The organism is Streptomyces sp. MUM 2J (genome assembly GCF_022414535.1).
Classification (GTDB): Bacteria; Actinomycetota; Actinomycetes; order Streptomycetales; family Streptomycetaceae; genus Streptomyces.
The window spans coordinates 279,403-323,857 of the sequence record NZ_JADWYM010000003.1 but is presented as its reverse complement, the minus strand read 5'-3'; the positions used below and the strand labels follow the sequence as shown (position 1 = coordinate 323,857).

Genomic DNA, 44,455 nt, shown 5'->3' with positions numbered 1-44,455 from the left:
CGGCCTCCTTCAGGATCCGGTACATGGTGCGCTCGGAGCAGTGATAGCGGCCGTCGTCCAGTTCCCGTACGTAGATCTGCGCAGGTAACGAGCGTCACCGTGAGCGTTCTGCGTCGTTGATGCGTTGCTGTCAACGGGAGTTCTTCAACGAGACGGAACGAGATCAGTGGCGCACAGCTTGGCGGTCCGCCCCGCGAACGGGCGGCGGACATGGACCGTGATCGACGAGAAGTACCGGACCGTCGTGCCGGTTGAGGACTGGCTGGAGGCCCATCGGCAGTTTTGGTCGCCGAACACGGTCCGTGGCTATGCGACCTCGTTGGCCCAGTGGTGGACGTTCCTCGAACAGCGTGATGAGACCGGAAGGTGGGGCGATCTCGGGGTCCCGGCGGTCGCGGGGTTCCTGTCCTGGCTGCGCAACGGCCGCACTGTCGAGCACACCCTGGTCGAGCCCGAACAGGGCCCCGAGGCCGGGACGTTGGAGGCGAGACTGGCCGCGCTGATCTCCTTCTACCGCTGGCAGGAGGCGGTCTTCTCGGTGCCGGTCGCGGGCCGGCTCATGCGCGGGACACCGCCCGGGCCCCGGCCCGGGGCCTGCTCGCGCACCTGGACGCCCGCACCGCTCCCGCCCCGTCCTCGCTGGTCAGGGTCCGGCGCCAGCAGCATCGTGGGCGCCCGCCGCTGCTGCTGCCGAACGAGATCCAGGCGATCCTGGACGGCTGCGCGATGCCGGACGCCACGCTCGGCGAGTGGGCGGGCAACCTGCGCGACCGGCTGCTGTTCGCTCTGCTCGCGGAGACCGGCATGCGTCTGGGCGAGGCTCTCGGCCTGCGGATCTGCGACTTCGTCATGGGCCGCGGCTCCACTCCCTATGTCGAGATCGTGCCGCGCGAGGACAACACGAACGGGGCCAGGGTGAAGATGATGCGCCCCCGGCGGGTCTATGTCGGCTGCGACCTGGAGCGACTGTTCGCCGACTACCTCACCCACCTCGCCTGCCGGGCCGCCGAGTCCGGCATCGAGATCGATGCCGGATCACCGCTGCTGGTGAACCTTCAGCGGCCGCCGCTGCTGGCCGCCCTGCGCGAGGGCACGGTGCGGGACAAGGTGTCCGCCCTGCGCAAGAAGCGTGTCGGCCCCGCCTCCTGGACGCCGCACTGGTTCCGCCACAGCCACGCGACCGCGCTGCTGCTGGCTGGGACGCCGGAGTGGGTGGTCTCACGCAGACTCGGTCACGCACACGTGCAGACCACGCTCGACCTCTACGGCTGGGTCCGCGAGGACGAGGCCCTGCAGGCCGCGGCGAACTGGAAGTCGTACATCTCCGCCTGGCAGGTCGATGATGGCCGGTGAACAGCGTCATCTGCACGCGGCCGGCGAAGAGGATCCGTTCTGGCGGCTCTGGCGGGAGCTGCCCGAGCTCTGGAAGGGGCCGGTGACCGGCGACGGCATCGCCGACTGGGAGAAGATCACCGAGAACGGTGACCGCCGCATCGACCTGAGCGGTCTGCCCGACCTGATCGCCGCTGAACTGGCCTGGATGGCGCACTGGCAGGCGATGGACGGGACCCGTTCGTCGGTGCTGGGCACCAACCAGTTCGCGAACATCCTGCGCCGCGCGATCCGAGACAACCAACCCTTCCCGCCCTCGATCCGGGCCATGGGGCCGTGTCCCCCGTCGTGGTGTAGCCGATCACGGTCCGTCGCCTCCGCTTCGGAGCCGTCCGGTACGTGCCGCTGCGGTCCGTCGTGCGATCACCGCTGGTCCCAGCTCGGCGAGCCCCAACAGGGCCGCCGACGAGGGCGATTCGGGCTACGACCTGCGGATTCCGCCAGCTTGATCGGCTACACCACTCGGCGGGACGCCATCGGCCATGGACTGGGAGACGGCGGCCGCTTTGCAGCGGTGGTTCCATGCCACTCGCTGGGGCCGGCTCATTCCCCGCGGCAGCGTCGCCCGGCTGCGGGTGATCTTCCGGTTCAGCCGCCTCGCCCTCCTCGCCCGCTGTTCGGACGGGCCCTGGTGGACTCTGGACGAGTGGCACCGGGCCTTGCCCCTGGAGGGTGGACACCTGTTCGTGTCGTTATGCAGCAAGTGTCAGAGTAGCTGACTGTTGTTCGTAGGTGATCGGTGCCTGCTGCCGAGGTGTGAGTGCCTTCGGCGGGAGTTGTAGCGGGTGGTCCAGCGGGAATACGGCCAGGCGGCAGGCGCGGGCCCCGTCGAAGTTCTCCAGGCGCTGGGCCGCCTGCCGGTGGTAGCGCAGCAGACCGAGGCCGGCGGTGAGGTGTGTCCTGGCCCGGAGCCACTCCGCGCGCGAGGTCTGGGCGATCCGCTCGGCGGCGTTGGTGTGGAGCAGGGTGAGCATGTCGTCGGCGAGGGACCCCAGCCGGTCGGCCTCGGGCGTGGCGCCGATCGACATGGCCGGGTCCATTACCGCCTCCGTACGACTCCACTGCTCGTCCGCGCCCAACAGCCCGGCGAGGTCGAGGTCGAGCCCCAGGTAGTCCCGGGCGTGTTCGAGGCAGAGCCGCGGGCTGCGGGCGCTGGTCGTCTCCGTCGGGACGTCGAAGCCGTGGAAGGACAGCTGCTCCTGCGGCGGCAGGTCCGCGTTGTGGTCGCGCATCCAGGCGATGAGGTGCCGGTTGGTCTCCAGCTTCCCGAAATCGTGGGAGAAGCCCTCCCGCGCCACGTCGTCGAGGTGCCCGTCGCCGCCCTTGACGAGGTCGTCGATGCGCAGCGCGGACACGCGGTCCGTCTCCAGGGTGATCGAGCGGAAGCCGAGGTCGGCCAGCACAGACCGGGGAGACGACGGCATACGTGGCGGAATCCCGCCGTGTCCAGGGCAACGACGCGGCCGCCTGCTTCACCGGAGTTCTCATCTGCCAGGTCGACTCCGCCGCCCTGACCGGCGAGGGCCCGGTGCGGATCCTGAACGCGAACCCGACCACGACTCCGCCCACCGGCTGCACCCCGCTGGACCTGGCCGCGTACGCACCCGGACAGAGCTTCACCGACCCGGTGACCGGCGTGTGCTGCCGCCACGCAGAAGGGCCCGCACTCTGCTGTGCGGGCCCTCCTTTCTGCTCCTGACTTTGCAGGTGCGCACTTCTGGCTGATCGTCTCCTGGTTTCCTGGGTGGGAGACAAGTGGGAGATGATCACGGCGTGGTGTTGCAATCAGGTGCGGGGAAATGCTAGACAGCGGCACCTGTGCGGCCCGGGTTCAGCCGCCGGACTCGCCCGCGTGCGGGCTCAGCACACCGGCTCCCACCAGCACGAACAGCAGGATGCCGAGGACGATCCGGTACCAGACGAACGGCATGAAGCTCTTGGTCGAGATGTACTTCATGAACCATGCGATCACCGCGTATCCGGAGCCGAAGGCGATCACGGTCGCGAAAAGGGTCGGCCCCCAGGCCACGTGGTCGCCCTCCATCGCGTCCTTCAGCTCGAACAGGCCGGACGCCAGCACCGCGGGGACGGCCAGCAGGAAGGAGTAGCGGGCCGCGGCCTCGCGCTTGTAGCCCATGAACAGGCCGCCGCTGATGGTGGCGCCGGAGCGGGAGACGCCCGGGACGAGCGCCATGGCCTGGCAGCAACCGTAGATGAGGCCGTCCTTCACGCCCAGGTTCTCCAGCGTCTTGCGCTGCTTGGGCGCCCGGTGCCGGCCACCCTTCTCGTCGCGGGCCGCGAGCCGGTCGGCGATGCCCATGACCACGCCGACGACGACCAGCATCGTCGCGGTGATCCGCAGATCGCGGAACGGCCCCTCGATCTGGTCCTTGAGGGTCAGCCCGAGCACACCGATCGGTATCGAGCCGACGATCACCAGCCAGCCCATCCGGGCGTCGTGGTCCCTGCGGGCCGCCCCGTCGTACAGGGAGCGGAACCACGCCGTCAGGATCCGGACGATGTCCTTGCGGAAGTAGATCAGCACCGCGGTCTCCGTGCCGATCTGGGTGATCGCCGTGAAGGCGGCGCCCGGGTCGTGCCAGCCGGAGAAGGCGGCCGTCAGCCGCAGATGCGCGCTGGAGGAGACGGGAAGGAACTCGGTCAGCCCCTGGACGAGCCCGAGGACGAGGGATTCAAACCAAGACATGAAGGTGGGGAGTCCAACTGCCGATCGAGGAGGGGCGACGGACGTGCTCGGCCGCCGCGCACGGTGATCACCGGTGTCGAGGGCAGCGTAGCGTCCCCGACTGCCGTGCCGTCACCGGGGGTTGACGAGGGAAGCCGATGGGGCGGGGTGACGGGGCCGCGGTGCCGCTCGCGTTCGGGGATGCGGCCGACCGGGGAGTCGGGCCGCCGTCGGCCCCGTGGCCGTCCGGCCCGGGGCCTGCGGGCGGGCGGCTGTTCGACGCCGGGGTCGCCCCGCTGGACGGCGTCGCACGCGACGCGTTCGTACGGCCCGTCAGCACGCCCGGGACGATGCGCGAGGCGGGCGGCCTCGCCAACGCGATGACCCACCAGCCGTTCTGCCCCACGCCCGCCCTCACCGCAGCCGCAGACGGTGGCGCTTGCGCCAGGCCACCGCCGTGCCCGCCAGCGCCGGCACGGCGATGCAGGCCAGCGCCACCAGGAAGGCGGGCGACGTCGGTGCCGAGGCCCGCGCGCCGGCCACGGCGTACGCGGCGGTGTTCGGGACCGACCCGAGCGCCGTCGCGGCGAGGAACGGCACGCCGCCCATCCGGGAGACGGCCGCGCAGTAGTTCGCCGCCCAGAACGGCACCCCCGGGAAGAGCCGCACGGCCAGCATCGAGCGGAAGCCGTGCCGGCTCAGCTGCCCGTCCGCCGCGGTCAGCCACCTGCCCCTGAGCAACGGGCGCAGCGCGTCCTGCCCGAGCACCCGGCCCAGCCCGAACGCGAGCCCCGCCCCGAGCACCGTCCCCGTCAGCGCCGTGCCCAGGCCGAGCTGCGAACCGAACAGGGCACCCGCGGCCAGGTTCAGCAGCGGTCGCGGCACGAAGGCCACCGTGCACAGCCCGTACACCGCTGCGAACACCGCCGCCGCGGCGGCCCCGCCCAGCTGCGGCGGCCAGCCGTGCGCCAGCAGCCGCTGTGGCTCGAACAGCAGCACCGCCGCGCCCGCGGACGCCAGCAGCACCAGCAGCAGGGACAACCGCGACCACGGGGAGAACACCGCTCTCGTGCCGCGCGCGGCAAGGCCGGCGCTCACGGGCACGGAGAGCTCGGCGGGGGCGGCGAAGGTGCCCGCGGCGGCCCGGGGAGGGGCCTCGGCGGTGCCCCCGGAGCGGGTGGTGGCATCGAGCATCCGGCGACAGTAGCCGACACACCCCGGTGATCGCCGTAGGGTGCGTCTCATGAACGCCCCGGACACGGACCCGGCCGAGGTGCCCCGCAGCGCCCTCGCCGACACCGTCCTCACACGCCTGACCGCGGCGTACGGTGCCGCGGCCGACCCGGAGCGGGCCGCGGCCATGCGGGCGTACATGAAGGACACCGTCCCCTTCCTCGGCATCCCCGCGCCAGCGCGCCGGGCGCTGTCCCGCGCCGTCCTCGCGGGCACGGCGCGCCCCGACGAGACCGACTGCCGGGCCGTCGCGTTGCGCTGCTGGGCGCTGCCCGAGCGGGAGTACCACTACTTCGCCGCCGACTACCTGCGCCGCCACGCCGGACGCTGCTCGTCGTCGTTCCTGCCGGTGGTGCGGCACCTCCTCACCACCGTCTCCTGGTGGGACACCGTCGACACCCTCGCCGTCCACGTCGTCGGACCCCTGGTCGCGGCCGACCGCTCCCTCGCCCCCGTCATGGACACCTGGGCCGCCGCCGACGACCCGTGGCTCGTGCGGGCCGCGCTGCTGCACCAGTTGCGGTACCGGGAACGCACCGACGCCGAGCGGCTCTTCGCCCACTGCCTGAGCAGTGCGGGGCACCGAGACTTCTTCGTCCGCAAGGCGATCGGCTGGGCCCTGCGCGAGTACGCCCGGACCGACCCGCAGGCCGTGCACGACCTCCTCGCGCGGGAGGGCGGCCGGTTCGCGCCGCTGACGGTCCGTGAGGCGCTGAAGCACGCGGGAGGCTGAACCACCGCCCGCACCCGGAAAACCATTCGACGCCGGCCGCCGGGTCCGCGAAGATCGGCGTCATGTTCCGGTACGCCTTCCTGCTCGCAGCATCCGCCGTCGCGGATGCGCCGAAGGCTGCCGTCCTCCTCGTCCTGGCCGCCGTCGACGGCGCCCGAAGCTGACCCTCCCCGGATCGTCCGGCGGACCCCGCAGGGGGAGGGTCGGGAACTCCTCGGGGTCCGTGTCCCGGTCCGCACGACCGGGACCTTCCAGGCAGCACCCACGAACAGGCTTCGAGGTATCGCCATGTCCAAGACGACATACGTGCGCACCAAACCGCACCTGAACATCGGCACGATGGGCCACGTCGACCACGGCAAGACCACCCTGACCGCCGCCATCACCAAGGTCCTCGCCGAGCGGGGTTCCGGCGCCTTCGTTCCGTTCGACCGCATCGACCGCGCGCCGGAGGAGGCCGCGCGCGGCATCACCATCAACATCGCGCACGTCGAGTACGAGACCGACACCCGGCACTACGCCCACGTCGACATGCCGGGCCACGCCGACTACGTCAAGAACATGGTCACCGGCGCCGCGCAGCTCGACGGCGCGATCCTCGTCGTCTCCGCGCTCGACGGGATCATGCCGCAGACCGCGGAGCACGTGCTGCTGGCCCGGCAGGTCGGCGTCGACCACATCGTGGTCGCGCTCAACAAGGCCGACGCCGTCGACGACGGCGAGGACGCGGTGCTCGCCGACCTCGTCGAGCTGGAGGTCCGCGAACTGCTCACCGCGCACGGCTACGGCGGCGACAGCGCGCCCGTCGTCCGGGTCTCCGGGCTCAGGGCCCTGGAGGGCGACCCGCGCTGGACGGCGTCCGTGGCGGCACTGCTGGACGCGGTGGACACCTACGTGCCCGTGCCCGAGCGGTACCTGGACGCGCCTTTCCTGCTGCCGGTGGAGAACGTCCTGACCATCACGGGGCGCGGGACGGTGGTGACCGGTGCCGTGGAGCGGGGAACGGTCCGCGTCGGCGACCGGGTCGAGGCGCTCGGCGCCGGTGTCGAGACCGTCGTCACCGGCCTGGAGACCTTCGGCAAGCCCATGCAGGAGGCGCAGGCCGGGGACAACGTGGCGCTGTTGCTGCGCGGGGTGCCCCGGGACTCCGTCCGGCGCGGGCATGTCGTGGCCGAGCCCGGGAGCGTGGTCCCGCGGCGCCGGTTCACGGCGCAGGTGTACGTGCTGTCGGCCCGTGAGGGTGGTCGCACGACGCCCCTGGCGACCGGCTACCGACCGCAGTTCTACATCCGCACCGCCGACGTGGTCGGTGACGTCGACCTCGGCGGCGCCGCTGTCGCACGGCCCGGGGAGCAGGTGGAGATGACCGTCGAACTGGGGCGGGAGGTGCCACTGGAGCCGGGGCTCGGCTTCGCCGTCCGCGAGGGCGGGCGGACCGTCGGGGCGGGGACCGTGACCGCCGTGCTGTGAGGGACGGCCCCGGGGCACACCCACGGCGGTCCCGGAACGCCAGGCCGCGGTCCCGGACTTCGGGACCGCGGCTTACGACGCGGGGTGGCCGTGGTTCCGGACGCGGGGGACGAGGGTCGGCCCAGGGCGGCCGCACGGGCACAATGAGACGGTGAACGAAGCCATCCCCGTCACCCGGACCGTCGACCAGGGCACGGCCCGGCTCATGCCCGACGTCGACCGGGAGCGGGCCTGGCTGCTGACCGTCGACGGGGCGCCGCAGTCGTACGTCGATCTGGATGCGCCGCAGCATCTGGAGTTCGAGTACGCGCGGCGCCTCGGGCATGTGCTGGACACCGTCGCGGAGCCCGGGCGGGCCCTGGACGTCCTGCACCTCGGCGGCGGCGCGCTCACCCTGCCCCGGTACGTCGCCGCCACCCGGCCCGGATCCCGGCAGGACGTCGTCGACGCCGACCGCGGCCTGCTGGACCTGGTCGCCGAGCACCTCCCGCTGCCCGGCGGCAGCGGCATCGTGCTGCACGCCGCCGACGCGCGGGCCTGGCTGGAAGCGGCCCCGGACGCCTCGGCCGACGTCCTCGTCGCGGACGTGTTCGGCGGCTCCCGGATCCCGGCGCACCTGACCACGCTCGCCTACGCCCGCGACGCAGACCGGGTGCTGCGAGACGACGGCGTCTACCTGGCGAACCTCGCCGACGGAGCGCCCTTCGCCTTCCTGCGGTCCCAACTCGCCACGTTCGCAGCGGTGTTCGAAGAACTCGCGCTGATCGCCGAGCCGGGCGTGCTGCGCGGACGGCGTTTCGGCAACGCGGTGCTCGTCGCCTCCCACCGGCCCGTCGACACCGCGGCCCTCACCCGGCTGACCGCCGCCGACGCCTTCCCGGCCCGGGTCGAGCACGGACCGCCGCTGCGCCGGTTCACCGGCGACGCGCAGCCGGTACGGGACGCGGACGCCGTGCCGTCACCCGAGCCCCCCGACGGCGCGTTCGGCATCGGCTGAGTCGCCGTTGGGGCCGCCCCCGGCCACGGGCTGCCCCCGGCCACGGGCCGGCCGCGGCCGCGGGCCGGCCGCGGTGCCGCGGGCCGCGCACGTCCGGCCCGCACAGCACCGCCGCCGTCACCCCCACGACCAGTGCGGCGCACCCCCGGGGACGCCCCGCGCCCGCCTCTCTGGCCAGATGATGCTACTCGCGGGTAACCTCCCGTCCCATGAGCGCAGACCAGATGTCCATCGGCGAGATGCTCGCCGCCACGGTGCCCATGGCCCGGACCCTCAACCTCGAGTTCATGGAGACCACGCCGGAGAAGGCCGTGGTCGCCCTGCCGGACCAGAGCGACTACCACAACCACGTGGGCGGGCCGCACGCCGGTGCGATGTTCACGCTCGGCGAGTCGGCCAGCGGGGCGATCGTCCTGGCCGCGTTCGGGGAGCAGCTGTCGCGGGCCGTGCCGCTCGCCGTGCGGGCCGAGATCGCGTACCGCAAGCTCGCGATGGGCGCCGTCACCGCCACGGCGACGCTCGGGCGTCCCGCCGCCGAGGTCGTGGCCGAACTGGACGCGGGGGAGCGGCCGGAGTTCCCGGTGACCGTCGAGATCCGCCGCGGGGACGGTGCCGTGACCGGTGAGATGACCGTGGTGTGGACGCTGCGCCCCAACGGCTGAGCGGTGTGGGCCCGAGTGCGGGGTTGCTCCGCGGGCCCGGGCACCTCCGCGGGTTCCGCATGCGCGCGCGGCACGGGCCCGGGACCCCGCAAGGGTCCCACTCCCGCCGGGACGTCGCCGGTTTGACCGGGGGATGCCGGTTGGGTCCGGTTCAGGCCGCCGCGCTTTCGGTCACGGTGCGCGTGCCGTCGTCCAGGTTCGTCACGAAGTCTCTGAGCCAGGCGGTGAACTCCGGTCCCAGATCCGGGCGTTCGCAGGCCAGCCGGACGACCGTGCGCAGGTATTCGGCCTTGTCGCCGGTGTCGTAGCGCAGACCGTCGAAGACCACACCGTGGACCGTGCCGCCGGCGGCCATTTCCTGGAGGGCGTCGGTCAGCTGGATCTCCCCACCGCGGCCGGGCGGGGTGTGCTCCAGGACGCCGAAGACCTCCGGGTCGAGGACATAGCGGCCGATCACCGCGTAGCGGCTGGGCGCCGCCCGGCGGGACGGCTTCTCCACCAGGCCCGTGACGCGGACGACGTCCGGCTCGGAGGTCGGTGCGACGGCCGCGCAGCCGTACAGGTGGATCTGTTCCTCGGGCACTTCCATCAGTGCCACCACGCTGCCCGCGCGGGCGTCGCGCACCTGGAGCATCCTGCGGAGCAGGGTCTCGCGCGGGTCGATCAGGTCGTCGCCGAGCAGCACGGCGAAGGGCTGCCCGCCCACGTGGTGGCGGGCGCACAGCACGGCGTGGCCCAGACCCAGCGGGTCGCCCTGCCTGATGTGGTGGATGTCGGCCAGCCGGGCCGGGTCGCGCACCGCGTCGAGACGCACCGCGTCGCCCTTGGCCGCGAGGGTCTGTTCCAGCTCGACGGCGTGGTCGAAATGGTCCTCGATGGCCCGCTTGTGCCGACCGGTGACCATCAGGATGTCGTCGAGCCCCGCCGCCGCGGCCTCCTCGACGACGTACTGGATGGCGGGTTTGTCGACGACCGGCAGCATCTCCTTCGGCGTGGCCTTCGTCGCGGGCAGGAACCGTGTCCCGAGTCCGGCGGCCGGAACGACCGCCTTGCGCACGGCGGACGAGGTCGGGGGAGTCGGTGAAGTCCGGGGGGTGCTCATGCGATGCATGCTGGAACACCGCGATGAGAGCCGGCCCGGAGCGGGATGAGAGGGGGCTGTGGACCCTGCCGGGCGGTGGCACGCGCTCCCCGGGCGTTCCGTCACCCCCGCGCCCTTCGCCCCGGGTCCGGTTCGCCTGCGCGGATCGCGGATCGCGGACCGCTCGGCGCCGGGACGCCGATGCGGCCGACGGGACGTCGCACGTCAGAGCGACCCGGTAGGCTTCGAGGGCATGCGCGTCCAACGGGCGCGCGCCCGGGGGGTCCCGGGGCGCAGGGCGGCAGAACGGGGAGGAACCGGCGGTGCACGTCCAGGAGTGGCTCGACACGGTGCCCGCGGCTGCCGTCTACGCCGTGGTGGGGCTCGTCATCGGACTGGAGAGCCTGGGCATCCCCCTGCCCGGCGAGATCATCCTCGTCTCCGCCGCACTCCTGTCCTCCCAGAGCGGGGGCGTCGACCCGGTGGTGCTGGGCGCATGCGCCACCGCCGGTGCGGTGATCGGCGACTCCGTCGGCTACGCCATCGGCCGCAAGGGCGGACGACCGCTCCTGGCCTGGCTCGGCCGGAAGTTCCCCCGGCACTTCGGCGAGGCGCACGTCGCCACCGCCGAACGCTCCTTCCACAAGTGGGGCATGTGGGCCGTCTTCTTCGGCCGCTTCGTCGCCCTGCTGCGCATCTTCGCCGGGCCGCTCGCGGGTGTTCTGCGGATGCCCTACTGGAAGTTCCTCGTCGCCAACGTCCTGGGCGGCATCGTGTGGGCGGGCGGCACGACGGCGGTCATCTACTACCTCGGCGTGGTCGCCGAGTCCTGGCTGAAGCGGTTCTCGTGGCTGGGCCTGGTGGCGGCGGTGCTGATCGGCCTGACGTCGATGCTGGTGCTGAAGCGCAAGGCCAGGAAGGCAGAGGCCGCACAGCCGGAGCCGGCGCCCGTACCCGCCGGGGAGTAGCCCGACCGAGGGCGGCGCACGGGCCCGGCCGTGCACGCCACCCGGGACACCCCGTTCGGGCTCACCCGGCCGCGTCGTCCGAGGCGTCCCGGTGCGTCCTCGCCAGCTCCGCGTACAGGGTGCCGTTCAGCGTCACGCCCTGCCGTTCCTCCTCCGACAGCTCCCGCCTGACCCTGGCGGGCACACCGGCGACCAGCGAACCCGGCGGCACCACCATGCCCTGCGGCACGAGCGCCTGCGCGGCCACCAGGGAGCCGGCGCCGATCACCGCGCCGTTCAGCACCGTCGCGCCCATACCGATCAGGCAGTCGTCCTCCACCGTCGCGCCGTGCACCACCGCGTTGTGGCCGATGGAGACGCGCTCGCCGACCGTGACGGGGAAGCCGGGGTCGGCGTGCAGGGTGCAGTTGTCCTGCACGTTGCTGCCGGCGCCCACACGGATGCTCTCCACGTCGCCGCGCAGGACCGCGCCGTACCAGACGCTCGCGCCCGCGGCGAGGGTCACGTCGCCGATCACCGAGGCCGTGGGTGCCACGAACGTGTCCCCGTCGACCCGCGGCCTTCTGCCGTCGATGCCCCGGATCAGCGCCTGCTGCGTCATCGTCGCCTCCTGCTCGTCGGTACACCGGCACCGTACGCCACCCGGTGGGGCGAAGATCACAGGGCTACGGAGTGATGGGTCCGCCCCGCGGCGATTACCGTGAGCGCGTGCCCAAGCGCAAGAACACGTTCTCATCCTGGCGGCGCCGCCTCGCGCAGCGCGCCGTCCACGCGGCCTGGTCGTGGGTACAGCGCAGGGGGTCCGTGACGGCCGAACATCCCGCGGGATTCCGCTTCGGCGCGATGGGAACAGGTACCAGGCTCGCGTTCCCGCTCGGCACGGTCTTCGGCGAACCGTGGATCCACGTCGGCGCCCACTGCATCATCGGCGAGCAGGTCACCCTGACCGCCGGCCTCATGCCCGATCTCGACCTCGGGCCCGAACCCATCCTGCGCCTCGGTGACGGCGTCGTGCTGGGCCGCGGCAGCCACGTCATCGCGGACACCACGATCACCATCGGCAGCGACTGCTATTTCGGTCCGTACGTCTACATCACCTCGACGAACCACTCGTACGACGATCCCCACGAGCCGATCGGCAAGCAGTGGCCGCGCATGGAGCCGGTGGAGATCGGGCCGGGCTGCTGGATCGGCACCGGAGCGGTGATCCTGCCCGGGGCGCGGATCGGACGGAACGTGGTCGTCGCGGCGGGCGCGGTCGTGCGCGGGGCGGTCCCCGACCACGCGGTGGTGGCGGGGGCGCCCGCCCGGGTCGTACGGCGCTGGACGCCCGACGGCGGCTGGCAGCCGCCGCTGCGCACGCCGGCCCCGGTGCCGATACCCCAGGACGTCACGCCGGAGCAGTTGCGGGCGCTGTCGGCACTGGACGCGGAGGGGGCGGCACGGCTGGCCGCACTCGACGAGGAGCAGGCGGCACGGCTCGCCCGGCTGGAGCCGGAGGGGTGACGCCGCGTCGGCCTGCCGTCGGCAGCAGGGTGCCGGCCAGGGCCGGGCCCGCGCCCGCCGCCCGGACGCCGCGCAGCCGTTCGCGGAGGAAGCCGCGTGCGGCCAGCGCGGTCACCACGGGGTGGAGCGAGGACGGCGGCGACGGTGACCGGTCCGTGCTGGGCGGCGATGGCGTCCGCGGCCGACTGCTGCCACGGGCCGCCTCGCAGTACAGTTCGGTGAACGATCGGGTGCACCACACGGTAGTTCACTCAATCAAACTCCGTCATCCAAGATATTGAACCCTCCGGGCCTCGCCGGGCCCACTGGAACCGCCGGACCCTTTGGATCTGTCTCCTTGGCCGAGAACGTCGAAAACCCTGGACGGACCGTGTCGGACCTCGACCTGCTGACCCAGTCCCTGGCGCGCAACGTCAAACGCTGGCGCACCGAGCGCGGCTTCACCCTGGACGCTCTGGCCGCCAGGGCCGGCGTCAGCCGCGGCATGCTCATCCAGATCGAGCAGGCGCGCACCAACCCGAGCATCGGCACCGTGGTCAAGATCGGCGACGCGCTCGGCGTCAGCATCACCACCCTGCTGGACTACGAGCAGGGCCCGAAGGTCCGCGTCGTCCCCGCCGAACAGGCCGTACGGCTCTGGCGCACGGACGCGGGCAGCTACAACCGCCTCCTCGCCGGCGCCGAGGCTCCCGGCCCGCTGGAGATGTGGGACTGGCGGCTGATGCCGGGCGAGTCCAGCCCCTCCGACCCGCACCCCACCGGCACGGTCGAGCTCGTCCATGTCACGGCCGGTGAGCTGACCCTCACTCTGGACGGTGTCCCCTACCGCGTCCCTGCGGGTTCCAGCGCCTCCTTCGAGGCCGACGCGCCCCACACCTACGGCAACGAGGGGGACGCGCCGATGGAGATGGTCATGGCGGTCTCCGTCCCACCCGTCCGCTGATCCGGTCCGCGCCCCCAGCGGGTCGCACCGGCGGCCGTGCACGCGCCCACCGGGCACGCCGTCCGAGGTCCCCGCTCCGACCGCCTCGGGGAGCCGGCCGCCCCCCGGCACGCCCGCGGGTGCCCTGTGTCCGCCCGCCCCGGGCCCGTACCGCCCGTACCCGCACCCGCCGCGCCGTGCCGCCCGGGCCACGGTCCCCTCGCCCGGGCCGGTCCGGCGAAGGCGGGGGCGGGGGCGGGTCACGGCGACGCGTGGTGGGCCAGGGGCCGGTGCGGGTCCGGTACCCCGGGGGCGGGTTCCGGGTCGGCGTGCACCAGGGCGGCCGTCAGGCGGGGCACGGCGTGCAGCAGTGCGTGCTCGGCGTCCACGGACACGGCGTGCGCCTGCCGTACCGTCGCCTCGCCGTCCACCACGACCGCCACCTCGGCCCGCAGCCGGTGCCCGATCCAGCGCAGCCGCAGCTCGCCGACTCCGCGCACGCCCGGAACCGCGGTGAGCGCTTGTTCCGCACGGTCCACCAGCGCGGGGTCGACGGCGTCCAGCACCCGCCGGAACACCTCGCGGGCCGCGTCGCGCAGCACCAGCACGATCGCTGCCGTGATCGCCAGTCCCACGATCGGGTCGGCCTGCTCCCAGCCCAGGGCCGAGCCGACGGCGCCCAGCAGCACGGCCAGTGAGGTGAAGCCGTCGGTGCGGGCGTGGAGCCCGTCGGCGATCAGCGCCGCCGAGCCGATCGACCGGCCGACACGGATGCGGTGGCGGGCCACCCATTCGTTGCCCGCGAAGCCGATCAGCGCGGCGGCGGCGACGGCCGGCAGGTACGCGACCGGTCGTGGTGCGAGCAGACGGTCCACCGCGGCCCACGCGGCGAAGGCGGCGGACGCGGCGATCGTGAGCACGATCACGACGCCCGCCAGATCCTCCGCCCGGCCGTAGCCGTAGGTGAAGCGCCGCGTGGCGGCCCTGCGTCCCAGTACGAAGGCGATGCCGAGGGGGACGGCGGTCAGGGCGTCGGCCGCGTTGTGCACCGTGTCGCCGAGCAGGGCCACCGAGCCCGACGCCACCACCACGATCGCCTGTGCCAGCGCGGTCGCGCCGAGCACCGCCAGCGACACCCACACCGCGCGCATGCCCCGGGCGGAGGACTCCAGAGCGGCGTCGAGCTTGTCCGCGGTCCCGTGGGAGTGCGGGGTGAGGAGGTGGCCGAGCCGGTGGCGCAGGGAGGGGCGGGGGTGGTCGTGAGCATGCCCGTGCCCGTGCCCGGGAGCCTCGTGGGGGAGACCCCCCTGATCGTGTCGGTGTTCGTGCCGGTCGCTCACGTGGCTCCCCTTCCGGTGGGCGGAGGTGGACGCACGCACGCCCACGGGGTCATTATGTGCGTATGAGCGCACGCATGCACCTGTCATCTGCACACGATGCGCATCCGCGCACCCCCGGCGAGGAGCAGTTCGCGCTCGCCGCCGAAGTCCTCGCCCTGCTCGGCGACCGGACCCGGCTCGTTCTGGTGCACGCGCTGACGTCCTCGGAGGCGGACGTCACGACACTCACCGAGGTCTGCGGGGCGGCGCGTCCGGCGGTCAGCCAGCATCTGGCGCGGCTGCGCCTCGCGGGCCTGGTGACCACCCGCAAGGAGGGCAGGCGGGTGGTCTACTCGCTGCGGGACGGGCATCTGCGCCGCCTGGTGGACGAGGCGCTGAGCGTCGCCGACCACCGGCTCACCGACCGCCCGCCGCACGACTGACCGGGGTCCGGTCCGGGCCGTTTCCGTGCCACCGCCCGGCGGCCGCCGCCTAGGGCGTGTTTCGAAAGTAGCGTCGTCTGCCCGAAGGGCAGGCCTGGCGGCGTCTGGTGCGTGCGATCGCAAGGCGGAGGGTCGCCCCGATACTGGATGTATCGGGGCGAGCCCGACAACGCGGCGAGCGTGCGTGCCAGACGCCGCCAGGCAGGCGGGACTTTCGAAACACGCCCTAACTCCCGCCGAGCAACGGGATCTCGATCGCAGGACAGCGGTCCATCACCATCTCCACTCCCGCGGCCCGCGTACGGTCGTACGCCGCCTCGTCGACGACACCGAGCTGGAACCACACGGCCCGGGCGCCCTTCGCGACCGCCTCGTCCGCCACCGCGCCCGCCAGGGCGCTGTTGACGAAGACGTCGACCACGTCCACGTCGAACGGGATGTCCGCGAGGCAGGCGTAGCCCCGCTCGCCGTGCACCGTCTCGGCCTTCGGGTGCACGGGTACGACGCGCTTGCCGTGGCGCCTGAGCACCTCGGCCACCCCGTGGGCGGCGCGCCGCCGGTTCGAGGACAGGCCCACCACCGCCCACGTGTCGCCGAACTCGGTGAGGATCTTGCGGACCGCCGCGTCGTCGCCGTACAAGGCCAGTCTCCCTTGGTATCGGGGTACGTTCCGTCGAGACGGACAACCACACTCCGGCCGTCGGGATTCCGCCGCCGACCGGCGCGTTCACCGCCACCCTGCCCGGAATCCGCGCGACCGGACTGCGCGCGGCCGTCCGCGCGCCTACGCTCACTGCGTGCTGCGCATCATCGACGACCGAACCGGCGAGCCCGTCGAGGCCGCCCCGGTCCGCCGTGGGCTGACCCGCATCGAGGCCCACGCGCCGGGCTACGACCCCACCGCCCTGCGCGTCCTCCTCGTCACCGACCTGCTCGTACGCGCCCTCGAACTCGGCGGCACACCCGTGTGGGCGCTCCTCGACGCCCCACGGCAGCAGGCCGAGCTGCGGGCGGGCGCGGCGGCCCTCGGCATGCGGCCCCTGGAGGACAGCCGGGACGTGGCCGCCGGACTCGGCGAGGCCCAGGTCGTCCATGTGGCTCCACAGGGCGCCGGCATCGCCGACGGCGTCCTGCTGGCCGTCGGCCCGGTCGAGGTGGAGCCGGGCGAGCCGGTCACGGACGCCGACCCGGCCGCCGTACGCCTGGCCCTGCTGGGCGCGCCCCGCACCGCCGCCGTGCGGTTGGACCCGGCCGTGCTCGCCGCGGCGGGCGACACCCTCGCCCGCCGGCGGCACGCCGTAGCCGACTGGGCCCGCCGGCCCTCCCGGCCCGTCCCGGACGCCGTACGCGCCCGGCTCCGCGCCGCCTGGGAGAACGACCTCGACATCCCCGCCGTCCTGCGCGTCCTGCACGACGTGGCGCAGGCCCCACCCGGGGAGCTGCCCGACGGCGCCCGCTTCGAGACCTACGTCCACGCCGACCGGCTCCTCGGCCTCGACCTCGCCCGCGACGTGGGGGCACCGTCATGACCGGGCGCGCGGGCGGCGGGCCGATGCGCCGCCTCGTCGTGCTGCGGCATGCCAAGTCCGCCTGGCCGGAAGGCACCCCCGACCACGAGCGTCCGCTCGGTCCCCGGGGCCTGCGCGACGCCCCCGCCGCCGGCCGTGCGCTCGCCGCCGCCGACTGCCTGCCCGACCTCGCCCTGTGCTCCACCGCCGTCCGCGCCCGCCGGACCTGGGAACTGGCCTCGGCCCAGTGGGGCACCCCGCCGCCCGTGCGGTACGACGAACGGCTGTACGCCGCCGACGCCCCCGCGCTCCTCGACGCCGTCCGGCAGGCGCCTGCGCACGTCGGCACCCTGCTGCTGGTCGGGCACAACCCCGGCCTGGCGAACCTCGTCCTCGACCTGGCGGGCGACGGCCTCGACGACACCCTGGAGCGGGTGCGCGCCAAGTTCCCGACGGCCGCGATCGCCGTCCTCTCCTGGTACGGCCCCTCCTGGCAGGCGCTCACCCCCGGAGCCGCCCTGCTGACGGCGGTCACGGTGGCGCGGGGTGCGAAGCGGTAGACAGGGCACGGGGCGACCGAGGGGGAGCGGCCGGCATGCCCCCGCATAGGCTGGCCGGATGCAGGACGAGTACCGCACCATCGCCCGCACCGGCGTGCACGAGACCGAGGTCAACCGCTCCCGCTTCCTGTGCGCCCTCGCGCCGGCGGCCACCGAGCAGGAGGCGCAGGACTTCATCGCCGCGGTGCGCAGGGAGCACGCCGACGCCACGCACAACTGCTGGGCGTACGTCGTCGGCGCCGACGCCGCGATCCAGAGGGCCAGCGACGACGGGGAACCGGGCGGCACCGCAGGCGTGCCGATGCTCCAGATGCTGCTGCGCCGGGACATGCGCTACGTGGTCGCCGTCGTCACCCGCTACTACGGCGGCGTCAAGCTCGGCGCCGGCGGCCTGATCAGGGCCTACGGCGGCGCCGTGGGCGAGGCCCTGGACGCGCTCGGCACCCTCACCCGCCGCCGGTTCCGGCTCGCCACGGTCACCGTCGACCACCAGCGCGCCGGCAAGCTCCAGAACGACCTGCGGGCCACCGGGCGCGAGGTGCGCGACGTACGGTACGCCGAGGTGGTCACCCTGGAGATCGGGCTGCCGGACGCCGACGTGGACGCCTTCCGCGCCTGGCTCGCCGACGCCACCGCCGGGACGGCCGACTTCGAGCCGGGCGCAGAGGCCTACGGCGACGTGTGAGTCGGGAGGGCGACGGCTCCGGCGCCAGGTACTTCTCGCCGATCCGCCGATCCGCCGATCCGCCGATCCGCCGATCCGCCGATCCGCCGATCCGCCGATCCGCCGATCCGAGCGGTGAACGGCCGCCCACTCCTCAGGGCCCGCGCCCGCGGACGGGGCGACGCGAAGGCGACGGAGCGGGCAGAGGGCCCGGTGACGGGCGAACACGGGAGTAACCGCCCGTGGTGTCGGACCCGGACGTTAGTCTCGGGGATCATGCGACTGCTGCACACGTCCGACTGGCATCTCGGCCGGGCCTTCCATCGGGTGAACATGCTCGGTGCCCAGGCCGGGTTCGTCGACCACCTGGTGGCCGCCGTGCGCGAGCACGACGTCGACGCGGTGGTGGTCGCGGGGGACGTGTACGACCGGGCGGTGCCGCCGCTCGCCGCGGTCGAGCTGTTCGACGACGCCCTGCACAGGCTCGCCGCCCTCGGCGTGCCGACGGTGATGATCTCCGGGAACCACGACTCGGCCCGACGCCTCGGCGTGGGCGCCGGTCTCATCGGACGCGCCGGCATCCACCTGCGCACCGACCCGGCCGCCTGCGGCACGCCCGTGGTGCTGCAGGACGCGTTCGGTGACGTCGCCTTCTACGCCCTGCCCTACCTCGAACCGGCCCTGGTGAAGGACACGTTCGGGGTGGAGAGGGCGGGGCACGAGCCGGTGCTGGCCGCCGCCATGGACCGGGTCCGCGCCGACCTCGCCGCCCGTGCCCCGGGGACCCGCTCCGTCGTCCTCGCGCACGCCTTCGTCTCCGGCGGCCGGGCCAGCGACAGCGAGCGCGACATCACCGTCGGCGGTGTGGCCGCCGTCCCCACCGGTGTCTTCGACGGTGTCGACTACGTGGCGCTGGGCCACCTGCACGGCTGCCAGACCCTCACCGAGCGCGTCCGCTACTCCGGCTCCCCACTGCCGTACTCCTTCTCCGAGGCCGACGACCGCAAGTCCATGTGGCTGGTCGATCTCGGCGCCGACGGCTCCCTCACCGCCGAGCGCCTCGACTGCCCGGTGCCCCGGCCGCTGGCCCGCCTGCGCGGCACCCTGGACGAGCTGCTGGCCGACCCCGGCCTCACCCGGCACGAACGGGCCTGGGTGGAGGCGACACTCACCGACCCGGTGCGGCCCGCCGACCCCATGGCCCGGCTCACCGAGCGCTTCCCGCACACGCTCAGCCTGGTCTTCGCCCCCGACCGGGCCCCGGACGACCCCTCCGTGTCCTACGCACGGCGCCTGGCCGGGCGCACCGACCGGCAGATCGCCGAGGACTTCGTCGCCCATGTGCGCGGCGCCGGCCCCGACGGCCGCGAACAGGCGGTCCTGCGCGACGCCGTCGACGCCGTCCGCGCGGGCCACGCCGTGCGCGAGGTGGCGCCGTGACGAGCGCCGCCCGGCAGGATCCAGGGGTGCGGCGCACCCGAAGCGCACGGGAGACCCGATGAGACTGCACCGGCTCGGCATCACCGCCTTCGGGCCCTTCGGCGGCTCGCAGACGGTCGACTTCGACGAGCTGTCCGCCGCCGGCCTCTTCCTGCTGCACGGACCCACCGGCTCGGGCAAGACCTCCGTCCTGGACGCCGTGTGCTACGCGCTGTACGGCACCGTCCCCGGCGCCCGCCAGAGCGGCCAGGGCACGGCCCTGCGCAGCGACCACGCGGCCCCCGGCACCCGCACCGAGGTCACCCTCGAACTCACCGTCGCCGGACGGCGCCTGGAACTCACCCGGCAGCCCCCGTGGGAGCGCCCGAAGCTGCGCGGCACGGGCATGACGGTCGACAAGGCCCAGTCCTGGCTGCGCGAGTACGACGCCACGACGGGCGCCTGGAAGTCACTGAGCCGCTCGCACCAGGAGATCGGGGAGGAGATCGTCCAGCTGCTCGGTATGAGCCGCGAGCAGTTCTGCCAGGTCGTGCTGCTGCCCCAGGGCGACTTCGCCCGCTTCCTGCGGGCCGACGCCGAGGCACGCGCCCGGCTGCTGGGGCGCCTGTTCGACACCCGTCGCTTCGCCGAGGTCGAGCAGCGGCTCGCCGAACGCCGCAGGACGACCGAGACACAGGTGCGCGAGGGAGATGCGGCACTGCTGGCCGACGCCCACCGTATGCAGCAGGCCGCCGGTGACGCCATGGAGCTCCCGGACCTGTCACCCGGCGAGCCCGGCCTCACCGAGGCCGTTCTGACCGCCGCCGCGGTCGCCCGCGCCACCGCCCGCGAACAGCTCACCGTCGCCCGCTGCCGGCTCGCCGCCGCCGAATCCGCACAGGCCGCCGCCGACCGCACCCTGGCCGAGGTCCGCGAGCTCGACCGTCTCCAGCGGCGCTTCGCCCAGGCACAGGAACGGGCCCGCCGCCTGGAGCAGGGAGCCGCGGCCCACCAGGAGGCGCAGACGCGCATGCAGCGGGCCCTGAAGGCGGAGAAGGTGGCGCCCGCACTGGAACTGCGCGACGCCGCGGACACCGAGCACCGGCGCGCCACCGGCGCCGAGGCGAACGCGCGGGCCCTGCTGTCGCCGGACTGCGCCGACGCCGATGCCGCCGGACTCGCCGCGGCCGCCCGTCGGGCCACCGAGGAACTGGGCGGCCTCGACTCCGCCCGCCGCGCCGAGCGGCGCCTGCACGAGCTCCTCACCGAGCGGACCGGCCTCGACCGCCAGGAACGCGCCGACGACGACGTCCTCTCCGAGGCCACGACCTGGCTCGACGGGTGGGACGCGGCCCGGGCCGGGCTCCAGCACCGCATCGACACGGCACAGGAAGCGGCGACCCGTGCCGAGCAGCTCTCCGTGCAGCGCGAGCCCGCCCGGCAGCGCCTGCACGCGGCCCGGCTGCGCGACCGGCTCGTCGGCGACGTCGAGAGCGCCGCCGACGGTGAGGGCGCGGCCCGCGCGCGGATGCTGCAGGCCAAGGCGCACTGGCTCGACGTCAAGGAGCAGCGCCTGAACGGCATCGCCGCGGAGCTGGCCGGACACCTGGAGGACGGCGCCCCCTGCGCGGTCTGCGGATCCACCCGGCACCCCGCCCCGGCCCGCAAGGACGCCGGGCACGTGGACCGCTCCGCCGAGGAGCGCGCCCTGGCCGCCCACCAGGAGGCCGAGGAGGCCCACACGGCGGTGGAACGGCGGCTGGCCACCGTGCGCGAGGCCCTGGCCGCGGCCACGGCCGAGGCGGGCGAGGCATCCACGGAACGACTGGCCCGCGACGCGGACGAGCTGGAGCGGCGGTACACGCAGGCCCGCCAGGCCGCCTCCGGTCTCCACGGCGCGCACGAGGAACTGCGCCGCGCCGAGCAGGAGTACGAGCGCCGCACCGCCGAGCGGCAGCGGGCCGAGCTGGCAGCCGCCTCCCGGGCGGCCCGCCGCGACACCCTCGACCGTGAGCGGGCCGCATTGGAGGCGGAGCTGGCCGAGGCCCGAGGCGAAGCGGGCAGCGTGGCCGAGCGCGCCGCCCAGCTCCAGCGCAGGGCGACCCTGCTGACGGAGGCCGCCGAGGCCACCCGACTGGCCGAGGCCGGCGCGCAGCGCCTGAAGGACGCCGACGCGCGGCTCGCCGACGTCGCCTTCCGCGCGGGGTTCGACACCCCACGGGCCGCTGCCGCCGCACTCCTCGACGATGCCGCCCATCGAGCACTGCAACGGCGCCTGGACGAGCGGCAGTCCGAGGAGGTCGCCGTCCGCGCGGCTCTCACCGAGCCCGGCACCGCCGCGGCGGCGGAGCGCCCCCCGGCCGATCCCACGGCCGCGGAGCAGGCCGCCTCGGCCGCCACCCGGCGGCTCCGGGAGGCCGCCTCCGCACACGACGCCGCGGTCCGGCGCTGCGAGGAACTCGACCGGCTGTCCACACGCGCGGCCCACGGCGCACGCCGCCTGGCCCCACTGCGCGAGGACCACGACCGCGTGGCGCGCCTGGCGGCACTCGCGGCGGGCACCTCCGCCGACAACCAGCGCAGGATGCGCCTTGAGTCCTACGTCCTGGCCGCGCGCCTGGAGCAGGTCGCCGCTGCTGCGACCGTACGGCTCCAGCGCATGTCGTCGGGCCGCTACACCCTCGTCCACTCCGACGACCGCACCGGCCGCGGCCGAAGCGGCCTGGGCCTGCACGTCGTGGACGCGTGGACCGGGCGCGAGCGGGACACGGCGACGCTGTCCGGCGGGGAGACGTTCTTCGCCTCCCTCGCCCTCGCCCTCGGCCTTGCCGACGTGGTCACCGACGAGACCGGCGGGGTCCGCCTGGACACCCTCTTCATCGACGAGGGCTTCGGCAGCCTCGACGAGCAGACCCTCGACGAGGTCCTCGACGTCCTGGACTCCCTGCGGGAACGCGACCGAAGCGTCGGGATCGTCAGCCACGTCGCCGACCTGCGGCGTCGCATCCCGGCCCAACTGGAGGTTCGCAAGGGGCGAGCGGGCTCCTCGGTGCGGCTGCGCACCGGGGCGGACGCGCTGGGCGGCTGATCAGGCGGCTGCTCCCGAGACCGCCGCCGGAGGATCCTGCCCGTTCCTGCCGCGTCCTTCCCCCGGGTCGTCCTTCCCCGCCTTTCCCCGCCTTTCCCCGGCTTGTCCCCCGGAGGGGGGTGTGCACCGTCCCGCAGCCGACCCGGCAGCCAAGCCGGCCACGCCCCGAGATCAGTTCCGCTGCAACAGCACGAACCCGTCCTGGTCGGCGACCTCGGTGTACCCGTTGGCACGTGCCGTGTTGAGGGCGGCCTGCTCGGCGGTGTCGGAAAGCGGCCATCGTCGGTCGTCGGGGATCTGCGTGTCCACCATGATCCACTCCGGATCCGGACGACTCCCGGCCCAGCCGAAGAGGCTCACACTGGTCCGGTTGGTGAGCTGAGGAACCAGATTCGTGGACGCCTGTACGGTGGCACCGTCGGGAATGAGGCGCATCACGTCGCGCGCGGCACCCAGTCGGGGCGTGCTGCGCCAGGTGGCCGGCTGGACGAGCTGCCAGAGAGGGAACTGCGGGAGCAACAACAGGGTCACCGCGAGCGAGCCCGCCAGATACCTCCGCAGGCTCGCCACGTGCCCGCGTCGGACGAGCGCGTCCACAAAGGCGGCGAAGGCGATGGTCATCAGCACCAGCGAGTAGTGGAAGCCGGTGCCCCAGTTGAAGCTGTCGTTGGAGGCGAAGCGCCATGCGAGCGTCGGCACCGCGACCCACATCAGCGGTGATCGAAGAGCCAGGAACAGCGTGGGTGCCAGCACGAACAGCAGGGTCGACACCTTCGTCACCGGGGTGATGAGGCCAATGGTGTGGTGGTACAGCATCCCGGTCAGGCCCTGTCCCGCACCGGCGGGTTCCCCCAGCCGGTCCCAGTAGCCGAATGAACCCGTCGGACTGAACGCAGGCAGGACGAGGAACAGGGTCAGCAAGGCCCCCGCCAGTCCGATCCCCGCCGTCGCGAGGCCGATTCGCCGATTCCCGCGCCAGGCGATGACCAGGCCGATCGCGGTGACCGTCAGACCAAGATCCTCCTTGACCAACAGCAGCGGCAGCGCCCAGACCGCCGCCGCACGCAGCCGCCCCTGGCCCAGAGCGCACAGGGAGCAGGCCAGCAGCGGTGCTGCGAAGGCGACCTCGTGGAAGTCGAAGCCGACGGCACTCGCCACTCCCCAGGACAGCCCGTAGCCTGCGCCGATGACCAGACCCGCCGGCAGCCCCAGTGACCGGCGGGCCCAGCGGGCCAACGGGATGGCGCTCGCGGCCACGAGCGCGGCCTGGGCGACCAGGAGCGTCTTCGGTGACGGCCACACCCGGTAGAACGGGGCCAACAGTGCGAGGACGGGGTGGAAGTGGTCTCCGAGCAGCGGGAAGTCCGGCCCTTTCAGTTCGGACACGGGCAACTCGCCATGTGCGTAAGAGCGAATCGCCTGCTCGAAGATTCCGAGGTCGTAGCTGTTGGACAACAAACGCTCATGGGTGCGCAGGGACACCAGCGCGTAGACGAAGAACAGTACGCCGGACAGTGCCCAGATCTGCCACCCGATACCTTCTTCTCCCCCGGGTGTTCTCCCCTCGTCCGCGCTTCGCTGCGCAGGAGTTTCTCGCGTGGAGAGCTGAACGGGAACTGCTGTCACGGCCGGCACCCTTCCGAGGCTGGATCATGGATCAGGTTTCTCGCGTCTTGGTCTCTGAGTGAGGGGGATCGGAGGAGCATCCGGGAATCCGGGCCCAACCGCCTCGGTCGATACCGACCAGCGCGCCGGGATTTCAGGCCTGGCGTGTCGTATGACGGAGTGCGTGGCATCAGGTCAGCCGGCTGCCGGAGACGGGTTTCTCCTCCAGCCCGCTGGCGCGGTGGGGGCTTGGTGGGCAACGCCGGTGGAGTCTGCCCGTCGGGTGGCGAGCACCTCCTCACTGAAGCGCCGGTTCTTCACCGTCTGTGCGCGGATCCTTTCGGGCAGGTCAGGCATCTGCAGCAGACGATCACACGCGCTGATGGCCCCGGCATGGTCACCCACCCAGTAGGAGGTGATGGAGAACTCGAAGAGCAGCCCCCATCGGTAGACCCACGGCTGCGTGAACAACAGGTCCTCGGCAGGCATGGCGCTCCCCACCACGCTGCTCACCCATGCATGTGCGCTGTGGTACCGCCTCATTCCGCGCAGTCGCGTGACCATCTCGTAGCAGGCTTCCAGGCGCTGTGGACGGCTCTCCCATGCCTGGACGAAGGCTTCCATGGCGTGTGGCCAGTCCCCGACGGAGGACCTGAGAACTCCGATCTGCAGGAGTGACCAGTACACCTCCTCGGCCCACCCGCCAAGCTCGACACGGCGCTGGTACAGCCGGACGGCCTCGTCGGTGCGCCCCAAGTCCTTCATGGTCTGCGCGAGATAGAAGACGGTTCTGGGATCATCAGGGTTACGCTGCAACTCGCCCTCGAGGAGCCGCGCATCACGCTCGAACTTGTCGTGCTTGCTTCCACCGTCGCCGTGGTCGACGATGACGAGCGCGTCCAGGTTTTCCTGACGAATGTCTTGATCACACGTCAGGTATTCATGTGTCACACCCTCGTATCGCCAGGGCAGGTCCCCACGAACCAACCGGCGGATCCGGTAGGACGTGTCACAGGCATGACGCAGCATGTACGCGTCCGCGGACAACGGAGGCAGAGGTCCTTCCCGGCGGACTTCCAGGTCGGCGTCCACGAGGAGCAGGTAGTCGGCTTTGCCGCGGGCGTGCTGGAGGTTCAGGCTGCGGTTGTGACCGAAGTCCACCCACGGCTCTTCGTGCAGGACGCCGGGAACATCCGCGAGAGTTCGGCGAATGCAGTCCTGTGTCCCGTCGGTCGACCCGGTGTCGGAGATGACCCACGTGTCGATGAGTCCCTTCACCGAGGTCAGACAACGCTCGATGACCTTCGACTCGTTCTTGACGATCATGCACAGGCAGATGGACGGCCGCACGGAGATCTCCTCGGCGAGGACGAATGGGGTGAGAGAGGTGTCCCCTCCTCCGCGAGGACATGTCCCGCGAGGGAGGAACCACAGCGATGCTGCTCCGTCGCGCCGTGATCAGCCGGGGCCGTCGGCGGGCCCCGACTTCGGTGCCGGCATCGACGGCTGGACCGTCACGGACTCGATGACCACCGGAGTGCGGGGCCTGCCGTCGGTCGAGTTGTCCCGCGTCCCGTTGGCGCCGATCTCCTTCACGACGTCCAGGCCGTCCACCACCCGGCCGAAGGGCGTCCATTCCGGTGGCATCCTGACCGAGGGGTCGGCGTAGCTGATGAAGAACTGGCTCCCGTTGCGGCCGGGCACCACTTTGGACATGCCAACGGTTCCCGCCGGGTAGGACGCGCCCCTCAGATTCTCCTCCTTGAAGTAGTACCCGGGGTCGGCTGTTCCCTGGCCGGAAGGGTCCCCGCATTCCAGGACGAAGATGTTCTGCGTCGTCACACGGTGACAGGCGCTCTGGTCGTAGTAGCCCTTGCCGGCCAGGTAGGCGAAGGAGTTGGTGGCGCAGGGTGCGCGGGTGGTCAGCGCCTCGAAGGTGATGGTGCCCATGTTGGTAACCAGTCGGACGCTGTACGGACGTGCGGCCTTCGTCGCGTCATAGGGCGGCACGGCGACGGCCTTCCCTGCCTTGCTAGGCATGTACACGCACGTGGATGTGGTCCCTGCCAGGGGCCGCGCTTGCACCGTTTCCCCGGTGAGCGTCAGGGCGGCCCATGTCATCCCTGCGCCGACCACGCCGACGGAGAGAGCGGTCACCACCAGGCGGGACTTCCGACGTGCGCCGCGCCCCGGGTCGCGCTCGTCACCTCCCTCGGCTGGGCCCTTGCGCCACGGTCCGGGGGTGCGGGCCTTCGATCCTCGGTCGACGCCAGACATGTACACCTCGGTGCATGGGGTGGTGAGCGCCCGGTGCGTGTCACCGGGCGTTCCGGTCCACACACCGTTCCCATGCACAGGGCGCGCGTATGCGGAGAAGGGCTGAATAGACCCCGTTCAGATGGCAGGCCCTGAGTCGTCTGCACGGTCCGTCGGCCGTGGGCATGAGCGGGTGATTCACTCATTCAGCAGCGCCGGATCAGTGACCGGCTTCGACCGGCGAGCAGCCGCAGGCGAGACGTCCGCCCCCACGTCATGGAGAGGCGGTTCCTCCACCGGGCCACGGCACGGGCGGCACTCGGACAAGCGGAGCCGAGCAGATTCCGGCACGGTGAGGGCGCCTTGGGCGCCCGGGCCGGATGGAGTTGCGTGGGGACCACGGGGCGGCCGCCGGTCACCCGGGGCGGCCCGTAGGCGCTGGAGCGTCAGCCCGCCATGGCACCCGGTGTCACTCCCACTCCTGGTTCCCCCGCATGCACAGAAAGTAATTAAGTGTGATGATCTGATTACTGACTGCGATCTGCGGTGAGCGTGGCCAACCTCTCGAAAGGTAAGGGAATGAGCGTTCGATCGAGACGCGCCGGGGTGAGGGGACTCCGTCGCCGGCGCCTGTGGGGACTGGTAGGAGTCACCGCAACGGTTCTCTCAGTCAGCAACGTCGGCACGGCCGCAAGCGTGCCCCTGGAGTTGACCCGTTCGGCCGGGCAAGCCCCACAGACCTCGCAAGACCCCTGCTCGCCGAAATGTCACGCGGACGACCAGCACGACAAGGGCGACCACGGCAAGGGTGGCCACGACAAGGGCGACAAGGGTGACCACGGCAAGGGCGGTCCTACGGGCCCCACTGGCCCTACGGGGCCGTCAGGTCCTACGGGTCCTACGGGTCCCACTGGTCCTACCGGCCCTACGGGTCCCACCGGTCCCACTGGTCCTACCGGGCCTACCGGCCCTACGGGTCCCACCGGTCCCACTGGTCCTACCGGTCCTACCGGTCCTACCGGTCCTACGGGGCCTACGGGGCCTACGGGGCCTACGGGGCCTACCGGGCCTACCGGTCCTACGGGGCCTACGGGGCCAACCGGCTTTACCACCACGTCGGAAGTGTTTGGCACTACGTTGACCCTGGCCCCGACCGAAATCGGGACGGTGACGGCGACCTGCCCGACGAACGCCGTGCTCACCGGCGGTGGCTACACGAGTGACGGCAGCCTGATCGTGCGGGAGTCCCGCCGGAGCCAAGAGCCCCGGACATGGACCGTGACCGCCGTCAACGACTCCGGATTCAACGTCAGTTTCGTTGCATTCGCCGAATGCACGGAGTGACCTGACGTCGTAGACGCCCGGAACCGTGCATTGCCGCCGGTGCGGCACAGCCGCACCGGCGGCACCACGCACCCCACCACCCAAGGCCCCGAGCCAGGGAAGCCGATACCGATTCCTGCCGGCGGGACGGCCGGAAATCTGACGCTCCACGAAGAACAGGACACTGCATGAACCTCCAACGTTCGACTCGCGCCGCAACCGTAGGCGCGGCTCTGGCCGCAATCTCCCTCTTCACAGCGCCGACGCCGGCCCACGCCGCCACCATCGCCGCCGACTGCAACGCGAACCCCGTCACTGCCGGCACCAATCTGAAGAACGCCATCGCCAGCGCCGTGAGCGGGGACACCGTCACCCTCGTTGACTACTGCATCTACGCGTTCAACGACTCCAACGTTCCGGCGGTCGACGAAAGCGCCCTCACCATCGACAAGACCCTCACCATCGACACGGTCAGCGGCGCCAATACAGCGACGATCCGCCGAATCAAGACGGCGCACGACTTCCGCATCATCAACATCACCACAGGTGAGGAAACCGGTCATCTCACCCTGAATCACGCCACCGTCCAGTTCGGAACCACTCTTGACGGGGGAGAAGGAGGCGGCATCAACCTCGAAACCACCGGCACAAGCCTCCAGACGAACAACGCCACCATCGAGGGCAACAAGGCGAGCAGGCGGGGCGGCGGTATCTTCGCCGTACTCAACTCCGGCAGCGTCGAACTCAACAGCACCGTCGTGAGGGACAACGCGACCGACACGAACGACGGTGGTGGCCTGTACACCAACGCCGCCACGACTGACGTGAACGACTGCACCTTCAGCGAGAACCGAGCCCGGACAGGGGGCGGAGGGATCTACGTGGCCAACATCGCCACCACGCTGACCGTGAGCGGCAGCACCTTCAAGAACAACACGGCCCAGACCGGCGGAGGTCTCCTCGTGGTCGGGGGCGCCATGGACATGAGCAACACCGTCATCACCAACAACCTCGCCTCGCGACCTGGGGTAGGAGGCGCAGGGGGCGGGCTATACATCACGGTCGGCCACCCAGCCAGCATCACGGACAGTCAGATCACCGGGAACAAGGCAACGGGCAACGGTGCCAACGGAGGTGGCCTCAACGTCTCGGTAAGCGAGGCGAACGAGTTGCTGACGGTTGCGAACACCGACATCAGTGGGAACGAGACCATCGGTGCCGGCAGCCATGGGGGCGGTGTCGCGATCGACGGGTTCTCCCCCACCTCGACGCTGAACTTCCAGAATTCCACCATCAGCGGAAACCACACCGCAGGTGACAACTCCGCCGGAGCCGGCCTGTATCGATTCGACGCGGGCACAACGAGTCTGAGCGATGTCTCGATCACGGACAACACGGCCAGCGGCACCGGTGCCCAGGTCGGCGGTGTCTACAGCGACGCTCTCGGGAACAACTCGGAGCTGGTGTTCAGCGGCGTATCCATCACCGACAACACCGCACCCGCCGCGCCCGCTCCCGGCGGTCTGTACACCGACACCGCGGTGACTGACAACGGTGGCAACTCCGTCACCGGCAACAGCCCTACCAACTGCACCTACAGCCCTGTGGTGCCGGGCTTCTGCACCAGCCTGCCCTAGGGGGTTCTGCGGAAGTCCCGCACAGTACCCACGGCGCCCGGCACGCCCTCTCGCCGCACCGGCCGTAAGCGGGTCGGGCAGTTGACACCGTGGCCGCCCGCTGGCCCCCGCCGGCCACCGCTTCGGCCGCGTCGAACCCCGCCGAAGCAGGGCTCAGGACCTGTGGATCGGCCTCGGGAGGGACGCCCCGCGGAACGGGGGGTCCCTCCCGAGTGATCGACTCCGGGTCACGGTGATCGGCGGGACCGCCCGCTGCTGTTCCAGTGCGCGGAGGTGTTCGCCCTGTGCCAGCCCACGGCCGGGCCGGTGGACCGACATACCGGGTACGCCGGCCGGTCCGTGAACGGGCGTGTGCCGAACATCATGAGCGAACCTGCCTGGTCCTCACCGGAGTTCACGACCGCCGTCGTCCCGGCACCACGGCGAAACCCCGCAGTACCGACGCGGCCACGAACGAGACACCGGCCACCCACACCACGGGCGTGGCTGCGGCGACGGCTCCAGCCGTCTGCGCCTCGTACGAGCCCTCGGGGTCGTGGATGAAGGACATGCGCGTCCCCGGCTTCATCCGGAACCCGTCGTCGTACGTCTCCGGACCGCCGTCGGGGCAGTCCAGCCGGTGCCGGAAGCCGAGTTCCATGTCGTCCCCGCGGGGTATGTACCTGGCCGAGGCGCCGGTGACGGTGCACTCGACGGGCACTCCCCGCGCCTGGAGGATCTTCCCGGAGACCCCGAACACGGTGGTGGCCAGGCAGACCCCTGCCGCGGCCGTGCCGACGACGTAGACGACGGGCCGCCAGTCCGTGCCGGCCTCCATGAACAGGGTCCACTCGGACAGCAGGACCACCCCCGCGGCCAGCCACAGTGGCGGGCTGAGGAACTCCCAGACCGTACCGTTCAGAAACGCGATCCCGACGGCGAGGACCGTGACCACGACGGGCATGCCCACCGCCAGCGCAAGGCGCCGGCCCGGCCCTGCCGTGAGCCCCGCGGCCAGTTCTCGGATCTTCATGCTTCCCCCTGTTGAAGTCGACGCCAGGACGGCGGCGGCCAGATGTTCCGTACCCGCCCTACATCCTCTCCGACGGGCGCAGGGCGATCAGCGGCACGCCTGTCCGGCGGTCGGCGCCCAGGGACTCGAAGTCCGCCTCCGTGCGCGGGTCGTGGCCGACGGACCGCATCAGCCGCTCCGCCAGCCGCGGGTGGCGACGCGCGTAGTCGGCGAGGGCCCGGCCGGACTCCTCCGGCGGCAGCGGTACGGCAGTGCCCCGGTACCTGTGGCGCCCCACCTGGTAGCGCACCCGGGGCGTGGCGAGGATGTTGCGCAGCCACTGCGAGCGTTCCCCGTAGCCGGAGGCGATCAGGTACGCGCCGGGCTCCGGGAGTCTGGCGACGACCTCCAGCACCACCTGGCGGGGTCGGCCGGACTTCCGTCCCGTGTGGGTGAGCAGCACCATGCGCTGCCCCAGCAGCCCGCCCAGCCCCATGCGGTAGAGCCTGATCGGTGCGCGCAGCACCGCGCGGCGGATTCCGCTGGCGGGCGGTCCCCCCTTGAGTGGATTGAACATGGCGGGTACTCCTCCTCTTCGGTGGAACACAGGATGCGGAACACGGGACGCCGAGGCCGCCGGCGTCATCGGCTGGGCGGCACCAGCAGGGAGACGATCGGTTCGGCGAGGGCGGCGAGGTCGACGGAGGGGTCGAACAGCGCCTGCAGGACGCATCCCTCGATGGCGCCGACGAGCACGGTGGCGTGGGACACAGGATCGACCGCGTCGGCGACCTCGGTGCCGTGCCGTTCTCCTGCCGTCAGCTGGGCGGTGACGGCGGCGCGGTAGTCCCGGTAGAAGCCCGCCATGTCGATCCAGTCCGGTTCCCGTACGCCCATGGACCAGACATCCAGGAGCACCCGGGACAGATCACGCTCCTGTGCCAGCAGCCGCATCACCGAACGCACCAGGAACCGCAGCCGCTCCGAGCCGCCGCCCGGATGCCGGCCGACTTCGGCGAGCAGTTCCCGGGAGCGGGCCGCGAGGCCGTCGAACGCCGCCGCCAGCATCTCCTCCCGGCTGCCGAAGTAGAGGTAGACGCTGCCCTTGGCGATACCGGCCTCGCGGGCGATGTCCTCGATCCGGCTGCCACCGTAGCCCTGCCGGGCGAAGACCCGGACCGCTGCGGTGAGGATCTCCTCGCGCCGTGCCGCGCGATCGACCTGTTTGGGCATCACACTCTCCACAATAATGACTGACCGGTCAGTCATTATTGCATACGGCCCGCCGCGCACGCCGGCGAGTGTCGTCCTCCGCCGGACCGCGCGCAACGCGCTCGTTGACGCGGGGTTCTTCCCGCAGGGGTCAGAACGGGCCGTGGAGACTGCCGAGTCGCTCGGTCAGACGCAGGTTCTCCGAGTAGTCGACGGGACAGGCGATCACGGAGACCGTGTCGTCGTCGAAGGCCTGGCGCAGCACGGGCAGGAGCTGGTCGGCCGCCTCGATCGCATGGCCCCGGGCGCCGAAGCTCTCGGCGTAGGCGACCAGGTCCGGGTTGGTGAAGCGGGTGTGGCTGTGGTGGCCGATCTCAAGGTCCATCTTCCAGGTGATCAGGCCGTATTCCTGGTCGACCAGGACCAGGACGACCAGCGGGACGTGTTCGCGAACCGCGGTCTCCAGCTCCTGGGAGTTCATCAGGAACGAGCCGTCGCCCATCATCGCCAGTACGCGCCGGTTCGGCCGTGCCAGTTTCGCGGCGATCGCTCCCGGCAGGGCGAACCCCATGGTCGACAAGCCGTTGGAGACCAGGCACGTGTCCGGCTCGTACGTGGGGTAGAGGCGGGACATCCACATCTTCCCGGCGCCGGTGTCGGCGAGGACGATGTCGTGGCGGTCCAGCGCGCTGCGCACATCGGCCACGACACGCTGCGGCACCAACGGGAACGACTCGTTGTCGCGCCCGTACCGGAGCTCTTCGTCGAGCTCGGGTGGTCGTCGGGGAAGACCCCCTTGCCGTGGAACGTGGTCGCGACCGGGATGTTCAGCCGCTCGGCGAACCGCACGAGGGGGGCTGTTGCCCTGGCCCTGGCAGCGCCGTGACCTGCCAGCACGACCGGGTGCCGGGCAGCGGCGATCACCTCCACCGCACGTGAGATCTGGGAGGGCGACGGTGCGTCGGTGTGCACGGCGTCGATCTGCAGGGGTGCGAGCGGCTCGGTGGAACGCTCCGCTTCGACGTCTTCCGGCACTGCCAGGAACACGGCTCCGGGCCGCTCGCTCTGCGCGGTCTTGAACGCCTTGCGGGTCATCTCCGGCACCGCGTCGGGACACTCGATGCGGGCCGACCACCGGGTGACCGGGGCGAACATCGACACCAGGTCGATGACCTGGTGCGACTCCTTGTGGAGTCGGCGCAGCGCCCCCTGTGCGGCCAGGGCCACCACCGGGGAGCTGTTGGTCGTGGCATCCGCGGTGCCGAGCAGCAGATTGATCGCACCGGGTCCCAGCGTCGCCGAGCACACCCCGGCACGGCCGGTCAGCCGCCCGTAGATCTCCGCCATGAACGAGGCGGCCTGCTCGTGACGCACCAGGACGTACCGGATCCCGGAGCCGTTCAGCGCGTCGACGAACCGGATGTTCTCCTCGCCCGGAAGCCCGAAGACGTACTCCACACCCTCGGCCTGCAGACAGCGCACCAACAGGTGCGCGACGTCCTCGACTGCTGCCGTGCCCCGCGACTCGCCCGCGCCTTCGGTACCCATGGGACGAACGTAGGCGCGCCCACCGGCCCCGGCCACTCGTCGACCGCCGACCGAGGCAGCCGTGCGGACGCCGATGCCTCAAGCGGGCCGAGGCCGTTCGGCGGCGCTGCGATGGCGGCCGCCGCGGACTGCCCTCGAACCGGAGCCGGACGTGGACACGGGCGGCCGGGCAACCGGGGCTCCCGCGCGCCCCGGTGCGCTGTGCGCGCCGCCGCTCCCGCCCTGCCCGGTGGCGGGCGGGCCGGGACCGCTGCGGCAGCGGGTGACGGGCGGCCGGGTGCTCAGCGCCCCACCGGCCGGCCCGGCAGGGGCGAGGAGTACACGACGCTCGTGGTCACCGAGCCGAGCGCCCCGATCCTGCCGGAGACCTCCTCCAGGTGCCGCATGGAGCGGGCGGCGACCTTGATGACGAAGCAGTCGTCGCCCGTGACGTGATGCGCCTCCAGGATCTCGGGCGTCGCCGCGACCAGGTCGTGGAACGGCTTGTAGTTGCCGGTCGGGTACCGCAGGCGCACGAACGCCAGAACCGGCAGCCCGAGACGCTCGGTGTCCACGACGGCGGTGTAGCCCTTGATCACCCCCGCCTCCTCCAGTCGCCGCACCCGTTCGGTGACGGCGCTCGGCGACATGGACACGGCCCGCGCCAGCTCGGCGAAGCTGGCCCGGCCCTCCCGCTGGAGGACGTCGAGAATGCGCCAGTCGGTGGCGTCCGGGGAAAACACGGTCATGTCCGATGGGTAGCAGGGAAATCCCCGGCGCGGCAAGGCCTTCGCCGGGGAAAGCGCCTTCAGCGGGGTGATCGCGGACCGTAGATTTCGGGTCGTAGGAACTCCTCCCGCGAAAGGCACCGGACGATGACCCTCCCGACCGCCGCCGGCCCCGTCCTGCGCGTCCCGCCGGCACCTCCGGCCGAGGCCGCCGCCCACTTCAGGGCCTCGCTGGCCTTCCACGTGGACGCCTCCGACGTGGCCGCCTCCCTGGAAGCCGGCGGTGACCCCGGCTTCGTCGTGGTGGACTCCCGCTCCACCGGGGCCTGGGACCAGGGCCACGTCCCCGGCGCGCTCCACCTGCCCACGGCCCTCGTCCCCGAGCGGGCCGAGTGGCTCCTGGACAAGGACGTACCGGTGGTGACGTACTGCTGGGGCCCCGGCTGCAACGGCGCCACCCGCGCCGCGCTCGCCCTCGCCGAACTCGGCTACCGGGTCAAGGAGATGCTCGGCGGCTTCGAGTACTGGGTGCGCGAGGGCTTCGCGTACGAGTCCCGGCAGGGGCGCGAGCGCAGCGACCCCGACCCGCTCACCGCGCCCACCGGCGTCGGGGACTGCGGCTGCTGATCCCGGCGCGGGCGGTGCGGGACGCGACGGGCGCCCCCACCGCCCTGCCGGCCGTACCGCGGCCACGGGGGTGCCGGGCCCGACCGCCCACGGGGCGACCGGGCCGGGCGGTCGATGACCCGCGAGGGTCAGAGCCGGGACAACTCGTCGACGAGGTCGTCCAGGCCCAGGGACCCCTGGGAGAGCGCGGCCATGTGCCAGGCCTTCAGGTCGAAGGCGTCGCCGTGCCGTTCGCGTGCCTTCTCGCGGCCCAGCAGCCAGGCCCGCTCGCCGAGCTTGTAGCCGATGGCCTGGCCCGGCATCGTGAGGTAGCGGACGAGTTCGCTCTCCACGTAGTCCGCCGGACGGCTGCTGTGCGCGCCGAAGAACTCCTGTGCCAGCGCGGGGGTCCAGTGCTCGCCCGGGTGGAAGGGGGAGTCGGCGGGGATCTCCAGTTCCAGGTGCATGCCGATGTCGACGATGACCCGCAGGGCCCGCATCATCTGCGCGTCCAGGTAGCCGAGCCGCTCCTCGGCGTCCGTGAGGAAGCCCAGCTCGTCCATCAGCCGCTCCGCGTACAGCGCCCAGCCCTCGGCGTTGGCGCTCACCCCGCCGACGGTGGCCTGGTAGCGGGAGAGGTTCCCGGCGACGTACGTCCACTGGGCGAGCTGGAGGTGATGGCCGGGGACGCCCTCGTGGTACCAGGTCGACACCAGGTCGTACACCGGGAAGCGGTCCAGGCCCATCGTGGGCAGCCAGGTGCGGCCCGGGCGGGAGAAGTCCTCGGAGGGGGCCGTGTAGTACGGGGCCGCGGCTCCGCCGGGCGGCGCGATGCGGGACTCCACGCGTCGTACCGGCTCGGCCAGTTCGAAGTGCGTGCCGTCCAGCTTCTCGATCGCCTCGTCCATCAGGCCCTGGAGCCACTCGCGGACCTCGTCGACGCCCTCGATGTGCTGGCCGTGCTCGTCGAGGTGGGCGAGCGCCACCCAGGGCGTCCCGGCACCGGGGAGGATCTTCTCGGCCTCCCGCTTCATCTCGGAGAGCAGCCGGTGGTACTCGGCCCAGCCGTAGGCGTACGCCTCGTCCAGGTCCAGGTCAGTGCCGTTGAAATAGCGGGCGAGGCGGGCGTAGCGCTCCCGGCCCACGGTGTCCGGCGCGCCCTGGATGGCCGGCGCGTACACGTCGCGCATCCAGTCCCGCAGCTCCGCCACGGCCGCGGTGGCGCCGCGGGCCGCCTCGTCCAGCTCCGCGCGCAGCGCGCCGGGCCCGGCGGCGGCGAAGTCCTCGAACCAGCCGCGCCCCTCGCCGGTGTCCGCCCATTCGGCGAGCTGCTCGACGAACGTGGCGGTCGGGCGGGGGGCCGCGTACAGCTTGCGCTCCAGGCCGAGGGCGAGAGCGGCGCGGTAGCCGGCCAGCGCGTCCGGCACCGCGCGCAGCCGCTCGGCGATCGCGGCCCAGTCCTCCTCGGTCGCCTGCGGCGTCACGGTGAACACGTCGCGCACCTGGTGCGGCGGTGTGTGCAGGTTGCCGACCGCGCGCAGGCCCTCGTCGGCCTCGTGGACGGCGAGCTCGGCCGTCAGCCGCTCGCGCAGCAGCCGCGCGCAGCGGCGTTCGACGTCGCTGTCCGCCCCGGGCCGGCGCTCCGCCTCGTCCAGCTCGGCCAGGGTCGCCCGGGCCAGCGCGGCGAGCGCCTCCTGGCCCGCCGGTGAGGTGTCGGGCAGCCGGTTCGAACTCTCCTTCACGCCGAGGTAGGTACCGGTGACCGGGTCGAGGGCGATGAGGTCGTCGACGTAGGCGTCGGCGACCTCGCGGGGCAGCGGGCTGTTGGTCTGTGACATGCGGACCATCCTCGTACGGGGGCCCGCCGCACGTCACGCGGATTGCGTTCCGGGACCCGCGGGCAGCAGCGGCCCGCACTCCCACTGCTGGAAGATCAGCCGCGTCTCGACCCGGGCCACCTCCCGGCGGGAGGTGAACTCGTCGAGCACCAGCCGCTGCAGGTCCGCCATGTCGGCCACCGCCACATGGACGAGGTAGTCGTCGGGGCCGGTCAGGTGGAAGACGGTCAGTGCCTCAGGCAGTGCGCGGATCCGCTCCACGAACGGTCCCACCAGCTCCCGTCGGTGCGGGCGGACCTGCACCGACAGCAGCGCCTGGAGGCCGCGCCCCAGCTTGGTGGGGTCCAGCCGCAGCCGGTGCCCGAGGATCACGCCGCTGCGGCGCAGCCGCGTCACCCGGTCCAGGCAGGTCGACGGTGCCACCCCGACCTGCGCGGCGAGATCCCGGTAGGTCGTCCGGGCGTCGTTCTGCAGCAACCGCAGCAGATGGAGGTCCACCGGATCCAGTACGACTGATTCGGACATGTGCCGAACGTAGCACGGGCTGTGGCTCCATGGGACCGGTCACTGTTCACTCTTCCGCTCACGGGCCGCCGTCCCGTCGACACCTCGCAACGATGCCTGTGGAGACGCCTGTGGACACCTACTGCAACGCCCCCAGAGCCTTGGCCACCGAAGCCGTGCACGCCGGCCGCGACGATCTCGCACGCCAGGGCCTGCACGCCCCGCCGATCGACCTGTCGACCACCTATCCCTCCTACGACAGCCGCGCCGAGGCGGCCCGTATCGACGCCTTCGCCACGAACGGTGCCGAACTGGACGGGCCGCCGGTGTACGGCCGTCTCGGCAACCCGACCGTCGCCCGCTTCGAGACCGCGCTGGCCCGGCTGGAGGGCACGGAGTCCGCCGTCGCCTTCGCCAGCGGCATGGCCGCGCTGAGCGCTGTGCTCCTCGCACGGGCCTCGACGGGGCTGCGGCACGTGGTCGCCGTTCGCCCCCTGTACGGCTGCAGCGACCACCTGCTCACCGCCGGTCTGCTCGGCTCGGAGGTGACCTGGACCGATCCGGCGGGCATCGCCGACGCCGTGCGTGCGGACACCGGGCTGGTCATGGTGGAGTCGCCGGCCAACCCGACGCTGGCCGAGGTCGACCTGAGGGCCGTCGCCCACGCCTGCGGCAGCGTCCCGCTGCTGGCCGACAACACCTTCGCCACGCCGGTGCTGCAGCGTCCGGCCGAGCAGGGGGCGCGGCTGGTGCTGCACAGCGCCACCAAGTACCTCGGTGGGCACGGAGACGTGATGGCGGGCGTGGTGGCCTGCGACGAGGAGTTCGCCGGGCTGCTGCGGCAGGTGCGGTTCGCCACCGGCGGGGTACTGCACCCGCTGGCCGGATATCTGCTGCTGCGGGGCCTGTCCACGCTGCCCGTCCGGGTCCGCGCCGCCTCGGCCACCGCTGCCGAACTCGCCCGCCGGCTCGCCGACGACCCGCGCGTGGCGCGCGTCCACTATCCGCGGATCGGCGGCGCGATGATCGCGTTCGAGGTGCACGGCGATCCGCACGCCGTCATCGCCGGCGTCCGGCTGGCCACCCCGGCCGTCAGCCTCGGCAGCGTCGACACCCTCATCCAGCACCCGGCCTCCATCAGCCATCGCATCGTCGACGCCGACGACCGTCGGAGCGCCGGGGTCAGCGACCGTCTGCTGCGCATGTCGGTCGGCCTGGAGGACGTCGAGGACCTGTGGGCCGACCTGGACCAGGCACTGGCCGGGGCGGGATCGGCGGCCGAGGCGGAGATGAGCCGGGCGCTGCACTGAGCGGCCGGGCCCGGCCGGCGGACGACGCCGACCGGGCGGCAACCGGTCCGCCGAGGACCGGACGGCGGGCGACGCGCGGTCGCCCGCGCCCGCCGGTCCTGCGCCCGCCGGTCCTGCGCCCGCCGGCCGGGCGGCTCCGGCCGGGCGGACGGAGCGGGGGCCTCCGCCGTGGGGAGGGCCCGCCCTGCGGCCCGGGCGGCGAACACCGGGCTTGCGTCGCACACAGGGCGGGGCGGACGGGGCGCGGATCAGTCCCGTGCCAGGTGCTCGTCCTGCGGCAGGCGCCCGTGGAGCAGGGCCGGATCCAGGCGCGCGGTGATCACCAGGGTTCCCTCTTCGACCTGGTAGTCGAGAGGGAGACCGAGGCCGCGCATGGCGGCGACCATGCCGGTGTTGGAGGCCTGCGTCACCGCGTACACGCTCTCGCAGTCCGCCTCGACCGCCATCGCCACCAGGCGGGTCAGGAGTTCACCGCCGAGGCCGCGCCGCTGCCAGTCGTCCTCGACGAGCAGGGCGACCTCGGTCTCGTCCCCGTCCCACAGCAGATGGCCGAGGCCGACGATGCGGCCCGAGGCGGTCTGCACGGCGAGGGTGCGCCCGAAGCGGGGGCTCAGCAGGTGGTCGAGGTAGCGGCCCGCGTCACCTACGGGCCCGTGGTAGCGCATGGCCAGCGTCCGCGGCGAGCACCGCTCGTGCATGGCCTTGGCGGCCCCGACATCGCCGATGTCGGCCCGCCGGATCGTGAGGGCGCTGCCCACGGCCAGGGTGAGCGTGTCCTTCCCGACCGGAACCCGCGGTCCGAGCCGGGCGTCGAGCTCCACCAGGGCCCGGGCCCGCGCGAACTCGGTCGGGGTGAACGGCAGGTAGGGCCGCTCCACGGTCAGGACACCGCCCTCGGGTGCCCGCAGCCGCATCACGGTGTCCGCCAGCACGCCCTCGACGGGTACGGCATCGGTGCTCTGCCCACCGCGCGGCGGTGCCGCGGGCGACTGCCTGATCGTGCAGCGGCCCAGCAACTGCCGTAGCGCGAGCGGTAGTTCGGCCGCGTCCAGCGCGGTGCGGGTGGCCAGGCCGAGCACCCGTGTGGGGGCGTCCACGAGGTCGTGCGCGTCGGCCCGCTCGATCCACGTGCCGGTGCCGCCGGCCGACGCCACCGCCCGGGCGAGGTCACTCGCGGCGAGGTCGCCGGGGGAGCGCAGCAGGAACTCGTCGACCGTGGTCTCGCCCAGCGGGTGCGTCTGGAGGCTGAGGATGTCGATGCGGCGTCCGGCCAGGGCCGTGCACAGCGCCGCCAGGGATCCGGGTTCGTCCGTCACGGTCGTCCGCATGCGCCACAGCGCACTCGGTCCGCACACGGGACGTTCCGCGGGCCCGGCCGGCCGCGCTGCGGACGGCGGCCGGGCACCGGTATCACGTACCGGGGGCGCATGGCCGTGGCGCCGTGCCCACCAGGTGTGGAAGGCGGCCGTGGCCACGAGGGCGACGGCCGAGAACAGCAGCAGCGCCGGCCCGTCCGGGCCGTGGCCCACCAGGTTCGCCACGGCGTCGGCGACGGCGACGGCCGTGAAGAGGGCGGCGAGTTCCACGAGGTCCCGCCGCCAGTGGTGCACCGGGCGACCGTTCTTAGCCCGCGTCACATCAGTCATGTCCGGAGTCATGCAAGCACAGTGGAGCAGGGGTGTTGCGTGATCACGAACGTCTTGTGACTGCCGGGTAAAGGCTGCTTATGGCCGATTCGGGGCTTCTGCTGGGGTGATGAGGCGGATGCGTGAGCCGGTCCCGCGACCGCCGTCCAGCGCGCCCGGTGCGCCGGGCCGGTGCCGCGCACCGGGGGATGACGCCGGTGCGCGGCCGTGGGCCGAGGGTAGTACGGAGTCTGTCCGCCGGGGCCGCTCCTACTGGCCGACCCGGCCCGGCTGGAGCGCCCGCGTGAACAGCACCGTGCCGTCCCCCTCGCGCAGCCGCACCGTCAGCTCGCCGCTGTCGCCGTCGATGTCGACCTCGCCGAAGAACTGGTAGCCCTCGGCGGGCGAGACGTTCGCGCGCGTCGGCGCCTTGACGAAGACCCGGTCGGGTCCGAACGTGCCGTCGAGGGCGTTGGCCGGGAAGGCGCCCGCGTTGAGCGGACCGGTGACGAACTCCCAGAACGGCTCGAAGTCCTTGAACGCGGCCCGCGCCGGGTCGTAGTGCTGGGCGGAGGTGTGGTGGACGTCGGCCGTCAGCCACACCGTCCCGGTGATCCGCCGGTGCTTGACGAACCGCAGCAGCTCGGCGATCTGCAGCTCCCGGCCGAGCGGCGCGCCGGGGTCGCCCTGTGCGACGGCCTCGACGTTCGGCCTGCCCTCCAGCGAGTCGGGCACGACCAGCCCGAGCGGCATGTCCGCGGCGATGACCTTCCACACCGCCCGCGACCGGTGCAGTGCGCGCTTGAGCCACTCCAACTGCTCGTGGCCGAGGATGCCCTGCGGGTCGGTGGGCTGGTCGCCGGGCGAGTTGGCGTTGCGGTAGGTCCGCATGTCGAGGACGAACACGTCGAGCAGCGGGCCGTGGTGGATCACCCGGTACATGCGGCCGTCGGGTCGACCGGAGAGCGTGGAGACGGGGAGGTACTCGGAGAAGGCGCGACGGGCGCGTGCCGCCAGGTCGTCGAGCCGGGTGCCGGGCGGATAGGGGGTGCCGGGGCCGATGACCTCGCCGGGGTACCAGTTGTTGCGGACCTCGTGGTCGTCCCACTGGACGACGGACGGCACCTGGGCGTTGAACCGGCGCAGCGCGGCGTCCAGCAGGTTGTAGCGGAAGTTCCCGCGGTAGTCGGCGAGGGTGACCGCTACGTGTGACTTCTCCTCGGTGGTCACGTTCCGGTAGAGGGACCCGTCGGGGAGCGCGGCGGTGGCGGAGACGGGACCGTCGGCGTAGACGTTGTCGCCGCTGCACAGGAAGAAGTCCGGGTCGAGCCTCCCCATGGCGTCGAAGATGCGGTAGCCGCCGATCGACTCGTTGATGCCCCAGCCCTGTCCGGCCAGGTCGCCCGACCACACGAATCGCACGCCCTGCCGGCGTCGTGCGGGCGCGGTGCGGAAGGTGCCGGTCACCGGCTCGCCGGTGCGGCGCGGGTCGTCCGGGTCGGCGAGCCGCACCCGGTAGTGGATCTGCTCGCCGGGCGGCAGCCCTCGCAGCCGCGTGGTGCCGGTGAAGTCGGTGTCCGCACCGAGCAGTGGGCCGTGCCAGCTGCGGGCACGGCGGAAGGACTCGGTGGCGGACGTCTCGACCACCATCCGGGCCGGGCGGTCCGAACGCACCCAGACGAGCCCGGAGTTGCAGGTCACGTCGCCGGCCTGCACGCCCCAGCCCGCCTCGGGGCGCCCGGACAGCGCGAACGCCGGTGCCGCGCCGAGGCCGGCCGGCAGGGTCAGGGCCGCCGAGGCGGCCAGCGAGCCGCGCAGCACGCTGCGGCGGCCGGGGAGTGGACGGTGTGCCATCGAAGAGCCCTCCAGGGACGGGATTCGGCCGATGTGCAGGGTCCACACCTACGGGGGCGCCGCAGCGCACACGGAAACCTCAAGTGAACAACGGCCCGTCCCCGCAACGGGGTCGGGTGCTCCGGCCCGGCGCCGGCCCGCCCCTCTCCCCGTTTCCGGTGCCGGGAGGAACCCCTGCGACCGGGCGGTGGTCGAAGGCCGGAGGGTGACTGCCCTGCGGGCGGTCCCCGGTGCGCGAGCCCTGGCGCCGCCGGGCGGGCGGTGCCAGGCGGGGTCGCGGCTCGGCCGGTCCGCACGGCGAGGTGTCAGCGGCTGCCGTCCAGGATGACGCGAGCGACCAGGGCAGGGTCGTCGTTCATGGGGCAGTGCCCGCAGCCGGGCAGCCGTACGAGGCGGGCGCGCGGCATCAACTGCTTGGCGCGGACGCCCTGCCGGCGCGGCAGCAGCCGGTCCCGGGTGCCCCAGGCCACGGTGACGGGCAGCTCCGCGAGGTCGTCGGTGAACCGGACGCTCGTCCCGGCCCTCAGCGTCTCGGTGAATCCGGTCGCCTCAGCCAGGGCCAGCGTCTCGGCGACCACCGCTTCGGGCGAACGGCGTCCCGGGCGGGCGTAGATGGTGCTCGTCAGGGCCGTCCGCCCGGCCGTCGTGCGCGACAACTGCTGGACGAGTGCCAGGGGCAGCCGGCGGGAGAGGTGCCGCATCGCCAGCAGCACGCCGAACGCGTAGCGCCGCTCCGCCTCCGACCAGAACCCGGCGGGGGAGAACGCGGTCACCGAGCGTGCGAGCTTTTCCCGGCCCATCTCCAGGGCGAGCAGGCCACCGAGGGAGTTGCCCGCCACGTGGGGCCGGTCGAGTCCCATCGCCGCGCACAACGCCCCGAACACCGCGGTGGTCGTGGCCAGGTCGTACGGCAGACCCTGCGGCAGGCCCGGGGAAGCGCCGAATCCCGGCAGGTCGACGGCGATCACGTCGCGGTCGGCGGTGAGGATGTCCACCACGGGGTCCCAGGCCTGCCGGTGGTGGCCGATCCCGTGCAGCAGGAGCAGAGGTTCGCCGTGCCCCTTGCGCGCGTAGGAGACGGTGACGGCCCGCGGGCCGTGCACGGAGGGGACCTGGACGGAGACGGTGGCGGACATGGCGGTGCTCCTCGGGGACTCGCTGACGGACGCCGTAGACAGCTTGTCAGCAATTGCTACCCGCCGGTAGCCCCTGAGGTGGGACCGGCACGCCGTGCCCGCCGGACACGGGCCGGCTTCAACGCGCCCGGCGGAGCTCCAGATTGAAGTCCGCGTGCCCGATGGTGCGGAACAGATCGATCCACAGGGGCAGCCACATCTCCACCGCGCGCGCCTCGCGGATGCCGCCCAGGTCGAGCACCCGCCCCGCCGGCCAGCCGAACTCCCCTAGCAGGGCGGTGACCTGTTCCTTGGCGGCATCGTCCGCACCGCACACGAACACCACGTGCTCGCCCGGCACCCGCCCCGGATCCACCATGACCCGGCAGTTCACGGTGTTGAGCGTCTTCACCACGCGCGTGAGCGGGAACGCCCGCTGGATCTGCTCGCCGACACTGTCCGACTCGACCGGCGACAGGTGCAGCTGACCGCCCTCGAACACCAGTGGGTTCGAGACGTCGATGAGCACCTTGCCTTCGAGGTTCCGCGTGCCGGCCGCCTCCAGCGCGGCGAGCGCGACCTGACCGCCCACCGCGTTGAAGACGACCTCGCCGGCCGCGGCGGCCTCCGCGAAGGACCCGGCCGCTGCCCCGTCGCCCGCATTCCGCGCCCACTCCAGCGCGACCGGGTTGTCCTTCGTGCGGGAGCCCAGCGTGACCTCGTGACCCAGCTCCACCAGCCGCCCGCCCAGGGTGCGGCCGACCTCTCCGGTGCCCAGTACCGCGTACCGCATGGTTCCTCCCGTCGCCGTGACCGCCGGCCACCGGCGGCCCGGCCATTCTGCGACGCAGGAACCGGACCCGCCCGGACGGCGCCGGTCGTGTCGCGGGCGTCGGACGATCGCCGCTCCGTACGGCGGCACCCGGGGGCGGGCGGAGCGTGTCGCGGTCGCCCGGACGGGTGGGCCGGCCATGATCGACACGAACGTGACCCGGGCTTTGCCGCCGTGTCACACATTCGGCGTTGCACGAACGCCCCATGAACGCTCTCGACAGCCGCCCCGGTCTGCCCGCGGAGCGTCGAGGATTGGTCTTGACCAAGGGTGGGGGCCGTCCTATGGTCGCAGACAAGTGCAACAACCTTTAATAAACAAGGGCGCGGAAACGCCGTCGGATCACGGCGATTGCGGAGGACAGGGTGGGGACCACGCAACTGGAAACGGTGCCGGAACCGAAGTACTGGCACCTCAGGACCGTGCTCAGCGAGGCGCTCGACTCGGAGTTCGCGGTGGGCGAGATCCTGCCCAACGAACGTGAGCTGGCGGCCCGCTTCGGCGTCGCGCGCGCCACGCTCCGCCAGGCTCTGGAGCAGCTCGAACTGGAGGGCCGCCTCCAGCGCCGCCGCGGCGTCGGCACGACCGTCGCACCGCCCCGCATGGGAGTGGCCGTCGGCACCGAGCAGCACACCTGGCCCGGCGCACCCGACGACGACTGGCAGCTCGTCGACTGCGCCCTCGCCGTCCCGCCCGCGGCCGTCGCCGACGACCTGGAGATCGACCGCGAAGAGATGGTCCACATCGTGCGCCGCACCCGGATGTCGCACGGCCAGCCCGTCGCCGCCGAACTCCTGCACATCCCGCAGGCGTCCGTGCACGCGCTCACCGGCATCGACGC

Annotated in this window: 39 protein-coding genes and 2 pseudogenes (1 of these 41 cut by a window edge); 19 read left to right on the top strand and 22 right to left on the bottom strand. The window is 72.6% G+C overall.

What is annotated here, in order from left to right:
• The first annotated feature begins 366 nt into the window (after window positions 1–366).
• The gene (locus I3F54_RS04985) at window positions 367–1,353 is read left to right on the top strand and encodes a tyrosine-type recombinase/integrase (protein ID WP_308373116.1); all 987 of its coding nucleotides are present in this window, start codon (window positions 367–369) and stop codon (window positions 1,351–1,353) included.
• Between the two features lie 875 nt (window positions 1,354–2,228).
• On the opposite strand, the pseudogene I3F54_RS04980 reads toward I3F54_RS04985, so the two are convergent.
• Window positions 2,229–2,792, bottom strand: a pseudogene (locus I3F54_RS04980) (erythromycin esterase family protein); the annotation flags it as partial.
• Between the two features lie 26 nt (window positions 2,793–2,818).
• Between I3F54_RS04980 and I3F54_RS04975 the strand changes: the two are divergent.
• Window positions 2,819–3,091 (top strand): hypothetical protein, encoded by a 273-nt coding sequence (locus I3F54_RS04975; protein WP_240117344.1) that lies wholly within the window; start codon window positions 2,819–2,821, stop codon window positions 3,089–3,091.
• 132 nt (window positions 3,092–3,223) lie between these two features.
• On the opposite strand, the gene I3F54_RS04970 is transcribed toward I3F54_RS04975, so the two are convergent.
• A complete protein-coding gene (locus I3F54_RS04970; protein WP_240117343.1) occupies window positions 3,224–4,099 on the bottom strand; it encodes an undecaprenyl-diphosphate phosphatase in 876 nt (291 codons plus the stop codon).
• A 393-nt stretch (window positions 4,100–4,492) separates the two neighbouring features.
• A complete protein-coding gene (locus tag I3F54_RS04965) occupies window positions 4,493–5,272 on the bottom strand; it encodes a TVP38/TMEM64 family protein (protein ID WP_240117342.1) in 780 nt (259 codons plus the stop codon).
• A gap of 49 nt (window positions 5,273–5,321) precedes the next feature.
• Here I3F54_RS04965 and I3F54_RS04960 point away from each other — a divergent pair, with 49 nt between their 5' ends.
• From I3F54_RS04960 to I3F54_RS04945, 4 genes are all read left to right on the top strand, one after another.
• Window positions 5,322–6,044 (top strand): DNA alkylation repair protein, encoded by a 723-nt coding sequence (locus tag I3F54_RS04960; RefSeq protein ID WP_240117341.1) that lies wholly within the window; start codon window positions 5,322–5,324, stop codon window positions 6,042–6,044.
• Window positions 6,045–6,332: 288 nt separating this feature from the next.
• The gene (tuf, locus tag I3F54_RS04955; protein ID WP_240117340.1) at window positions 6,333–7,514 is read left to right on the top strand and encodes an elongation factor Tu; all 1,182 of its coding nucleotides are present in this window, start codon (window positions 6,333–6,335) and stop codon (window positions 7,512–7,514) included.
• A gap of 151 nt (window positions 7,515–7,665) precedes the next feature.
• Window positions 7,666–8,511 carry a spermidine synthase gene (locus I3F54_RS04950; protein ID WP_240117339.1) on the top strand — a complete coding sequence of 282 codons (846 nt, stop codon included), beginning with the start codon at window positions 7,666–7,668 and terminating at the stop codon, window positions 8,509–8,511.
• 224 nt (window positions 8,512–8,735) lie between these two features.
• Window positions 8,736–9,173 carry a DUF4442 domain-containing protein gene (locus tag I3F54_RS04945; RefSeq protein WP_240117364.1) on the top strand — a complete coding sequence of 146 codons (438 nt, stop codon included), beginning with the start codon at window positions 8,736–8,738 and terminating at the stop codon, window positions 9,171–9,173.
• Between the two features lie 151 nt (window positions 9,174–9,324).
• On the opposite strand, the gene galU is transcribed toward I3F54_RS04945, so the two are convergent.
• Window positions 9,325–10,275 carry a UTP--glucose-1-phosphate uridylyltransferase GalU gene (gene galU, locus I3F54_RS04940; RefSeq protein ID WP_374205855.1) on the bottom strand — a complete coding sequence of 317 codons (951 nt, stop codon included), beginning with the start codon at window positions 10,273–10,275 and terminating at the stop codon, window positions 9,325–9,327.
• A 302-nt stretch (window positions 10,276–10,577) separates the two neighbouring features.
• On the opposite strand from galU, the gene I3F54_RS04935 reads away from it, so the two are divergent.
• Window positions 10,578–11,222, top strand: a complete 645-nt coding sequence (locus tag I3F54_RS04935) for a DedA family protein (protein ID WP_240117337.1) — start codon at window positions 10,578–10,580, stop codon at window positions 11,220–11,222.
• Window positions 11,223–11,283: 61 nt separating this feature from the next.
• Here the strand turns inward: I3F54_RS04935 and I3F54_RS04930 are convergent, their stop codons facing one another.
• Window positions 11,284–11,823, bottom strand: coding sequence for a gamma carbonic anhydrase family protein (locus tag I3F54_RS04930; protein WP_240117336.1), 540 nt, complete (start codon window positions 11,821–11,823; stop codon window positions 11,284–11,286).
• A 107-nt stretch (window positions 11,824–11,930) separates the two neighbouring features.
• Between I3F54_RS04930 and I3F54_RS04925 the strand changes: the two genes are divergently transcribed.
• Both I3F54_RS04925 and I3F54_RS04920 read left to right on the top strand, forming a co-directional pair.
• Window positions 11,931–12,728 carry an acyltransferase gene (locus tag I3F54_RS04925; protein WP_240117335.1) on the top strand — a complete coding sequence of 266 codons (798 nt, stop codon included), beginning with the start codon at window positions 11,931–11,933 and terminating at the stop codon, window positions 12,726–12,728.
• A 370-nt stretch (window positions 12,729–13,098) separates the two neighbouring features.
• Window positions 13,099–13,671, top strand: coding sequence for a helix-turn-helix domain-containing protein (locus I3F54_RS04920; protein ID WP_240117334.1), 573 nt, complete (start codon window positions 13,099–13,101; stop codon window positions 13,669–13,671).
• Window positions 13,672–13,910: 239 nt separating this feature from the next.
• Here I3F54_RS04920 and I3F54_RS04915 read toward each other — a convergent pair whose 3' ends face one another.
• On the bottom strand, window positions 13,911–14,990 hold the full coding sequence (locus I3F54_RS04915) for a cation diffusion facilitator family transporter (RefSeq protein ID WP_374205854.1): 1,080 nt from the start codon (window positions 14,988–14,990) through the stop codon (window positions 13,911–13,913).
• Between the two features lie 62 nt (window positions 14,991–15,052).
• Between I3F54_RS04915 and I3F54_RS04910 the strand changes: the two genes are divergently transcribed.
• Window positions 15,053–15,412: a metalloregulator ArsR/SmtB family transcription factor gene (locus I3F54_RS04910; protein ID WP_240117333.1), complete on the top strand. Its 360-nt coding sequence runs from the start codon at window positions 15,053–15,055 to the stop codon at window positions 15,410–15,412.
• 226 nt (window positions 15,413–15,638) lie between these two features.
• Here I3F54_RS04910 and I3F54_RS04905 read toward each other — a convergent pair whose 3' ends face one another.
• Entirely contained in the window at window positions 15,639–16,052 is a 414-nt protein-coding gene (locus I3F54_RS04905; protein WP_240117332.1) for a CoA-binding protein, read from the bottom strand.
• A 157-nt stretch (window positions 16,053–16,209) separates the two neighbouring features.
• On the opposite strand from I3F54_RS04905, the gene I3F54_RS04900 reads away from it, so the two are divergent.
• From I3F54_RS04900 to I3F54_RS04880, 5 genes are all read left to right on the top strand, one after another.
• The gene (locus I3F54_RS04900; protein ID WP_240117331.1) at window positions 16,210–16,941 is read left to right on the top strand and encodes a hypothetical protein; all 732 of its coding nucleotides are present in this window, start codon (window positions 16,210–16,212) and stop codon (window positions 16,939–16,941) included.
• Window positions 16,938–17,480 carry a histidine phosphatase family protein gene (locus I3F54_RS04895; RefSeq protein ID WP_240117330.1) on the top strand — a complete coding sequence of 181 codons (543 nt, stop codon included), beginning with the start codon at window positions 16,938–16,940 and terminating at the stop codon, window positions 17,478–17,480. Before I3F54_RS04900 ends, I3F54_RS04895 begins: the two co-directional genes overlap by 4 nt.
• A gap of 58 nt (window positions 17,481–17,538) precedes the next feature.
• Window positions 17,539–18,165 (top strand): YigZ family protein, encoded by a 627-nt coding sequence (locus I3F54_RS04890; protein WP_240117329.1) that lies wholly within the window; start codon window positions 17,539–17,541, stop codon window positions 18,163–18,165.
• Window positions 18,166–18,420: 255 nt separating this feature from the next.
• Complete coding sequence (locus I3F54_RS04885) at window positions 18,421–19,584, top strand: exonuclease SbcCD subunit D (protein ID WP_240117328.1); 1,164 nt, start codon at window positions 18,421–18,423, stop codon at window positions 19,582–19,584.
• A gap of 58 nt (window positions 19,585–19,642) precedes the next feature.
• Complete coding sequence (locus I3F54_RS04880) at window positions 19,643–22,651, top strand: AAA family ATPase (RefSeq protein ID WP_240117327.1); 3,009 nt, start codon at window positions 19,643–19,645, stop codon at window positions 22,649–22,651.
• Between the two features lie 171 nt (window positions 22,652–22,822).
• Here I3F54_RS04880 and I3F54_RS04875 read toward each other — a convergent pair whose 3' ends face one another.
• The 3 genes from I3F54_RS04875 to I3F54_RS04865 all read right to left on the bottom strand — a co-directional run bounded on the left by I3F54_RS04875 (window position 22,823) and on the right by I3F54_RS04865 (window position 26,296).
• Entirely contained in the window at window positions 22,823–24,277 is a 1,455-nt protein-coding gene (locus tag I3F54_RS04875; RefSeq protein ID WP_240117326.1) for a DUF2079 domain-containing protein, read from the bottom strand.
• A gap of 174 nt (window positions 24,278–24,451) precedes the next feature.
• Window positions 24,452–25,606: a glycosyltransferase gene (locus I3F54_RS04870; RefSeq protein ID WP_240117325.1), complete on the bottom strand. Its 1,155-nt coding sequence runs from the start codon at window positions 25,604–25,606 to the stop codon at window positions 24,452–24,454.
• A 108-nt stretch (window positions 25,607–25,714) separates the two neighbouring features.
• A complete protein-coding gene (locus I3F54_RS04865) occupies window positions 25,715–26,296 on the bottom strand; it encodes a peptidylprolyl isomerase (protein WP_240117324.1) in 582 nt (193 codons plus the stop codon).
• Window positions 26,297–28,023: 1,727 nt separating this feature from the next.
• Here I3F54_RS04865 and I3F54_RS04860 point away from each other — a divergent pair.
• The gene (locus I3F54_RS04860; protein WP_240117323.1) at window positions 28,024–29,472 is read left to right on the top strand and encodes a right-handed parallel beta-helix repeat-containing protein; all 1,449 of its coding nucleotides are present in this window, start codon (window positions 28,024–28,026) and stop codon (window positions 29,470–29,472) included.
• A 394-nt stretch (window positions 29,473–29,866) separates the two neighbouring features.
• Here I3F54_RS04860 and I3F54_RS04855 read toward each other — a convergent pair whose 3' ends face one another.
• The 6 genes and pseudogenes from I3F54_RS04855 to I3F54_RS04830 all read right to left on the bottom strand — a co-directional run bounded on the left by I3F54_RS04855 (window position 29,867) and on the right by I3F54_RS04830 (window position 33,951).
• Window positions 29,867–30,484, bottom strand: coding sequence for a hypothetical protein (locus I3F54_RS04855; protein ID WP_240117322.1), 618 nt, complete (start codon window positions 30,482–30,484; stop codon window positions 29,867–29,869).
• A 58-nt stretch (window positions 30,485–30,542) separates the two neighbouring features.
• Window positions 30,543–31,040, bottom strand: coding sequence for a nitroreductase family deazaflavin-dependent oxidoreductase (locus tag I3F54_RS04850; protein WP_240117321.1), 498 nt, complete (start codon window positions 31,038–31,040; stop codon window positions 30,543–30,545).
• Window positions 31,041–31,105: 65 nt separating this feature from the next.
• Entirely contained in the window at window positions 31,106–31,696 is a 591-nt protein-coding gene (locus I3F54_RS04845; protein ID WP_240117320.1) for a TetR/AcrR family transcriptional regulator, read from the bottom strand.
• Window positions 31,697–31,826: 130 nt separating this feature from the next.
• Window positions 31,827–32,309 (bottom strand): thiamine pyrophosphate-dependent enzyme, encoded by a 483-nt coding sequence (locus I3F54_RS32485; RefSeq protein ID WP_240117319.1) that lies wholly within the window; start codon window positions 32,307–32,309, stop codon window positions 31,827–31,829.
• A gap of 152 nt (window positions 32,310–32,461) precedes the next feature.
• Window positions 32,462–33,223 (bottom strand): annotated as a pseudogene (locus tag I3F54_RS32480) (thiamine pyrophosphate-binding protein); the annotation flags it as partial.
• A 281-nt stretch (window positions 33,224–33,504) separates the two neighbouring features.
• Window positions 33,505–33,951 carry an Lrp/AsnC family transcriptional regulator gene (locus I3F54_RS04830; RefSeq protein WP_240117318.1) on the bottom strand — a complete coding sequence of 149 codons (447 nt, stop codon included), beginning with the start codon at window positions 33,949–33,951 and terminating at the stop codon, window positions 33,505–33,507.
• A 126-nt stretch (window positions 33,952–34,077) separates the two neighbouring features.
• On the opposite strand from I3F54_RS04830, the gene I3F54_RS04825 reads away from it, so the two are divergent.
• Window positions 34,078–34,557: a rhodanese-like domain-containing protein gene (locus tag I3F54_RS04825; protein WP_240117317.1), complete on the top strand. Its 480-nt coding sequence runs from the start codon at window positions 34,078–34,080 to the stop codon at window positions 34,555–34,557.
• Window positions 34,558–34,685: 128 nt separating this feature from the next.
• On the opposite strand, the gene I3F54_RS04820 is transcribed toward I3F54_RS04825, so the two are convergent.
• Together I3F54_RS04820 and I3F54_RS04815 are read right to left on the bottom strand one after the other, a co-directional pair.
• On the bottom strand, window positions 34,686–36,374 hold the full coding sequence (locus I3F54_RS04820) for a DUF885 domain-containing protein (RefSeq protein ID WP_240117316.1): 1,689 nt from the start codon (window positions 36,372–36,374) through the stop codon (window positions 34,686–34,688).
• Between the two features lie 33 nt (window positions 36,375–36,407).
• The gene (locus tag I3F54_RS04815; protein ID WP_240117315.1) at window positions 36,408–36,899 is read right to left on the bottom strand and encodes an Lrp/AsnC family transcriptional regulator; all 492 of its coding nucleotides are present in this window, start codon (window positions 36,897–36,899) and stop codon (window positions 36,408–36,410) included.
• A 92-nt stretch (window positions 36,900–36,991) separates the two neighbouring features.
• Here I3F54_RS04815 and I3F54_RS04810 point away from each other — a divergent pair, with 92 nt between their 5' ends.
• Window positions 36,992–38,188 carry a PLP-dependent aspartate aminotransferase family protein gene (locus I3F54_RS04810; protein WP_240117314.1) on the top strand — a complete coding sequence of 399 codons (1,197 nt, stop codon included), beginning with the start codon at window positions 36,992–36,994 and terminating at the stop codon, window positions 38,186–38,188.
• Between the two features lie 248 nt (window positions 38,189–38,436).
• Here the strand turns inward: I3F54_RS04810 and I3F54_RS04805 are convergent, their stop codons facing one another.
• From I3F54_RS04805 to I3F54_RS04790, 4 genes are all read right to left on the bottom strand, one after another.
• Window positions 38,437–39,834 carry a GNAT family N-acetyltransferase gene (locus I3F54_RS04805; RefSeq protein WP_240117313.1) on the bottom strand — a complete coding sequence of 466 codons (1,398 nt, stop codon included), beginning with the start codon at window positions 39,832–39,834 and terminating at the stop codon, window positions 38,437–38,439.
• 249 nt (window positions 39,835–40,083) lie between these two features.
• Complete coding sequence (locus I3F54_RS04800) at window positions 40,084–41,667, bottom strand: alkaline phosphatase (RefSeq protein ID WP_240117312.1); 1,584 nt, start codon at window positions 41,665–41,667, stop codon at window positions 40,084–40,086.
• Between the two features lie 305 nt (window positions 41,668–41,972).
• Complete coding sequence (locus I3F54_RS04795; protein WP_240117311.1) at window positions 41,973–42,803, bottom strand: alpha/beta fold hydrolase; 831 nt, start codon at window positions 42,801–42,803, stop codon at window positions 41,973–41,975.
• Between the two features lie 118 nt (window positions 42,804–42,921).
• Window positions 42,922–43,575: an NADPH-dependent F420 reductase gene (locus tag I3F54_RS04790; protein ID WP_240117310.1), complete on the bottom strand. Its 654-nt coding sequence runs from the start codon at window positions 43,573–43,575 to the stop codon at window positions 42,922–42,924.
• Window positions 43,576–43,979: 404 nt separating this feature from the next.
• On the opposite strand from I3F54_RS04790, the gene I3F54_RS04785 reads away from it, so the two are divergent.
• Window positions 43,980–44,455 carry the 5' portion of a GntR family transcriptional regulator gene (locus I3F54_RS04785; protein ID WP_240117309.1) on the top strand. 286 nt of this gene lie beyond the right edge of the window, so 476 of the gene's 762 nt are visible here — the first part of the coding sequence; its start codon is at window positions 43,980–43,982; the stop codon falls past the right edge of the window.

Bases quoted from the DNA above. Each gene is read 5' to 3' on its own strand.
- I3F54_RS04970 (WP_240117343.1), bottom strand. From the start codon at position 4,099: ATGTCTTGGTTTGAATCCCTCGTCCTCGGGCTCGTCCAGGGGCTGACC.
- I3F54_RS04965 (WP_240117342.1), bottom strand. From the start codon at position 5,272: ATGCTCGATGCCACCACCCGCTCCGGGGGCACCGCCGAGGCCCCTCCC.
- I3F54_RS04960 (WP_240117341.1), top strand. From the start codon at position 5,322: ATGAACGCCCCGGACACGGACCCGGCCGAGGTGCCCCGCAGCGCCCTC.
- tuf (WP_240117340.1), top strand. From the start codon at position 6,333: ATGTCCAAGACGACATACGTGCGCACCAAACCGCACCTGAACATCGGC.
- I3F54_RS04945 (WP_240117364.1), top strand. From the start codon at position 8,736: ATGTCCATCGGCGAGATGCTCGCCGCCACGGTGCCCATGGCCCGGACC.
- galU (WP_374205855.1), bottom strand. From the start codon at position 10,275: ATGAGCACCCCCCGGACTTCACCGACTCCCCCGACCTCGTCCGCCGTG.
- I3F54_RS04930 (WP_240117336.1), bottom strand. From the start codon at position 11,823: ATGACGCAGCAGGCGCTGATCCGGGGCATCGACGGCAGAAGGCCGCGG.
- I3F54_RS04910 (WP_240117333.1), top strand. From the start codon at position 15,053: ATGAGCGCACGCATGCACCTGTCATCTGCACACGATGCGCATCCGCGC.
- I3F54_RS04895 (WP_240117330.1), top strand. From the start codon at position 16,938: ATGACCGGGCGCGCGGGCGGCGGGCCGATGCGCCGCCTCGTCGTGCTG.
- I3F54_RS04890 (WP_240117329.1), top strand. From the start codon at position 17,539: ATGCAGGACGAGTACCGCACCATCGCCCGCACCGGCGTGCACGAGACC.
- I3F54_RS04885 (WP_240117328.1), top strand. From the start codon at position 18,421: ATGCGACTGCTGCACACGTCCGACTGGCATCTCGGCCGGGCCTTCCAT.
- I3F54_RS04880 (WP_240117327.1), top strand. From the start codon at position 19,643: ATGAGACTGCACCGGCTCGGCATCACCGCCTTCGGGCCCTTCGGCGGC.
- I3F54_RS04865 (WP_240117324.1), bottom strand. From the start codon at position 26,296: ATGCCTAGCAAGGCAGGGAAGGCCGTCGCCGTGCCGCCCTATGACGCG.
- I3F54_RS04860 (WP_240117323.1), top strand. From the start codon at position 28,024: ATGAACCTCCAACGTTCGACTCGCGCCGCAACCGTAGGCGCGGCTCTG.
- I3F54_RS04855 (WP_240117322.1), bottom strand. From the start codon at position 30,484: ATGAAGATCCGAGAACTGGCCGCGGGGCTCACGGCAGGGCCGGGCCGG.
- I3F54_RS04850 (WP_240117321.1), bottom strand. From the start codon at position 31,040: ATGTTCAATCCACTCAAGGGGGGACCGCCCGCCAGCGGAATCCGCCGC.
- I3F54_RS04845 (WP_240117320.1), bottom strand. From the start codon at position 31,696: ATGCCCAAACAGGTCGATCGCGCGGCACGGCGCGAGGAGATCCTCACC.
- I3F54_RS32485 (WP_240117319.1), bottom strand. From the start codon at position 32,309: ATGTCCCGCCTCTACCCCACGTACGAGCCGGACACGTGCCTGGTCTCC.
- I3F54_RS04830 (WP_240117318.1), bottom strand. From the start codon at position 33,951: ATGACCGTGTTTTCCCCGGACGCCACCGACTGGCGCATTCTCGACGTC.
- I3F54_RS04825 (WP_240117317.1), top strand. From the start codon at position 34,078: ATGACCCTCCCGACCGCCGCCGGCCCCGTCCTGCGCGTCCCGCCGGCA.
- I3F54_RS04820 (WP_240117316.1), bottom strand. From the start codon at position 36,374: ATGTCACAGACCAACAGCCCGCTGCCCCGCGAGGTCGCCGACGCCTAC.
- I3F54_RS04815 (WP_240117315.1), bottom strand. From the start codon at position 36,899: ATGTCCGAATCAGTCGTACTGGATCCGGTGGACCTCCATCTGCTGCGG.
- I3F54_RS04810 (WP_240117314.1), top strand. From the start codon at position 36,992: ATGCCTGTGGAGACGCCTGTGGACACCTACTGCAACGCCCCCAGAGCC.
- I3F54_RS04805 (WP_240117313.1), bottom strand. From the start codon at position 39,834: ATGACTGATGTGACGCGGGCTAAGAACGGTCGCCCGGTGCACCACTGG.
- I3F54_RS04800 (WP_240117312.1), bottom strand. From the start codon at position 41,667: ATGGCACACCGTCCACTCCCCGGCCGCCGCAGCGTGCTGCGCGGCTCG.
- I3F54_RS04795 (WP_240117311.1), bottom strand. From the start codon at position 42,803: ATGTCCGCCACCGTCTCCGTCCAGGTCCCCTCCGTGCACGGCCCGCGG.
- I3F54_RS04790 (WP_240117310.1), bottom strand. From the start codon at position 43,575: ATGCGGTACGCGGTACTGGGCACCGGAGAGGTCGGCCGCACCCTGGGC.